General features: G+C 64.8%; 43 protein-coding genes and 5 pseudogenes (1 of these 48 cut by a window edge). 17 read left to right on the top strand and 31 right to left on the bottom strand.

Annotation, left to right across the window (positions count from 1 at the left end; translation table 11 throughout):
* The 13 genes and pseudogenes from CF161_RS18740 to CF161_RS33700 form a co-directional block, all read right to left on the bottom strand.
* Positions 1 to 205 (bottom strand): annotated as a pseudogene (locus CF161_RS18740) (acyl-CoA dehydrogenase); the annotation flags it as partial.
* Between the two features lies 1 nt (position 206).
* Positions 207 to 2,369, bottom strand: a complete 2,163-nt coding sequence (gene glgX, locus CF161_RS18735) for a glycogen debranching protein GlgX (RefSeq protein WP_020298168.1) — start codon at positions 2,367 to 2,369, stop codon at positions 207 to 209.
* A gap of 142 nt (positions 2,370 to 2,511) precedes the next feature.
* Positions 2,512 to 2,814, bottom strand: coding sequence for a DUF2934 domain-containing protein (locus tag CF161_RS18730; RefSeq protein WP_020298167.1), 303 nt, complete (start codon positions 2,812 to 2,814; stop codon positions 2,512 to 2,514).
* Between the two features lie 21 nt (positions 2,815 to 2,835).
* Positions 2,836 to 5,622 carry a malto-oligosyltrehalose synthase gene (locus CF161_RS18725; RefSeq protein WP_020298166.1) on the bottom strand — a complete coding sequence of 929 codons (2,787 nt, stop codon included), beginning with the start codon at positions 5,620 to 5,622 and terminating at the stop codon, positions 2,836 to 2,838.
* Complete coding sequence (gene malQ, locus CF161_RS18720) at positions 5,619 to 7,700, bottom strand: 4-alpha-glucanotransferase (RefSeq protein WP_020298165.1); 2,082 nt, start codon at positions 7,698 to 7,700, stop codon at positions 5,619 to 5,621. Before malQ ends, CF161_RS18725 begins: the two co-directional genes overlap by 4 nt.
* Positions 7,697 to 9,493, bottom strand: a complete 1,797-nt coding sequence (gene treZ, locus CF161_RS18715; protein WP_043229786.1) for a malto-oligosyltrehalose trehalohydrolase — start codon at positions 9,491 to 9,493, stop codon at positions 7,697 to 7,699. Before treZ ends, malQ begins: the two co-directional genes overlap by 4 nt.
* A 12-nt stretch (positions 9,494 to 9,505) precedes the next feature.
* Positions 9,506 to 11,074: a glycogen synthase GlgA gene (glgA, locus tag CF161_RS18710; protein ID WP_020298163.1), complete on the bottom strand. Its 1,569-nt coding sequence runs from the start codon at positions 11,072 to 11,074 to the stop codon at positions 9,506 to 9,508.
* Positions 11,075 to 11,567: 493 nt separating this feature from the next.
* Positions 11,568 to 12,521 carry a D-2-hydroxyacid dehydrogenase family protein gene (locus tag CF161_RS18705; RefSeq protein ID WP_020298162.1) on the bottom strand — a complete coding sequence of 318 codons (954 nt, stop codon included), beginning with the start codon at positions 12,519 to 12,521 and terminating at the stop codon, positions 11,568 to 11,570.
* A gap of 134 nt (positions 12,522 to 12,655) precedes the next feature.
* On the bottom strand, positions 12,656 to 13,090 hold the full coding sequence (locus tag CF161_RS18700; protein ID WP_020298161.1) for a YqaA family protein: 435 nt from the start codon (positions 13,088 to 13,090) through the stop codon (positions 12,656 to 12,658).
* Positions 13,087 to 13,536 (bottom strand): DUF411 domain-containing protein, encoded by a 450-nt coding sequence (locus CF161_RS18695; RefSeq protein WP_020298160.1) that lies wholly within the window; start codon positions 13,534 to 13,536, stop codon positions 13,087 to 13,089. Before CF161_RS18695 ends, CF161_RS18700 begins: the two co-directional genes overlap by 4 nt.
* 201 nt (positions 13,537 to 13,737) lie before the next feature.
* Positions 13,738 to 14,193 carry an SRPBCC family protein gene (locus CF161_RS18690; RefSeq protein ID WP_020298159.1) on the bottom strand — a complete coding sequence of 152 codons (456 nt, stop codon included), beginning with the start codon at positions 14,191 to 14,193 and terminating at the stop codon, positions 13,738 to 13,740.
* 74 nt (positions 14,194 to 14,267) lie between these two features.
* Positions 14,268 to 14,795, bottom strand: a pseudogene (locus CF161_RS33705) (methyl-accepting chemotaxis protein); the annotation flags it as partial.
* 333 nt (positions 14,796 to 15,128) lie between these two features.
* Positions 15,129 to 16,199: pseudogene (locus CF161_RS33700) on the bottom strand (cache domain-containing protein); the annotation flags it as partial.
* 466 nt (positions 16,200 to 16,665) lie between these two features.
* Between CF161_RS33700 and CF161_RS18680 the strand changes: the two are divergent.
* Positions 16,666 to 17,193, top strand: a complete 528-nt coding sequence (locus tag CF161_RS18680) for a hypothetical protein (RefSeq protein ID WP_043229809.1) — start codon at positions 16,666 to 16,668, stop codon at positions 17,191 to 17,193.
* Between the two features lie 47 nt (positions 17,194 to 17,240).
* Here the strand turns inward: CF161_RS18680 and CF161_RS18675 are convergent.
* A pseudogene (locus CF161_RS18675) lies at positions 17,241 to 17,561 on the bottom strand (aldo/keto reductase); the annotation flags it as partial.
* A gap of 170 nt (positions 17,562 to 17,731) precedes the next feature.
* The gene (locus CF161_RS33455) at positions 17,732 to 17,860 is read right to left on the bottom strand and encodes a hypothetical protein (protein WP_256206419.1); all 129 of its coding nucleotides are present in this window, start codon (positions 17,858 to 17,860) and stop codon (positions 17,732 to 17,734) included.
* A gap of 170 nt (positions 17,861 to 18,030) precedes the next feature.
* Here CF161_RS33455 and CF161_RS18670 point away from each other — a divergent pair, with 170 nt between their 5' ends.
* Positions 18,031 to 18,219, top strand: a complete 189-nt coding sequence (locus tag CF161_RS18670) for a hypothetical protein (RefSeq protein WP_020298154.1) — start codon at positions 18,031 to 18,033, stop codon at positions 18,217 to 18,219.
* Between the two features lie 16 nt (positions 18,220 to 18,235).
* Here the strand turns inward: CF161_RS18670 and CF161_RS18665 are convergent, their stop codons facing one another.
* A complete protein-coding gene (locus CF161_RS18665; protein ID WP_020298153.1) occupies positions 18,236 to 18,616 on the bottom strand; it encodes a hypothetical protein in 381 nt (126 codons plus the stop codon).
* Positions 18,617 to 18,916: 300 nt separating this feature from the next.
* Here CF161_RS18665 and CF161_RS18660 point away from each other — a divergent pair, with 300 nt between their 5' ends.
* The gene (locus CF161_RS18660) at positions 18,917 to 21,259 is read left to right on the top strand and encodes an acylase (protein ID WP_043229784.1); all 2,343 of its coding nucleotides are present in this window, start codon (positions 18,917 to 18,919) and stop codon (positions 21,257 to 21,259) included.
* A gap of 34 nt (positions 21,260 to 21,293) precedes the next feature.
* On the opposite strand, the gene CF161_RS18655 is transcribed toward CF161_RS18660, so the two are convergent.
* The gene (locus tag CF161_RS18655; RefSeq protein WP_020298151.1) at positions 21,294 to 22,313 is read right to left on the bottom strand and encodes a FecR family protein; all 1,020 of its coding nucleotides are present in this window, start codon (positions 22,311 to 22,313) and stop codon (positions 21,294 to 21,296) included.
* A 152-nt stretch (positions 22,314 to 22,465) separates the two neighbouring features.
* Here CF161_RS18655 and CF161_RS18650 point away from each other — a divergent pair, with 152 nt between their 5' ends.
* Together CF161_RS18650 and CF161_RS18645 are read left to right on the top strand one after the other, a co-directional pair.
* Positions 22,466 to 22,735: a PepSY domain-containing protein gene (locus CF161_RS18650; protein WP_020298150.1), complete on the top strand. Its 270-nt coding sequence runs from the start codon at positions 22,466 to 22,468 to the stop codon at positions 22,733 to 22,735.
* Between the two features lie 219 nt (positions 22,736 to 22,954).
* Complete coding sequence (locus tag CF161_RS18645) at positions 22,955 to 23,992, top strand: Ldh family oxidoreductase (protein WP_020298149.1); 1,038 nt, start codon at positions 22,955 to 22,957, stop codon at positions 23,990 to 23,992.
* A 69-nt stretch (positions 23,993 to 24,061) separates the two neighbouring features.
* Here CF161_RS18645 and CF161_RS18640 read toward each other — a convergent pair whose 3' ends face one another.
* Positions 24,062 to 24,382 (bottom strand): YqjD family protein, encoded by a 321-nt coding sequence (locus CF161_RS18640; protein WP_020298148.1) that lies wholly within the window; start codon positions 24,380 to 24,382, stop codon positions 24,062 to 24,064.
* Between the two features lie 155 nt (positions 24,383 to 24,537).
* Between CF161_RS18640 and CF161_RS18635 the strand changes: the two genes are divergently transcribed.
* Positions 24,538 to 24,792 (top strand): hypothetical protein, encoded by a 255-nt coding sequence (locus CF161_RS18635; protein ID WP_020298147.1) that lies wholly within the window; start codon positions 24,538 to 24,540, stop codon positions 24,790 to 24,792.
* Here CF161_RS18635 and CF161_RS18630 read toward each other — a convergent pair.
* A complete protein-coding gene (locus tag CF161_RS18630; RefSeq protein WP_043229781.1) occupies positions 24,764 to 25,699 on the bottom strand; it encodes a LysR family transcriptional regulator in 936 nt (311 codons plus the stop codon). The two genes, CF161_RS18635 and CF161_RS18630, sit on opposite strands and share 29 nt — an antisense overlap.
* Positions 25,700 to 25,783: 84 nt before the next feature.
* Here CF161_RS18630 and CF161_RS18625 point away from each other — a divergent pair, with 84 nt between their 5' ends.
* Positions 25,784 to 26,704 (top strand): carbon-nitrogen hydrolase family protein, encoded by a 921-nt coding sequence (locus CF161_RS18625; protein WP_020298145.1) that lies wholly within the window; start codon positions 25,784 to 25,786, stop codon positions 26,702 to 26,704.
* A 132-nt stretch (positions 26,705 to 26,836) separates the two neighbouring features.
* The gene (locus CF161_RS18620) at positions 26,837 to 27,733 is read left to right on the top strand and encodes a LysR family transcriptional regulator (RefSeq protein WP_043229779.1); all 897 of its coding nucleotides are present in this window, start codon (positions 26,837 to 26,839) and stop codon (positions 27,731 to 27,733) included.
* 9 nt (positions 27,734 to 27,742) lie between these two features.
* On the opposite strand, the gene CF161_RS18615 is transcribed toward CF161_RS18620, so the two are convergent.
* The 5 genes from CF161_RS18615 to CF161_RS18595 all read right to left on the bottom strand — a co-directional run bounded on the left by CF161_RS18615 (position 27,743) and on the right by CF161_RS18595 (position 33,885).
* A complete protein-coding gene (locus CF161_RS18615; protein ID WP_020298143.1) occupies positions 27,743 to 29,176 on the bottom strand; it encodes an aldehyde dehydrogenase family protein in 1,434 nt (477 codons plus the stop codon).
* Positions 29,173 to 30,369: an iron-containing alcohol dehydrogenase gene (locus CF161_RS18610; protein WP_020298142.1), complete on the bottom strand. Its 1,197-nt coding sequence runs from the start codon at positions 30,367 to 30,369 to the stop codon at positions 29,173 to 29,175. Before CF161_RS18610 ends, CF161_RS18615 begins: the two co-directional genes overlap by 4 nt.
* A 90-nt stretch (positions 30,370 to 30,459) precedes the next feature.
* Complete coding sequence (locus CF161_RS18605; RefSeq protein ID WP_020298141.1) at positions 30,460 to 31,926, bottom strand: APC family permease; 1,467 nt, start codon at positions 31,924 to 31,926, stop codon at positions 30,460 to 30,462.
* Between the two features lie 422 nt (positions 31,927 to 32,348).
* Positions 32,349 to 32,909 (bottom strand): GNAT family N-acetyltransferase, encoded by a 561-nt coding sequence (locus CF161_RS18600; protein ID WP_020298140.1) that lies wholly within the window; start codon positions 32,907 to 32,909, stop codon positions 32,349 to 32,351.
* A 79-nt stretch (positions 32,910 to 32,988) separates the two neighbouring features.
* Entirely contained in the window at positions 32,989 to 33,885 is an 897-nt protein-coding gene (locus CF161_RS18595; protein WP_020298139.1) for a LysR family transcriptional regulator, read from the bottom strand.
* Positions 33,886 to 34,013: 128 nt separating this feature from the next.
* Between CF161_RS18595 and CF161_RS18590 the strand changes: the two genes are divergently transcribed.
* The gene (locus tag CF161_RS18590) at positions 34,014 to 35,534 is read left to right on the top strand and encodes an MFS transporter (RefSeq protein WP_020298138.1); all 1,521 of its coding nucleotides are present in this window, start codon (positions 34,014 to 34,016) and stop codon (positions 35,532 to 35,534) included.
* A gap of 12 nt (positions 35,535 to 35,546) precedes the next feature.
* Here the strand turns inward: CF161_RS18590 and CF161_RS18585 are convergent, their stop codons facing one another.
* Positions 35,547 to 36,800, bottom strand: a complete 1,254-nt coding sequence (locus CF161_RS18585) for a ferric reductase-like transmembrane domain-containing protein (protein ID WP_020298137.1) — start codon at positions 36,798 to 36,800, stop codon at positions 35,547 to 35,549.
* 273 nt (positions 36,801 to 37,073) lie between these two features.
* Here CF161_RS18585 and glsB point away from each other — a divergent pair, with 273 nt between their 5' ends.
* Positions 37,074 to 37,982, top strand: coding sequence for a glutaminase B (gene glsB / locus CF161_RS18580; protein ID WP_020298136.1), 909 nt, complete (start codon positions 37,074 to 37,076; stop codon positions 37,980 to 37,982).
* A 140-nt stretch (positions 37,983 to 38,122) separates the two neighbouring features.
* On the opposite strand, the gene CF161_RS18575 is transcribed toward glsB, so the two are convergent.
* Positions 38,123 to 38,590 carry an LEA type 2 family protein gene (locus CF161_RS18575; protein ID WP_020298135.1) on the bottom strand — a complete coding sequence of 156 codons (468 nt, stop codon included), beginning with the start codon at positions 38,588 to 38,590 and terminating at the stop codon, positions 38,123 to 38,125.
* 67 nt (positions 38,591 to 38,657) lie between these two features.
* Entirely contained in the window at positions 38,658 to 40,094 is a 1,437-nt protein-coding gene (locus CF161_RS18570; RefSeq protein ID WP_020298134.1) for a nucleobase:cation symporter-2 family protein, read from the bottom strand.
* A 253-nt stretch (positions 40,095 to 40,347) separates the two neighbouring features.
* On the opposite strand from CF161_RS18570, the pseudogene CF161_RS18565 reads away from it, so the two are divergent.
* The 7 genes and pseudogenes from CF161_RS18565 to CF161_RS18535 all read left to right on the top strand — a co-directional run.
* Positions 40,348 to 40,845 (top strand): annotated as a pseudogene (locus CF161_RS18565) (RNA polymerase sigma factor); the annotation flags it as partial.
* A gap of 40 nt (positions 40,846 to 40,885) precedes the next feature.
* Positions 40,886 to 41,827 carry a FecR family protein gene (locus CF161_RS18560; protein ID WP_043229776.1) on the top strand — a complete coding sequence of 314 codons (942 nt, stop codon included), beginning with the start codon at positions 40,886 to 40,888 and terminating at the stop codon, positions 41,825 to 41,827.
* 121 nt (positions 41,828 to 41,948) lie between these two features.
* Positions 41,949 to 44,387 (top strand): TonB-dependent receptor, encoded by a 2,439-nt coding sequence (locus tag CF161_RS18555; RefSeq protein ID WP_043229774.1) that lies wholly within the window; start codon positions 41,949 to 41,951, stop codon positions 44,385 to 44,387.
* Between the two features lie 135 nt (positions 44,388 to 44,522).
* On the top strand, positions 44,523 to 45,239 hold the full coding sequence (locus CF161_RS18550; protein ID WP_043229772.1) for a YafY family protein: 717 nt from the start codon (positions 44,523 to 44,525) through the stop codon (positions 45,237 to 45,239).
* Between the two features lie 52 nt (positions 45,240 to 45,291).
* On the top strand, positions 45,292 to 45,633 hold the full coding sequence (locus tag CF161_RS18545) for a nuclear transport factor 2 family protein (RefSeq protein WP_020298129.1): 342 nt from the start codon (positions 45,292 to 45,294) through the stop codon (positions 45,631 to 45,633).
* A 70-nt stretch (positions 45,634 to 45,703) separates the two neighbouring features.
* Entirely contained in the window at positions 45,704 to 46,813 is a 1,110-nt protein-coding gene (gene zapE / locus CF161_RS18540) for a cell division protein ZapE (protein ID WP_020298128.1), read from the top strand.
* 43 nt (positions 46,814 to 46,856) lie between these two features.
* Positions 46,857 to 47,438, top strand: a complete 582-nt coding sequence (locus CF161_RS18535) for a DinB family protein (protein WP_020298127.1) — start codon at positions 46,857 to 46,859, stop codon at positions 47,436 to 47,438.
* A gap of 9 nt (positions 47,439 to 47,447) precedes the next feature.
* Here CF161_RS18535 and CF161_RS18530 read toward each other — a convergent pair whose 3' ends face one another.
* The 4 genes from CF161_RS18530 to CF161_RS18520 all read right to left on the bottom strand — a co-directional run.
* A complete protein-coding gene (locus tag CF161_RS18530; RefSeq protein ID WP_020298126.1) occupies positions 47,448 to 48,893 on the bottom strand; it encodes a heavy metal sensor histidine kinase in 1,446 nt (481 codons plus the stop codon).
* Positions 48,890 to 49,564, bottom strand: a complete 675-nt coding sequence (locus CF161_RS18525; protein WP_020298125.1) for a heavy metal response regulator transcription factor — start codon at positions 49,562 to 49,564, stop codon at positions 48,890 to 48,892. Before CF161_RS18525 ends, CF161_RS18530 begins: the two co-directional genes overlap by 4 nt.
* A gap of 376 nt (positions 49,565 to 49,940) precedes the next feature.
* Positions 49,941 to 50,162 (bottom strand): hypothetical protein, encoded by a 222-nt coding sequence (locus CF161_RS32335; RefSeq protein ID WP_084471733.1) that lies wholly within the window; start codon positions 50,160 to 50,162, stop codon positions 49,941 to 49,943.
* A 187-nt stretch (positions 50,163 to 50,349) separates the two neighbouring features.
* Positions 50,350 to 51,036: the 3' portion of a phosphoethanolamine transferase CptA gene (locus CF161_RS18520; protein ID WP_020298124.1), read on the bottom strand. It continues 1,053 nt past the right edge of the window; the window shows 687 of its 1,740 coding nt (coding positions 1,054–1,740); its start codon lies off the right edge, out of view — the gene reads right to left on this strand; it ends in the stop codon at positions 50,350 to 50,352.

Here is a 51,036-nt window from a genome sequence, read left to right as displayed (position 1 = left end):
CGGTATGGCCTTCGTACAATTTGCACAGCCCCAGGTCGTGGCCACCGACCGCCGCCAACTGGCGCCAGCGGCGCAGGGTGGCGCCCTGGCCGGGCAGGGGCAGGCGGTCCAGGCCGAGTTCAACCATCCGCCGCAACTGGCGGCCATGCTCTTCGGCGCTGGGTGCGCCGACGGGCAAGCCTTGCAGGTAACGCTCCAGGTCCATATCAGTCGTCATCCTCACGTTGCAGTTCGAAAAACAGCAGCGAGCGGCCGGTCACCGAATACTCGTGGCCGAACTGGAAGCGTTCCTGGCCGCGCACCGCCGGCTGGTTGGTGTCGATCATGCAGGTCCAGAACTCGCCCTGGGGCACTTCCGGCAGCCTGAAATTGACGATGTCGTGGTGCGAGTTGACCACCAGCAGCACCGTGGCATCGGCCCCCGGACGCAGGATCCCGGTTTCCTGGGCGCGACCGTCGAGCAGCATGCCCAGGCAGCGGCCATTGGCGTCCTGCCATTGCTCGGTGCTCATTTCATTGCCGTCCGGCGCTAGCCAGGTCACGTCCTTGACCCCGATGTCTTCGTTGTATTCGCCCACCAGGAAGCGCCCGCGGCGCAGGATCGGGTAGGCCATGCGCAGCTTGATCAGGCGCTTGACGAACTTGAGCAGCGACTTGCCGTCGTCATCCAGTTCCCAGTTGATCCAGCCGATCTCGCTGTCCTGGCAGTAGGCATTGTTGTTGCCGTGCTGGGTGCGGGCGAACTCGTCGCCGGCCACCAGCATCGGCGTGCCCTGGGCCAGCAGCAGGGTGGCGAAGAAGTTGCGCATCTGGCGCAGGCGCAGGGCATTGATTTGCGGGTCGTCGCTGGGGCCTTCGACGCCGTGGTTCCAGGACAGGTTGTTGTTGCTGCCGTCCTGGTTGTTTTCGTCGTTGGCCTCGTTGTGCTTGTCGTTGTAGGACACCAGGTCATGCAGGGTGAAACCGTCGTGGGCGGTGATGAAGTTGACCGAGGCGTACGGCCGGCGCCCGCGCTGGTTGAACATCTCGCCGGAGGCGGTCATGCGCCCGGCAAAGTCCGCCAACTGGCCGTCGTCGCCTTTCCAGAAGGCGCGCACGGTGTCGCGGAACTTGTCATTCCATTCGACCCAGCCCGGCGGGAAGCCGCCGACCTGATAGCCGCCGGGCCCGCAGTCCCAGGGTTCGGCGATCATTTTCACCTGGCGCAGCACCGGGTCCTGGCGGCAGGCCACGAGGAAGCTGTGGCGTTCGTCGAAGCCATCGTGGTAGCGGCCGAGGATGGTTGCCAGGTCGAAGCGGAAGCCATCGACGTGCATTTCCGTGGCCCAGTAGCGCAGCGAGTCGGTGACCATCTGCAACACGCAGGGGTGGCTCAGGTCCAGGGTGTTGCCGGTCCCGGAATCGTTGATGTAGAAGCGCTTGTCGTCGGGCATCAGGCGGTAGTAGGAGGCGTTGTCGATGCCGCGCATGGACAGGGTCGGGCCTTGTTCGTTGCCCTCGGCGGTGTGGTTGTAGACCACGTCCAGGATCACTTCCAGGTTGGCCTCGTGCAGGTGCGCGACCATCTCCTTGAACTCGGCGATCTTGCCGCTGGCCAGGTAGCGTGGGTCGGGGGCGAAGAAGGCGATGCTGTTGTAGCCCCAGTAGTTGGTCATGCCCTTGTGCAGCAGGTGCTGGTCATTGACGAAGGCATGGATCGGCAGCAGTTCCACCGACGACACCCCGAGCTTGCGGATGTGCTCCAGCACGTCGTCCACCATCAACCCGGCGAAGGTGCCACGCACATTCTCGGGGACGGCGGGGTGACGCATGGTGAAGCCGCGCACGTGGGTCTCGTAGATGATGGTCTTGTCCCAGGGCACGCTGACCCGCTGGTCGTGGCCCCAGGTGTGGGCCGGGTCGATAACCTTGCTCTTGGGCACGAAGGGTGCGCTGTCCCGTTCATCGAAGCTGAGGTCGGCGTCGGGGTGGCCGATGGTGTAGCCGAACAGCGCTTCAGACCACTTCAACTCGCCCACCAGTTGCTTGGCGTAGGGGTCGATCAGCAGTTTGTTGTGGTTGAAGCGGTGGCCGTTGGCCGGGTCGTAGGGGCCGTAGACCCGGTAGCCGTAGATCAGCCCCGGATGGGCGTCCGGCAGGTAGCCGTGGTAGATCTCGTCGGTGTATTCCGGCAGCTCGATGCGTTCGAGTTCGACTTCACCGGTGGCGTCGAACAGGCACAGTTCAACCTTGGTGGCATTCGCCGAAAACAGCGCAAAGTTGACACCCAGGCCGTCCCAGGTCGCACCGAGCGGAAAGGGCAGGCCTTCGCGAATGCGCGAAGCTTCGGCTTCTGGCTGGGGCGCGGCGGTTTTTTTTGGCGTGCTCATAGGTGCTCCTGCAAAGGGGTTTCAAAACGGGCTGAGGGTTTTTCCGGGCAAACGAATCCCCTGTGGCGCTCAGGCACGCCACGCATTCAATGCATTAAAAAAGGCCGGGCCCGGATTCGCATCCGGGCGCCGGGACCGGACGTCAGCTGGCCGGTGGTTTGCGGGGGGCGCGGGGTTTCTTCGGCGCCACGGCTTTTTCGCCGGGCGGGACCACCACCGTGCTGGCGGCTGCCGGCTTGGCCTTGGCCTTGGCGGCAGGTTTTGCTGCGGGCTTGGCCGCCGGCTTGGCTTTGCTGGCCTTGGGTGGCGTGCTCGGGGCCAGGGCCTCCGCTTCGGCCAGCTTGCGCGCCATCTCCCAGTGACGGGCTTCCTGGCCCTCGGGCTGGCCTTCGGATTCCCAGATTTGATAGGCAAATTCGCGAATGCGTTTATCGTCGGTGCTCATCGCAATGCTCCTGAAACTGACTCAAGTTTGGATGAAGAGGTTGACCGGGAAATCCCGCAGTGCGGAACTGATTAGCAGGTCCTTGTGGTGTGTGACTGCACCCGTTGAAAAAAGTCCCTTCAGGTTTTGTTGTGGAGCGGCGAACGGTAGATGCACCTTCGTATCGCCCCAATCCAGCGCGTGGATTCTGGGTGTTGCGCTGCTATCCAGCAGCGTGGCGGCCAGCCTTGGCACCAGGATCAGCGCCCATTGCCCGTGCAGTTCCCGGGCAAAGGCCAGCACCTGCTCGGCATGCTCGCCGCTGACCTGCAGCGGCTGGTAACGACCCCGGCGAAACAGCTCCGGGTACTGCGCACGACGTTGCAGGACCTGGGCGATCAAGGCCTGTTTGATCTGCCCGTTGCGCCATTGCTGCAGCAGGTGTTCCGGTTCGGCGGCGGCCCGCAGCGCCTGTTGCCGGGCGCTGAAATCCACGGGCCGACGGTTGTCCGGATCCACCAGGCTGAAGTCCCAGAACTCATCGCCCTGATACAGATCGGGCACTCCCGGTACGCTCATGCGCAGCAAGGATTGAGCCAGGCTGTTGAGGGCGCCGGCCGGGGCGATGGCATGGGCCGCGTGGCAGATCGCCGTGCGCAGCGCCAGGCCTTCGGGCGCCAGCAGCAGGGTCCGCAGAAACTCGCCCATGGCCTGTTCGTAACCTTCGTTGGCGGCGGCCCAGCTGCTTTGCAGCTTGGCTTCGCGCAGGGCTTTTTCCTGCCATTGCCACAGGCGCTCGGCGTAGCGTTCAAGCCCGGCCTGATCGTCCGCGCGCAACTCCAGCGGCCAACTGCCGAGCAGGGCCTGGTACAGAATCAACTCGTCGCCGGCCGAGGGGGCTGCCGGGTCGCGGCACAAGGCCTGGGCCAGGCGGCGCCACTGTTCGACCTGTTCGACGTACCACGGCGCGCGCTCGCTGAGCACCGCCAGGCGGGCGCGGCTGTCTTCACCGCGTTTGTGGTCGTGGGTGGCAGTGGCCAGGAGGTTGTCGGGGAAGTCCCGCAGGCGCTCCGCGCATTGGCGATGGAACTCGGCCGCGGGGGCACTGAACTGTTCGGTGCTGAACCCCACGTCATTGCGCGACAGCAGCACCGCCGAGCGATAGAACGCGGTGTCTTCCACGGCCTTGGCCGCTGCCGGCGAGGTCAATTGCTGAAAGCGCACGCAGGCATGCTTGAGCAGTTTGCGCGAGCGCCCGGGGGGCAGCTGGCGCCAGCCCTGGCCACCAAGCCAGCGCTCCAGGTAGTCGAGTACCGGCCAGTCGGCTTCGCCCAGGGAGCTTTTGGCGCCGTCCAGGGCCTGCTGGAAAAACCCCTGGTCCTGGGCCGAGCGCCCGCAGGCGCTGATATAGGTGCGGTACACCGGGAAGTGCACGATCAGCTCCTGCAACGCCCGGCGAATGGCGCCTAGGGTCAGGTCGCGGCTCATCACGTCCTGCCGCGCCACTTGCAGCAGGGCCTGGGCCACGCTCTCAAAATCCCCGGCCAGGGAGCCGTTGAGGATCTGCTGGCGCGCCAGCCGTGCCTCGTCGATAAAGGCCGCCGGGCGCTCGCTGTGCCGGCTCCAGAGCTCGGCCAGCGGCGCCTGGCCCCGGGGGTCGTGTTGCAGCAGCGAGACCTGGTTCATGAACTCGTAACCGGTGCTGCCGTCGACCTTCCAGTCGCGGTGCAGGGTTTCGCCTTCGCCAAGGATCTTTTCCACGTAGATCGGCAAGTGCCGCCCCGGGCTCAGGGCATCGACCCGGCGCCGCAGCTTGCGGCAGTAGCCGCGGGGGTCGGCCAGGCCGTCGATATGGTCGATGCGCAGGCCGTCCACCAGGCCCTGGCTGATCAGCTCGAAGATCTTGGCGTGGGTGGCTTCGAACACGGCGGGGCGCTCGACCCGCAAGCCCCCCAGTTCGTTGACGTCGAAGAAGCGCCGCCAGTTGATGTCGTCGGCCGCCGTGCGCCAGCTGGCCAGGCGATAGCTTTGCTGTTCCAGCAGTGCGTGCAAGCGGGCAAAACCCTCGGTCTGGCGGGCGTCGTACAGCGCCAGGGTACGCTCGACGGCCTGGTGGATGGCCGGGTCCGCCAGCCGTTCGCGCAGCGCCTGTTGCAAGGGTTGCGCCCGGGCGTGGGCGTCGGGCTGGTAGCGCAGGGTGCTGAACTGATCGGCCAGGGCCTTGAGCGCCTCGGCCTGCCGGGCACTCAAATGGGCGTCGGGCTTGAGCAGTTCGCCGTAGTCGCTGGGGCAGATCGGGAAGCGATGATCGTAGTGCTGGGCGTGGAACTCACCCTGCTCGGCGTCCAGTTGCAGCACCAGGCTGCCTTCCTGCAAGACCGTGCCGTAGTCGTTGCCCAGGAACGGCAGCAGCAGTTGCCCCTCCATCAGGGGATCGGGGGAGTGCCACTGAATATCGAAGAACTCGCCGTAGGGACTCAGGCGCCCCCATTGCAGCAGGTCCAGCCACCAGGGGTTATCGGCACCGCCGACCGCCATGTGGTTGGACACGATGTCCAGAATCAGGCCCATGCCGTGTTGCCGCAGGCTGGCCACCAGGCGCTTGAGGGCCGCCTCGCCGCCCAGTTCGGGGTTGACCCGAGTCGGATCGACCACGTCATAGCCGTGCATCGAGCCGGCCCGGGCGCACAGCAGCGGCGAGGCATAGACGTGGCTGATGCCCAGTTCGGCGAAGTACGGCACCAGCGGCACCGCGTCGTCCAGGGTGAAGCCTTTATGAAACTGCAGGCGCAGGCTGGCCCGCAGCAGGGGTTCGAACGCTGGGCTCATTGGTCACGCTCGACAGCCTGTTGCCGGGCGCAGGCCAGCAGTTCCAGGCGCCGCGCGGCATCCGGGTCGTCCAGCAGCTCACGGGCCGGGCGCGCCAGGCGCCGGCGCCAATTGGGGTGGCTGTCGGTGGTGCCGGGCAGGTTGGGTTGCTCGTCGACACCCAGGGCATCCTCCAGCGGCAACAGCACCAGGGGCGCGCGGGTGTGGCCCAGAAAACGCACGCTGGCGTCCACCACTTCATCGGCTTCGTGGGCCTGTTCGCGAAAGTTCTGCGGGTCCTGGCTTAGGGCGTGGCGCAGGCCGTTGCGCTCGTGCTGGCGGTGCTCGCGCCAGTGGGTGGCGCCGTTTTCATCCACCAGGCCCAGGCGCAGGTTCCAGTCGATATCGCGGCCCTGCCACCAGCCATTGAGGGTGGGCAGGTCATGGGTGCTGGTGGTGGCCAGGGCGTTGTCGGGCCAGTCGAGGATGGGTCTGAAATGGCAGCCGTGGTCCTGCTCGAACAGCAGCACCCGCATGCCGAGAATCGAGCGCGCCGCGAGCTTTTCCCGCAGGCCGTCGGCCACCGTGCCCAGGTCTTCGCCGAGGACGATGGCCTGGTGCCGATGGGATTCCAGGGTCAGCAGGCGCAGCAGGTCATCCACCGGGTAATACAGGTAGGCACCGTCGCTTGGCGGCGAGCCCAGTGGGATCACCCACAGCCGTTGCAGGCCCATCACATGGTCGATGCGCAAGCCGCCGGCATGGGCGAAGTTGGCCCGGAGCATTTCGATAAAGGCGTGGTAGCCGTTGCGCACCAGGCCTTCGGGGGAGAACGCCGAGATGCCCCAGCCCTGGCCCTGGCGGTTGAGGATGTCGGGGGGCGCGCCCACGGTCAGTTCTGCCAGCAATTCGTCCTGACGACTCCAGGCCTGGCTGCCGCCGCCGTCGGCACCCACCGCCAGGTCGGCTATCAGGCCGATGCCCATGCCGCTGCTGCGGGCCGCACTCTGGGCGCGGGCCAGGCCACGGTCGATGAGCCATTGGCAGAAGGCGTAGAAGCCGATTTCCCCGGCGTTTTCTTCGGCAAAGCGTGCCAGTTCCGGGCTGCGCGGGTTGCGCCAGGCGTCGGGCCAGTGGCGCCAATCGAGGCTTTCGCCGCGGGCGCTGCGTTCGGCTTGCAGGGCTTCGAAGCGGCAGTGGTTTTCCAGGGCTTCGCCGCTGGCGTGGCGGAAACTGGCGAAGTCCTCGTGCAACGGGTGCTGGCCGCTGCCAAAGCCCCGGTACAGCTCGCGCAGCAGGGTCTGTTTGGTTTGCGCTGCCAGCGGCCAGTCGATCAGGGGTTGTTGTTCCAGCTGGTGCAGGGTCGCGCCGAGGCCGCAGGCGTCGATCGCGCTCTGCCAGGCGTGCTCGCCGAGAATGCTCGCCGGCGCGCAATACAGGCTGTTGAGAAACAGGCGGCTGGAGGGTGAGTAGGGGCTGTAGCGGCTGCTGTCGCTGCTGAACATGGCGTGCAGCGGGCTGATGGCCAGGGCATCGGCGCCGCGCTCGCCGGCGACCCGGGCCAGCTCCTCAAGGGTCTGGGTATCGCCGAAGCCGCCATCTCCGGCGCGGCGCAACGAGTACAGCTGGACACTCAGGCCCCAGGCCCGGGGCGTTGGCTGGTCCACGGCATCGGCCACGCTGTGGCAATGCTCGGGCGCCACGGCCAGGGTGAAGTGCTGGTCGTCGATGCTCACGGCCTGATAACCCACCGGCACCAGCCCGGGCAACACGGCGTCGGCGTCGAGTTTGAGGTTGAGGATCGAACCGTCTTCGAGGTGAATTTCACAGGGGCTGTGGGGCGCAAAATAGTGCGCCAGGTCCAGGCCCTGGCCGGCATCTACGGTCAACAGTGGCGGCAGGTGCCGGGTCTGTTGCACCGCTTGCAGTTGCAGCAGGCTTTGTTCGATGTGTTCATCGGTGTCGGCGGGGTGGCCGAGGCCTTTGAGCACGGCGCGCAGTACGCGCGGTTCGACCCGCTGCGGCCGGCCGTTGGCGTCGATCCAGTCGACGGCCAGGCCAGCTCGGCTGGCCAGTATTTCCAGGTGCGCATCGCTCATGGACGCTCTCCATCAAGGGGTGCGGAAGGGGGTACGGCGGTCAGGCTGACCCGCGCGCTGTAGCCGCCGAGGCGACCGGGGTGCATCGAGGTCGGGTCCTGGGCCGGGTAGTGCAACAGTGGCCGGGCATCGTCGAGCGGGGGCAGGGCCACGCTGTCGGCGCCGAGGTTGAGATCGATGCGCAGCAGGCTGCCGTCGCCCAGGCGCCAGCGGGCACTGACCGCGCCGTCGGCCAGGACTTCCGCGCCCAGGGCCAGGGCCCCCGGCAGGCGCGGGATGATGTACTGGTGACGCAGGCTCAGCAGGTGCTGGTACAGGGCGCGGGTGGCCGCTCCCTGCTCCGGGCTGGGTTGGGGTCTTGAGGCGTGGAAGGTGGACGGCGCGTTGGGGTCGGGGATCCGCTCCCGTTGCTGCGGATCGGTGAACACGCTGAAGTCGGCGAATTCATTGCGCCGGCCTTCACGCACGGCGTCGGCCAATTCGCCATGGTGGCTGGTGAAAAACAGGAACGGCTCGGCCGCCGCGTATTCGTCGCCCATGAACAACAGCGGGATCATCGGCGACAGCAGCAGCAACACCGTGGCCGCCTCCAGGGCCTGGGGCGGCGCCAGGCGGTTCAGGCGTTCGCCAAAGGCGCGGTTGCCGACCTGATCGTGATTCTGCAGAAACAGCACAAAGGCACTGGGTGGCAGATGGCCGCTGGGTTCGCCACGAGCATTGCCGTGGCGGGTGCGATGGCCCTGGTAGACAAACCCCTGGCTCAGGCAGCGCGCCAGCTTGGCCGTGGGTTGCTCGGCGAAGTCGGCGTAATAGGCATCGGTTTCACCGGTCAGCAGCACGTGCAGGGCGTTGTGCCCGTCATCGTTCCACTGCGCATCGAAACCCTGTTCGAGAAGGCTGGCCTGGTTGAACTCGTTTTCCAGGGTGAGCCACACCTGCCGTCCCGGGGCGACCTGGCTGCGCACGCGGCGCGCCAGTTCCTGGAGAAAGTCCGGGTTGTCGATGGCGTGCACCGCGTCCAGGCGCAGGCCGTCGAAGCGGTATTCGAGCAGCCACATCAGGGCATTGTCGATAAAGAAGTCGCGCACCTCGCGGCGGCGGAAGTCGATGGCGGCGCCCCATGGGGTGTGTTTGTCTTCGCGAAAGAAGCGCTTGGCGTAGTGGTGCAGGTAGTTGCCGTCGGGGCCGAAGTGGTTGTAGACCACGTCGAGGATCACCGCCAGGCCCAGGCCGTGGGCGCTGTCGATCAGGAGCTTGAGGTCCTGGGGCGAACCATAGGAGGCTTGCGGCGCATAGGGCAGGACCCCGTCGTAGCCCCAGTTGCGGCTCCCCGGGAACTGCGCCAGCGGCATCAGCTCGATGGCGGTGATGCCCAACCGCGCCAACGCCGGCAGTTGTTCTGCCACCGCGCGATAGCCACCGAGCACCCCCACGTGCAGCTCGTAAATCACCGCCTGGTGCCAGGGCCGGCCCTGCCAGAGCGGGTGTTGCCACTCGTAGGCGCGGGGGGCGACCACCACGCTCGGCGAGCCGATGTCGCCGGCCTGGAAGCGGGAGGCCGGGTCAGGCACCTCCAGTTCGCCATCGATCTTGAACCGATAGTGGCTGCCGGCCGGGCAGCGGGCCTGCAGCACGTACCAGCCCTCGGCCTGGGGCTGCATGGGCAGGGAGCGCCCATCTTGCAATTCAACCTTTACTTCATGTGCATCGGGCGCCCACAAGGCGAAGCGGGTATGTTCCGCATCCAGCATGATCGCGCCGTGGGGCCAGGTTTCCAGAGTCCTTGACGGCATCCATGTGGCCTCTTACTTGTGCATCGATTTACCCAGCGCCTTGGCAACCAGTTGTTCGTAGAGTTCGGCGTAGGGTTCGACCGCCTTGCACCAGTTGAAGGGCGCGGCCATGGCCCGGCAGCGCATGGCATTGAGCAGCTCGGGGTAGGCAAACACCTTGAATGCCCGTTGCAGGGCTTCTTCGTAGCTGGGCACGGTGGACTCGTCGAACAGGAACCCGGTCACGCCGTTTTCGATGGTGTCGGCCAGGCCCCCGGTGTTGCGTGCCACCGGCAGGGAGCCGAAGCGCTGGGCGTACATCTGGCTCAGGCCGCAAGGTTCGTAGCGCGACGGCATCAGCAGGAAATCGCTGCCGGCGAACATGCGTCGGGCGTCGGTTTCGTTAAAGCCGATATGCACCCCGATCTGCCCTGGAAAACGCTGGGCCAGGGCGCGCATGGCCTGTTCTTCTTCCGGCTCGCCACGTCCGATGATGGCGATCTGGCCACCGGACTTGACGATAAACTCGGCCACGCCCTCGGTGAGGTCCAGGCCCTTTTGGTAGACCAGGCGCGAGACCACGGCGAACAGCGGGCCCGACGAAGGGTCGAGGCCGAACATCTGCCGGACATGGTCGGCGTTGACCGCCTTGCCGTCCCAGTCGCCAATCCCGAATGGGCGGAACAGGTGCGGATCGCTGGTGGAATCCCAGCTTTCATCGATGCCGTTGGGGATACCGCTGAGCAGGCCCTGCTGGGTCTTGCTGGCCAAAAAGCCGTCCAGCCCGCAGCCGAAGGCCGGGGTGGTGATTTCCTGGGCGTAGGTGGCGCTGACCGTGGTGATGTGGCTGGAGTAGGCCATGCCGGCCTTGAGGAACGACAGCTTGCCGTAGAACTCCATGCCTTCCTGTTGCAGGGCATGTTCGGGAATCCCCAGCTCCGGGCAGCAGGCCAGGCTGACCACGCCCTGATACGCCAGGTTATGGATGGTGAACAGGGTCGGGGTGCGTTGGCCGCGCCAGTGCATATAGGCCGGGGCCAGGCCGGCGGGCCAGTCGTGGGCGTGCACCAGATCGGGGCACCAGTGGATCTGTGCCAGGTTGGCAGCGATATCGGCGGCGGCCAGCCCCAGGCGGGCGAAACGAATGTGGTTGTCCGGCCAGTCGCGGCCGTTGTTGGCGCCGTAAGGCGTGCCTTCGCGCTCATAGAGCTCGGGGCAGATCAGCACGTAGATGACCAGGCCGTCGGGCATGTCCATGCGCCCGATCTTGCAGGCCGGCAAGGCCGCGTGGCCGCCCAGCTCACCGATGATATGGATCGGGTTTTCGCTGTGCAGCACCTGCGGGTAGCCGGGAATCAGGACCCGGACATCGTGCAGGTGGGACATGGCCCGGGGGAGTGCCGCCGAGACGTCGCCCAGGCCGCCGGTTTTCACCAGGTCGGCGATTTCCGAGGTCACGAACAGGACTTTCTTGCGGTTGGGATTGATCCGATGAATCGGCGAAACCGTTTTGCCACCCGGAGCGAGCATGGACTTGTTGGCCGCTTCACTGGCCTGAGGCTGAGGTTGTTCTCCCTGGGTTTCCAATACGGCACTGATCATGTGTCTCTCCCATTTTATTGATCTGGTCCTGGTCTCATACCTGCACTGGCGCCGGTTCGCTGCCTGAATTGGGCCTGGAGCCGGGCGCACAAGCGCTACGCAATGAAGAGCCAAGGCAGCCCATTGCGTCGAAGCAAAAAGGGTGAAAGGGGCATTGCAAGGATTGCACCAGTCGCTATGGCCCCACCTTTAAGCTGACCCAAGGGCTACAGCAAAAGTTTCGACTATTTTTCAGTAAGAGTGACTGTTCGGTCACTTTGTGAAAACCAGTCTAGGACAGAACCTAGAGCCTGGCAGGCGCGATCGGGGAATAAGTTCGACCAGCGGCGACAGCGGGCGCAAATAACCCGACGAAAGGTAGGGGTTGCACTGCGGGGGGGCGGACACATGCGGCCCGTGGCGCGAAAAAGCACCGCCAGGGGCGAGGTCGCGGTGCGTGCGCAAACCGCCGCGCACGAAAGCGGTGCGCGGTTCTGGCGTGGCGCCGGGCGCTCTAGTTGAGCGGGCGCAATGCCTGGCCGGCGTGCCAGGCCAGCAGGTCCTCGATCATCTGCCCATAAAACTGGCGGTAGTTGTTGCGGCTGACGTAGCCAAGATGGGGCGTGGCCAGCACCGTGGGCAGGTGGCGCAGGGGATGATCGGCAGGCAGTGGCTCCGGATCGAACACATCCAGCGCCGCGCCACCCAGGCGGCCCTGTTGCAGGGCAGCGATCAGCGCCGCCTCATCGACGATCGGCCCGCGCGCGGTGTTCACCAGCAGCGCCGCAGGTTTCATCCAGCCCAGGGCCTGGGCGTCCACCAGGCCACGGCTGCGCTCGCTGAGCACCAGGTGCACCGAGAGCACATCGGCCTGTTCGAACAGTTGCTGTTTGCTGACCAGGGTCACCCCGACCTCGGCGGCGCGCTCCGGGGTCAGGTTCTGGCTCCAGGCGATCACGCGCATGCCGAACACCTGGCCGAACTGCGCCACCCGCTGGCCGATGCTGCCCAGGCCGAGAATGCCCAGGGTCTTGCCATGCAGGTCGCCGCCCAGGCCTTGCTGCCAGCCGCCGTTGCGCAGGGAGGTGGCTTCGGCCAGCAGGTTGCGGGTGTGGGCCATGATCAGGGCCCAGGTCAGTTCGGGGGCGGCGTGCTTGTAGCTGTCGGTGCCGCACACCTGGATCCCCAGGCTGCTGGCCGCCGCGAGGTCGATGGCGGCATTGCGCATGCCGCCGGTCAGCAGCAGCTTGAGGCGCGGCAGGCTGCGCAACAGGGCCGCGTCGAAGCGGGTGCGCTCGCGCATCACGCAGATCACCTCGAAACCGGCCAGGCGCTGGCTCAAGGTCGCGGTGTCGGCCGGGTAGTCATGGACAAAGGTGACCTCGCCAATGCCTTGCACTGGCGACCAGTCCACCACGTCTCGGGCGACCTGTTGCCAGTCATCGATTACCGCAATCTTCAGGGTCATGGGGCGGCTCCTGGGGCTGGGGAAACTGCACGCTCAACCGGGTTGTTGCACGTCTGGGCAGGCAGGGCGTAGCGGATGGCAGAGGATCTTGGCGCAAATCCGCTGCGAATTCCACGCCCCCGGAGGGCAAGGATTCAGTCGGTAATGCCCAGGGTCAGCAAGGCCAGCACGGCATAACGTGCGCCCTTGGCCAGGGTCACGATCAGCAGGAAACGCTTGAGCGGCTCACCCATGACCCCGGCCACCAGGGTCAGAGGGTCACCGATGATGGGCACCCAGCTCAGCAGCAGCGACCAGTGCCCGTAGCGCTGGTAATGCACGCGGGCGCGCTCCAGGTGGCGGGGGCTGACCGGGAACCAGCGCCGGCCCTTGAAGCGTTCGAGGCGCCGCCCCAGCCACCAGTTGAGCAGCGAGCCGAGGACATTGCCCAGGGTCGCGCTGAGCAACAGCAGCCACAGCGCGTAGTGCGGGTTGAGCAGCAGGCCGACCAGCAGCGCTTCCGATTGCAGGGGCAGCAGGGTGGCGGCGCCGAACGCCGCGAGAAACAGCCCGAGGTAGCCGAGGATCAATGGGCCGGGTAGTCCGCGACCACGACGTCCTGGCCGTCTTTGGTCAGGCCGATGACCTGGTAGGCGTCGGCGGGCATGCCGTCCATCTCCATGCCGGGCGAACCCATGGGCATGCCCGGGGCGGCGATGCCCAGCAGGTCGCTGCGGTTGCGCAGGGCCAGGACCTGCTCGGCCGGGACGTGGCCTTCGACGAATTTGCCGTCGATCACCGCGGTGTGGCAGGAGGCCAGGCGTGGTGCCACGCCGAGGCGCTGCTTGACCGCGCTCATGTTGCTTTCAACGTGGTCCTCGACCTTGAAGCCGTTGGCTTCCAGGTGCTTGATCCATGCCTTGCAGCAACCGCAGTTGGCGTCGCGGTGCACTTCAATCGGGATGGGCGCGGCGGCCTGGGCCAGGGACGTGACAAACAGGGCCGAGAGGGCGGCCAGGCGCAGGGTGTTTTTCATGACAGGTCTCGTGATCAATGGAGGTCCGGGGGGCGGTGCATTTTGAGCTTTTTTCGAGGCGTCGCCGGGCACTTGTGTTGCAAGGTTATACAAACAACAGCACGCCTCTTAGCCGCCGCCTGTGCCAGCGGCTACGGGTATTGGGGGGGGAGGTTACACCGTGGTTGCTGACAGCCCACTGAGGGCGACATTACAGATTTGTCAGCAAGGGGGGATTTCCAGCTTGTGCTTGAGGTTATCCAAAGCCCGGTTCGACTGTTCCACCAGGCGCGAGTGGATGCCGCCCAGGTTGAGGTCGGAGGTGTAGTGCAGGGTGCGCTTGAACAGGGTCGCGTTGCCCCGGGTCTGCAGTTGGTAATGCAAGGTGCCGTCCACGGCGATGGAGCTGAACACCGCCTTGAATTCCCGGGGCGGGAGGGCGGTGATCACCCGGCAATTGAGGTGCACTTGCACCCCCAGCAGGTCGATGACTCCGGTAAAGCGCTGGCCCAGGGGCAGGGAGCCCGGATGGTTGGTGCTGGCGCTGAGGGCCGTGGGGTGCCATTCGTGCCAGCGCTCGGGCTGGGTCACGTAGTCATAAACCTGGTCGATGCCTGCTTTTATATAGAGCTCATTGATGATGTGCTCGTCCAGCAGATGCGATTGGCGCTGTCCCATGCTGCACCTCCTTGTGACCGGAGCTGCAAATATAGCTGCACTGGCGCGCCACGCACGCCCGTGCAGCCGACCGTTCAGCGGACTTTGAAGCGCGCCATCAGGGCGCTGACCCGGTTGTTGGCCTGCAGCAGGCTCTGAGTGTTGCTGGCGCTGGCCTGGCCGCTGTCGACCAGTTGCTCGACCATGTGCCTGATGCTGACCATGCTGCGGTTGATCTCTTCGGTCACCGCGCTTTGTTGTTCGGCAGCGGTGGCGATCTGGGTACTGAGGCTGTTGATCTGGTTGACCGAGCCGGCCATTTCATCCAGCCCGGAGTTGACCCGGGCCGTGGCGTCCGCCGCCGACTGGCAGCTGGCCTGGGTGTTTTCCATGGCGCTGACCGACGAGCTGACGCCCAGGGTCAGGCGGTTGAGCATCTCGTTGATCTCCGAGGTGCTGGCCTGGGTGCGGGCGGCGAGGGCGCGCACTTCGTCGGCCACCACCGCAAAACCACGGCCTTGCTCGCCGGCCCGGGCGGCTTCGATGGCGGCGTTCAGCGCCAGCAGGTTGGTCTGCCCGGCAATGGCGCCGATCACCCCGAGGATCTCGGTGATGCGCTGGGCATCCTGCTGCATGGCTTCGACCTTGTGGGTGGCGCTGGCCACCTCGTCGATCAGCGCCACCACGCTGCTCGACGCTTCGCCGACCACCACCCGCGAGCGTTCGGCGTGTTCGTTGGCGCGCTGGGTAAAGGCCGCGGTCTGTGCGGCATTGGCCGCGACGCTGTCGGCGGTGGCGCTCATTTCGGTGATGGCGGTGACGGTCTGGTCGGTTTCCGAGGCATGCCGCGCGAGGATCTGCGTGGTCTGGGTCGAGGTCCGTTGCAATTGCTCCAGGCTGTTGGCCATGGCCCCGGTGGCCTCGGTCACCTCACCGATCATGTTCTGCAGGTAGACGATAAAGCGATTGACCGAATGGCCGATGGCCCCCAGTTCGTCTTCGGCGCGAATGGTGATGCGCCGCGTCAGGTCGGCATCGCCGGTGGACAGCGCGTCGATATTGGCCTTGAGCGCCTTCATCCGCTGCACCAGCTGGCGGATCGCATACACCTGCAACAGCACCAGCAGCACGATCATCGGGATCTGCAACAGGCTCAGGGTGCTCAGCACGTCGTCACGCTGGGCAGTGATCAACTCGGTCGGCAGGGCGCTGGCCAGGAACCACGGGGAGCCCTCGATCGGGCGCATGAAGAAGGTGCTGGCGACCCCGGCGTTGTCGAACTCGACCCGTTGCAACGAGGTATCGCGGCGCTCCAGCCCGGCCTTGACCTGGGCGGCGAACGGCGAGCTGGCGACCAGTTCGCTGATGTTCTTGAGCACGATCTGGCCGTTGATGCGCGAGCTGTTGCTGATGATCTTGCCGTCGGCCTCGACGATCAGCATCTCGGCCTTGAGGTCCTGTTCCTTGCGCGCCACCAGGTCGTTGAAGAAGCCCAGGGTCACGTCGATGGTCGCCACGCCGTAGGGCACGCCGTCCCGGGTAATGGCCATGGCGCAGTTGGTGCGCGGCTCGGCGCTGGCGTCATCCTTGTAGGCGGCGGCCCAGGCACATTGCCCACGCGGGGTCTGCATGCCGCCCTTGTACCAGGACTGGTCGTAATAGTTGGGCGCCGGGTCGCTGTTCCAGAAGGTATTGACCGTGAGCTTGCCGGAGGCATCGCGGTGCCAGAAGGTGCTGTGCTTGTTGCGCCCCGGGGTGCGCTGGCCGGGCAGGGGCCAGATGCCGCCGCCAAACACTTTCAGCTCGCCGTACTGGTCCACCAGGCCCGGCAGGACCTTGTCGATGGTGTCGCTGTCGAGCAGGGGAATGGTCTGGGTGATGGTGCGTTGCTGGGCCTGGACCTTGTTCAGTTCGCCTTGGATCTGCTGGGCCACTTCGGCAATGCGGTTGAGGGCCACCTGTTCTTCGGTGTGGCGCAATTTGGGCGCTACCAACTGGCTGATGCCGACGACTGTCAGCACAAACATCAGCAGGATGAACAGGACCAGAAACAACGTGTAGCGAGCTTGGATCGTGCGCAGTGCGGGCATTGGACCTGTCCTTACGAAGCGTTTCTTATTATTCGAAGCGAGCGCCCCCGATCAGGGCTTCGTCAGGTTGTCGGCGTGCTTTTGCCCAGCTTTAGTACGTTCGTACAAGAAAGTTATGGCCGCGATCGCTTGATATCGCTGCGATGTATCCGAGACCGTTCAATTGCGTGGGCTGCAGGTCTGAAAACAGACTTGAAAAGGACCGTGGACACGTTGTGCTGATGAGTACAGGCCTTGTAGAACGTGGCTTGGCAGGTTTGTATCGAAAATGTACAAGATTTGTAAATTTCCGAAATAAAGCGTTGTTGGAGGGCGATGGCACGTTGATACTTGCGCCTATTCGTCGCTCGGCCGAGGCTTCGCCGCCCGAGCACTGTGTACATATGAAAAAGGAAGCATGCTCGTGACAATCGGATATGTCGGTGCCTGGACCAGTAAAGCCGGTTTGTTGGTACGTGAGGGCGCGGAGAGCGCCAAGCCGGTTTCCCAGAGCGCCAGGGTCCGACAGATGCTGGCCCTGGTCGGCAACGACCCGACGGCGCTCAGCACCAAGAAGATGGATGAGCTCAAGCTGCACAGGCAGATCAAGGGCTTTGATCCGACCAACGTCACCGCCAATCAGTTGGGCAGCATGAGCACCTTCCTCAAGACCAACGGCCTGATCACTGATATCACGGCGTTGAACCTGCTCAGTGCCGGCAATGATTTCGACCGTTTCGGTGCGCCGAAGAACCCGGACCAGGTGTTCAACGCCCTGGAATTCTTCGCCACCAAGCTTGAGACCATCCAGAACAACAACCTCAAGGGCAACAAGTACGCCAACTACTTGATCCCCGAGTACAAGAAGGCCATCTACGTCCTGCAAAACCTTCAGACCTATGGCAAGGGCAACGGTACGACGGTCGACAAGAACATCTCCACCAAGGCCTGACGCCTTGAGTGCGCCGGGGCTCTGGTCGAGCCCGCGGCGCATGCCATTCACGTGTCGAGCAGGGCCATCACTGCCTCGGGGTAGCGTTGGCCAGCCGTGGCCTCGGGGCTGAAAATCCGCTCCAGGGCTTGCAGCTCGGCGGCCTCCAGGCGCACCTCCAGCGCCGCGACGTTTTCTTCCAGGTAGTTGCGTTGCTGGGTCCCGGGAATCGGGATCAGGTAGTCGCCCTGCGCCAGCACCCAGGCCAGGGCCAACTGCCCGGCGCTCACGCCTTTGGCCGCCGCCAGACGCTGGCAGGCGGTGAGGCAGCCGTTGTCTTCCTGATCGCGGCTCCACAATGAATATTCACTTTGCAGGGCACTGTTCGGCGGGGGTTCGTCGACTGGCTGGTGGAGCTGTTCGACGGGCCGGGCGTGCATCAGTACCGGCGCTGAACCGCCCCAGCAAAACGCCCGCTGGGCAGCGGGCGTCTGGGCGGTGTGCAGCGGGTCGGCGCCTCAGGCTGGCCTGGATCGGTCAGTGCCGCAGCGCCGGGTCTTCAACGGTGGTAGTAACCTGGCCCGCCGTCGTAGTAGCGATGGCCTCCGTGCCCGCCTGGAAGGAAGATGCAGCCAGACAGGGTCAGCATCAGCAGCAGGGGAATCAGCATTGTGATTCGACGGAACATGTTTCAATCCTCATGGGCTCTGGGGGACAACTTCGGCGCCCGTGCAGCGAAAACTTTTGCGCGCCTGTAACATACGACCCCGTTTGCCCTGTCCCATCCCCGAATCTCGGTAGGTGCTTGGCATTCGTCTTGATACAAAGCCGATACATTCCAAGGCCCAGGAACCCGTAATGACCCAGTCACAACGCTTGAAATACTCGATTCTGATCTCCCTCCTGGTACTGGGGATCATGCTTGGCCTGTCTTACCTGCAGAACAACGGCGTCATCAGCGAGAAGATGTTCCAGTACATCGCCATCGGCGTGGCCGTGGCGGTAGTGGTCATCAACGGCGTGATGCGCCGCAAGGTCAAGCCCTGAGCTGAGCCCAGCGGGCTCAGGCGCTGCCGTCGAGCAAGGCTGCGGCCTGCTGGTGCAGGCTGTAGCTTTTGTCGGCGTTGAGGGTGATCACCCCTTCGCTGCACAGGCGCTTGAGCACTTCACGCACACTGAGGAACGACAGCGGGATATCCAGCTCCAGCAAATGGCTGTGAATACCGCGAACACCCAGTGAACGGTCGTTCTCGGTGGCCACCAGCAGGGCGTCTATGACTTTGAGACGGATCAGGCTGGTGCGCAGGCCGAAGCCCTTGAGCAGCTGGCGGATACGCTCGTTACTATTGCGGTCGGCGTTCTTGCCGAACACACCGGCGCCGGCATTCAGAGAAGGCGAGGACTGCGCGGTGTTGCCGTCCGTTGGCAATTGCGGGTTGTACATGCAAAAACTCCTTTTCAGAGCCTGATCAGGAAAATGATGGGTGCTCTCACTAACTAAGACGTATGAGCACGCCAAATCATGAAGCCCCAGATGTATAAATTTCGTCAGTATCTTGTCGCTGACACGTCAGACAGCTTTCTGTCGCCCCTCGCGCGCTAAATTTCCCGGTCGGTTTTCGTCTTTATGGGCAGGCACTTTTCGGCTTCGGCCGGACTGCACCGTGTTCTCCAGGCTGGCTCGACGTGGGTGCGTCGCCCCCCTTGCCCGGCCTGGTGTCTTTTTTTTCGAGCAGGAGTCGGCGTGATTATTTCCAGGCAGTTACCCAGTGTGTGCCTCGCAACTTTGTGTCTGGGGCTGAGCCTTGCGGCCCACGCCCGCACTCCCGCCCCCGCGCCAGCGCGCGAGGCCAGCGCCGAGATCCGGCGAACCGCTTTCGGCGTCCCCCATATCCGTGCCACCGACGAACGTGGCCTGGGCTATGGCATCGGTTACGCCTATGCCCAGGACAACCTGTGCCTGCTGGCCAACGAGGTGCTGACGGTCAATGGCGAGCGCTCCAAGTACCTGGGGGCCGAAGGGCAGACCCTTGAGCAGCGCGACAACCTCACCAGCGATGTGTTTTTCAAGTGGTTGAACACACCCGACGCGGTGTTCGGCTTCCTCCAGGCGCAAACCCCCGAGGTGCGCCAATTGATGGGGGGCTATGTCGACGGCTACAACCGGCAGCTGGCCGAACGCCGGGCCCAGGGGCTGCCAGCGCAGTGCGACGGTGAGTGGGTACGGCCGCTGACCACCCTGGACCTGGTGAAATTGACCCGGCGCCTGCTGGTGGAAGGCGGCGTCGGGCAATTCGCCGAGCCCCTGGTCGGTGCCACGCCGCCCGGTGCTACGGCCCAGGCCAGTATCAGCCGCGCCAGCCTGCAACTGGCCGAGGCGCGCCAGCAGCGCTTTGCCCTGGATCGCGGCAGCAACGCGGTGGCCGTCGGGCGCGAGCGCTCGTTCAACGGTCGCGGCCTGCTGCTGGCCAACCCGCATTTCCCGTGGGTGGGCGGCATGCGTTTCTATCAGATGCACCTGACCATCCCCGGCAAACTCGACGTCATGGGCGCCGCGTTGCCGGGGCTGCCGATGATCAATATCGGCTTCAATCGGCACCTGGCCTGGACCCACACGGTCGACACGTCCAAGCACTTCACCCTGTATCGCCTGCAACTGGATCGCAAGGACCCGACGCGCTACCTGCTGGACGGCAAGTCGCTTCCGCTGACCCCGCAGACCCTGAATGTCCAGGTGCGGGGGGCGGACGGCGAGTTGCAGCTTGTCACCCGCACGGTCTACAGCTCGCAGTTCGGCCCGGTGGTGCAATGGCCGGGCAAGCTCGACTGGGATCGCCAGTACGCCTACAGCCTGCGTGACGCCAACCTGGAAAACGACCGGGTGCTGCAACAGTGGTACGCCATGAACCAGGCGACGGACCTCAAGCAACTGCAGGACTCGGTGCACAAGATCCAGGGTATCCCCTGGGTCAACACCCTGGCGGTGGATGACCAGGGCCAGGCGCTGTACATGAACCAGTCGGTGGTGCCCAACGTCAGCGCGGCCAAGCTGGCGCTGTGCAGCGACCCACGGGCGGGTACGCAGATGATCGTGCTCGACGGCTCACGCAGTGCCTGCGCCTGGGACAACACCCCGGGGGCTGCGCAGCCGGGCATCTTCGCCGCGCGACAATTGCCACAACTGCTGCGCGGCGACTTTGTGCAGAACTCCAACGATTCGGCCTGGATGGTCAACCCGGCCGCACCGCAGGAGGGCTTCTCGCCGCTGATCAGCCAGCAGGATTTGCCGCTCAAGCAGCGCTCGCGGTTTGCCCTGGAACGCCTGGGCCGGATGAGCGGCCCGGGCCAGATCGGTGTCGCCGATTTGCAGCAGATGGTGATGGATAACCAGGTGTACCTGGCAGGGCAGGTGCTGCCGGACATATTGCAATTTTGCGCCGGGGACCTGGGGGCCGATGCCGGGCGGCTTGAGCCTGTGTGTGCCAGCCTGAAGGCCTGGGATCGCAGCGCCAACCTGCAGGCCGGCCTGGGCTTCGTGCACTTTCAGAATGTGATGCAGGCCTTGCTCGAGCGTGACGATATCTGGCGTGTGGCTTTCGATCGCCAGGACCCGCGGCACACGCCACGGGGCTTAAGCATCGACCGTCCCGCCGTGGCCCAGGCACTGCGCGAGGCGATGCTGACCTCAGTGGCCGAGGTGGCTGAAGCCGGGCTGGGCGCCGATACGCGCTGGGGGGATATCCAGGTGGCCAGCAGCGGTGAGCGGCAGACGCCGATTCATGGCGGCCCGGAAAGCCTGGGGGTGTACAACGCAATGCAGAGCGTGCCGGGGGCCAAGGGCAAGCGCGAGGTGGTCAGCGGCACCAGCTACCTGCAAGTGGTCAGCTTTGACGACCAGGGGCCCCACGCCCAGGGGTTGCTGGCGTTTTCCCTGTCCAGCGACCCAACGTCGAAATATTCGCGGGACCAGACCGAGGCGTTCTCCAATAAGCAGTGGCACGCACTGCCGTTCACCGAGGCGCAGATCAAGGCCGATCCAAGTTATCAGGTGCAAGTAGTGGGTGAGGGCGCCCCGGCCAAGCGCTAGGGGCAATCGGGCTGCGCCTGCCAGGGCGCAGCCTTCAGATTTTCGGCGGGCTTTGCGGCAGCGAGTTGATCACCGGATTGCCGTCTTTGTTACGCGTCAGGTACACCGGCAGCACCTTGGGCAGCGAAGCCGGCAGGCCCTTGACCTCCTTGATGTTGTAGATGCCGCCGACCCGGATCGCCCCGGTGGCCTGGTCGGCCAGCATCAGCGGCGCGCTCAGGTAGCGGTTGATCAAGGGCAGGGCATCGCTCAGGGCCAGGTTGTCGAGTACCAGCTTGCCACTGCGCCAGGCCAGGGAGCTGTCGTTGGCGTAGGTCTGGCTGATCTGCGGTGCGTAATCGCCATTTTTGTAGCGGGCCTGGGTCCCGGGTTCGAGGCGAAAGCCATCGCCGGGCAGGGCATTGTTGCTGGTGACCAGCACCGAACCTTCGACCAAGGTTACGCGCACCTGATCCTCATACATCCACACATTGAACTGGGTGCCGGTGACTTTCACCTGGCCTTGGGCGGCCTTGACCACGAACGGGTGGCTGCTGTCATGGCGCACTTCAAAGAAGGCTTCGCCCTTGCGCAGGGTGACCTGGCGCTGATCCTTGTAGTTGCTGTAAGTCAGTTCGCTGCCCAGGTTCAATTCAACCTGGCTGCCATCCCCCAGGGTCACCTTGCGCACCGTGTTGTCGGTGGTGAAGTGCTCGTAGGAGGAGGGGATCCAGCCCAGGTTCCAGCCGGCATAACCGGCCAGGGGCAAGGCCAGGGCGCTGATGGCCGCTGCCACCCCGTAACTGCGCCAGTGCCTGCGGGCGCGGGGCAGGGGCTGGGCGGTCGTGGGAGGCGTGAACTGTTCGGGCAAAGGGCGGGGCAGATGGTCGGCGACGTCCCAGATTTCGCGCATCGCTTCATATTCAAAGGCGTGCAGGGGATCGGCGTCATGCCATTGCTGGAAGGCCTGGCGTTCTTGCGCCGTGCAATCGGATGCATGCAGACGCATGCACCAGTGGGCTGCCGCATCCGTGATGGCGTCGTATTCGGCTTCTGAGAGGGTGTGTTCGCTCATTGACTCTTCCTGATTTCCGACATTCTACCCTCCACGCCAACCCTTGGAGAACAGCCGTCATGGCGAATGCGCATCAAAGTGGAACTTATTTTTTACGGTAATGCCCTAAAAACAGGACTTACGTAATCAGTATCCACAAATGGAGTGAAAAAATGATCAAGAAAACCCTCGCCGCTTTCGTCGCCACTGCCTCCCTGCTCAGCGCCGGTGCCGCGCTGGCCGATCGTCCGGGCGCAGGCTGGATCAGCATTGAAAAAGCCGTCGAAACCGCGAAGACCAAGGCCGGCTACGTGGAGATCTACGAGATCGAAGCCGATAACGACGGCTACTGGGAAGGCAAAGGCCGCAAGGCCGACGGGATTGTCTATGAGTTCCGTATCGACGGCGCTTCGGGCAACGTTCTGCGCGACCAGAAAGACTGATAGCCCCTCGCGCCAGGGCACGTTCTATAGCCCTGGCGCACCTGCCCCCTGTCTCGACTCCCCGCTGCAAACGTCCCCTGCGACCTGCGATTTTCCCTGAACAACCGGTGTTGGCATTGGCTGTGCACGCCTGCGCGGTGGTTGACAGCAGGCGCGTCGAAGGTTGTTTAATCCGCTTCTACGCTGTTGCCCCCTCCAATAATTAAACTGGAGCTTCAGATGTGCGCATTGCCCCTGGTTGATGAAACGCCTGGCGAAACCCTGTCGCTGGACCAACTGACACAGCTTCTGGAAACCATCTTCCTGCGTCACGGCACCTCCCTCGACGTGGCCCGCAGCCTTGCTGCCAACTGTGCCGGTGCCGAGCGCGACGGTGCCCACAGCCATGGCGTGTTCCGTATCCCCGGTTATGTCTCGACCCTGAACAGCGGCTGGGTCGATGGCCAGGCGGTGCCGGTGGTCGAGGACGTGGCCTCGGGTTTTGTCCGGGTCGACGCCGCCAATGGCTTTGCCCAACCGGCGCTGGCCGCTGCCCGGGCGTTGTTGGTGGAAAAGGCCCGCAGCGCCGGGATCGCGGTGCTGGCGATCCGCAATTCCCATCACTTCGCCGCGCTGTGGCCGGATGTCGAACCCTTCGCCTATGAAGGCCTGGTGGCCTTGAGCGTGGTCAACAGCATGACCTGCGTGGTGCCCCATGGCGCCGACCGGCCATTGTTCGGCACCAACCCGATTGCCTTTGCCGCGCCCCGTGCCGGGGGCGAGCCGATCGTTTTCGACCTCGCCACCAGCGCCATTGCCCACGGCGATGTGCAGATTGCCGCACGCAAGGGCGAGCGCCTGCCGCCGGGCATGGGCGTGGACAGCTTGGGGCAGGCGACCCAGGACCCGAAAGCGATTCTGGAAGGCGGCGCCTTGCTGCCCTTTGGCGGGCACAAGGGCTCGGCGTTGTCGATGATGGTCGAGCTGCTGGCAGCGGCCTTGACCGGCGGCCATTTTTCATTCGAGTTCGACTGGTCCAACCACCCAGGGGCCAAGACGCCCTGGACCGGGCAGTTGCTGATTGTCATCGACCCGAGCAAGGCGGCCGGACAGAACTTCGCCGAACGCAGTCAGGAACTGGTCAGGCAGATGCACGGGGTCGGGCTCAAGCGCCTGCCGGGCGATCGGCGGCATGGGCAGCGGGAGAAGTCACAGCAGCAGGGGATAACCCTGGCCCGCAGCGAGCTGGCGCAGTTGCGGGAGTTGGCTGGGGTGTAGCGGTTGACGCGATAAACAAGGTTCAGGCGAGCGCAAGGCTCGCCTGAAACCCTTGCTCAGGAACCGATATCAGGAGCGGCGCCCAAGCAACAGGCCGACCACCAGGCCGAAGCCTGCGGAAATGGCCACGGTCTGCCATGGGTGGCCACCGATGTAGTTCTCGGTGGCGTCCACCACCGGTTTGCTGCGTTCACGCACATTGGCCACCGAATCCAGTGCCTGCTTGAGCTTGAGCGCAACCTGCTGACGCAAGGTTTCACCTTCTTCGCCGACCAGCGCGGCGCTGCCCTTGAGCAGTTTTTCCGATTCTTCGATCAGCGCCTGCAACTCGCTGAACGCCTGGTCCTTGATTTGTTCTTCGGCTGCTTGCGCGACAGTTTTGCGAGCCATTGAGTTACTCCTTGAGTTAAGTGATGCGGTGAACAATGGAGTCGGGCGGGAGCGGAAAAGTTGCAGCTATTTTCCGCTTCCGTGAAAACCCGAGGGTAAACCCGTCGGCGCCTAAGGTGTAAGATGTCGCCTATTTTACGCAGCAGGAATTTCCCATGAGCTTCAACCTGGCCGACAAAACCCTGGCCGAACGTGCCGCCCTCGAAGATGAAAAGTCCCGCCTGTTCGACCTCTGGCAGAGCAACCTGGGCAAGGCCAAGGGCGATGCCGCGCGGCTCTTTGGCGAGCGCAGCAAGCGCAAGGGGCGCTGGTCCGAGTGGGTTCGCGCGGAGCTCGACGGCATGTCGCCGCCCGAATACGCGAACATGGTCCGCAGTGAAGTCAACCGGCTGATGGCGGCGAGCAAGTAACCGCGAAGCTTTCGATAATCGCCTCACGCACCTTGAGCAACACCGGGTCGACCTGGGCGCTGGTCCGCCACCCCAACTCGATCGGGTAACGCGGCAGGTCCAGCGGGCAGGGCAGCAGTGCCAGCCCGCTCAAGGCAGCAATCCCCCGGGCGGCGTGGGCCGGGATGGTTGCCACCGCCTGGCTGCCCTTGAGCAGATAGGGCAAGGCCGCAAAATGGCTGGTGGAGGCGCACACATGGCGGCTCAGGCCCAGGGCGGCCAGCCCCTCGTCGGTGATCCCGATAAACCCCTGTGACGACACCAGCACATGCTCGCGCGCGACGAACTGCGCCAGGCTCAGTGCCTGCTGCCCGGGTTCCAGGCTGGCCGGGTCTGCCAGGCACAGGTAGCTGCCTTCGCCCAGCACCTGGCGGCTGAGCAGGCGTTCGGCAAAACCGCCGGCGCTGATCGCCAGGTCGATGCTGCGTTGCAGCAGGGCTTCACCGACGATCTGGCTGTGGCTCTGGCGGAAGATCAGGCGCAACTTCGGCGCCCGCCGAGCCACGGCCTCGATCAAACGCCGGCCATAGGCGATCTCGAAATCATCCGACAGCCCCAGTGTCACCGAGCGGCCCTGATAGTCATTGGCGTTGGGGTCGACCATGGCCAGGCTCTGCCGGCATTTGTTCAGGGCCTCGCTGATCACCGGCTTCAGCTGGTTGGCCCGCAGGGTCGGCGCCAGGCCGCGCCCGGTGCGCACGAACAACGGGTCGCCATACAACTCGCGCAAGCGACGCAAGGCCGCGCTCATGGCCGATTGGGTGACGCCCAGGCGCAACGCCGCACGGCTGGCGCTGGACTCGTCGTGCAGGGCTTCGAAGGCCTTGAGCAGGTTGAGATCGACGCTGGCGATATTCATCTGGTTCATATCATTAAGCACTGAGATGGGGTTTATGCATGATCGGCGCGCGGCGGAGAATGGGCAACACTTCACCGCTCACGGAGCTTCCCGATGCCTGTATCCATTGTCGCCGCGCTACAAATCGGCTCCCTGCCCGAAGGCAAGGCCGCCACCCTGGAACAGATCCTGTCCTATGAAAGCGCGATCATCGAAGCCGGCGCGCAGCTGGTGGTGATGCCCGAAGCGCTGCTTGGCGGCTACCCCAAGGGCGAAGGGTTCGGCACCCAGCTGGGTTACCGCCTGCCGGAAGGCCGCGAAGCGTTCGCCCGCTACTTCGCCAATGCCATCGACGTGCCAGGGGTGGAAACCCAGGCCCTGGCCGAACTCTCGGCGCGCACCGGGGCCAATCTGGTGCTGGGCGTGATCGAGCGCAGCGGCAGCACCCTGTATTGCACGGCGCTGTATTTCGACCCCCAGCAGGGCCTGTTGGGCAAGCACCGCAAGTTGATGCCCACCGGCACCGAGCGCCTGATCTGGGGCAAGGGCGACGGCTCGACCCTGCCGGTGTTCGACACCCAGGTAGGGCGCGTGGGCGCGGTAATCTGCTGGGAAAACATGATGCCGCTGCTGCGCACCGCGATGTACGCCAAGGGCCTGGACCTGTGGTGCGCGCCGACCGTGGATGAGCGCGAAATGTGGCAGGTCAGCATGCGGCACATCGCCCATGAGGGGCGCTGCTTTGTGGTCAGCGCCTGCCAGGTCCAGGCCTCGCCCCAGGCGCTGGGCCTGGAGATCGCCCATTGGCCCGCCGAGCGCCCGCTGATTGCCGGCGGCAGCGTGATTGTCGGGCCGATGGGCGATGTGCTGGCCGGGCCCCTGGTCGGCCGCGCCGGACTGATCAGCGCGCAGATCGACACCGCCGACCTGGTGCGCGCCCGCTACGACTACGACGTGGTCGGGCACTATGCGCGCCCGGATATTTTCGAGTTGACGGTGGATGAACGCGCCCGGCCCGGGGTGCGGTTTACCTGAGGCGCAGCCACGCTTCGCAGGTGTTCGCCCGGGCTGGCCGAGGCACCTGCACGCAAGGCCGCCAGCAGTTGACGCTGGCCCCGGGCTGCCGTTGAATAGCCAGCCCCAAGCCCCTTTGCCCGCGGAACTACTGTGCTTAGAAACGTCACCGATATGGACTTGCGTCTGCTGCGGATTTTCTCCGTGGTGGTCAAATGCGGTGGCTTCACGGCGGCCCAGGCCGAGCTGAACATGAGCCAGTCGAACATCAGCACCCATATCTCCAGCCTGGAAAAACGCCTCGGCTACCGCCTGTGCGAGCGCGGCAAGGGGGGCTTTCGCCTGACCGAGAAGGGCCAGCGCATCCTGGCGGCGGCCAGTGCGCTGTTTGGTGCAGTGGATGTGTTTCGCAACGAGGCCCAGGAATTGTCCGGGCGCCTGGTGGGTGACCTGTACCTGGGGCTGGCCGACAACATCGCGACCTTGCCGGCGGCGCATATCGACGCAGCGATCGCGCGCTTTTACCGGCGCGACCAGGATGTGCACCTGCACGTGTTCGTCAACTCGCCCACCGAGCTGGAGCTGGCGGTGATCGACGGTCAACTGGACCTGGCCATTTCCTATTTCAGCCGTGGCCTGCCGACCCTGGATTACCAGCCGTTGTACAGCGAAGAGATCGGCGTGTTCTGTGGGGCGCGGCATCCGCTGTTCGCCGAGGCCGCGCCGACTCTGGAGCAGATCAAGGCCTGTGACTGGATTCGCCACGGGTTCCTCCCGGCCAACCAGGTGCTGCCGGTGGCGCCGTCGCGGGCCACGGCCACCGCCTACCACATGGAGGCGGTGGTGCATGGGGTGCTGGCAGGGACGCACCTGGGCTATTTGCCCAATCACTACGCCCGGCCCTGGGTGCATGACGGGCAGATGCGGGCGTTGCATGCGCAGACCCTGCGCTACGAGGTGCAGCACAGCATGATCACCCACGCCGGCCACCCCCATAGCGAGGCCCTCAAGGCCTTTATCGATGACCTGCTGAGCGAACACCGCAACTGAGCACCGCGTTTACCCGAGGCAACGGGTCACGTGCTTCAGCGACTGATAGGCGGCCAACCCCCAGGGCCCCAGTTCACGGCCGATACCGCTGCCCTTGGTGCCGCCCCATGAGGTTTCGACAAACACTGCCTGGATCGAGTTGATCCACACATGACCGACCTCCAGGGCTGCCGCCAGCCGTTCAGCCCGTGCCAGATCGGCACTGATCACTGTCGCCACCAGGCCGAAGGTGCTGTCGTTGGCCAGGGCCAAGGCCTCGGCTTCGGTGCTGAAACGCCTGGTGCAGAGTACCGGTCCGAAGATCTCCTCGCGCCACAGGCGGCTGTCGCCCGGCACCTGGTCGTACACCGTCGGGCTGACGAACCAGCCGGGTGCGGCCAGGGCTTCGCCGCCGGTCAGGCACACCAGGCCTTCGTCGCGGGCAATCGCGAAATAGTCGAGCACCTTGCGGTACTGTGCCTCGCAGGTCAGGGGGCCCATGTCCACTTCCTGATGCTGCGGGTTGCCCACCCGCAATCGCTCCAGGGCCTGGGTCAGGCGTTGCAGCAGGGAATCGGCAATGGCTTCATGGACCAGCAGGCGTGAAGTCGCCGAACACATTTGCCCGGCGTTCCAGCAGAAGCCGGCAATGATCCACTCCACCGCCTGATCCAGATCGCAGTCCTCGAACACCAGGATCGGCGATTTGCCCCCCAGCTCCAGAGTCACCGGCCGGCAATGCTCGGCCGAGCTGTGCATGACTTTTTGCCCGACCGGGTTGCTGCCGGTGAACGACAGCTTGTCCAGCCCCGGGTGCGCGCTGAGGGCGGCGCCGGCAGCACTGGCACCGACCACGATATTCAACACCCCGGGCGGCAGGCCCAGCGTCTCTGCGATCTGGGCGTAGACCTGTTCGATCAGGGGCGTGACCTCCGATGGCTTGAGCACCACCGTGCAGCCGGCGGCCAGGGCCGGGGCGATCTTCCAGGCGCTGGTTACCAGAGGGAAGTTCCAGGGCACGATCAAACCCACCACGCCCAGGGCCTCGACCCGGTAATGGGCCTGAAAGCCGGGGGCCGACAACGGCACTTCGCGGTTCGGGGTGGCGTCCAGTTCTTGGGCCAGCCCGGCGTAGTAGGTGAAGGTGGCGATGGCATCGTCCAGGTCGACACTGGCTTCGTGCCGTGGCTTGCCGTTGTTGCGCATTTGCAGCTCGACCAGCGTGCTGCGACGGCGTTCGAGTTCGTCGGCGAAGCCTTGCAGGTAATACGCGCGCTGGCTGCCGCTGAGGCTGCGCCAGGGGCCGAGGGCCTGGCGCGCGGCAGTGACGGCGAGGTCGATCTGCTGCGCGCTGGCACCCTGAAGACGGGCAATGACTTGGCCCAGTGACGGGTCGCAGGGGCTCAGTTGCGCGTCGCCTTCGCCATCCTGCCACTGGCCGTTGATATAGAGCGCCGGATTCATGGACGCACCCCCGGCAGCACGCCGTGTACCGCGTTGCAGAAAATCGTCCGGTACTGCTCGGCGTTCAGAGGCTGGGCGTTGGTCTCGGAAGAGGAAATATCGGCCACCGCCTGAGCCCCGACCCAGTCGGCGTCGGCCGTGTCCAGGCCGATCTCGCCCAGGCTGTGGGGAATACCCAGCTCTGCGCGCAGCGCCAGGACCCAGTCCAGGAAACCTTGGAAGTCAGGCTGGGGCAATTCCAGGTAACGGGCCAGGCGCGCAATGTCGGCGTCGATCACCGGCTGGTTGGCCAGCAGCACGTAAGGCAGCAGGATCGCGTTCAACAGCCCATGGTGCTTGTGGTAGCGCGCTCCCAGCGGGTGGGCCAGGGCATGCACGCCGCCCAGGCCTTTCTGGAAGGCCACGGCGGCCATGGCCGAGGCCACCAGCATGCCTTCGCGGGCCACCAGGTCCTGGCCGTTGGCGTAGGCCTGTCGCAGGTGCTGGCTGACCAGGCGAATGCCCTCGACGGCGATGCCGCTGGACATCGGGTGATACAGCGGCGAGCAGAAGGCTTCGAGGTGATGGGTCAAGGCATCCATGCCGGTGGCGGCGGTCAGTGCCGGCGGCAGGCTGCGGGTCAGTTGCGGGTCGAGAATCACGCAGGCCGGCAGCAACTGTGGATGGCTGATCACCCGTTTCACCTGCAGCCGGGTATCGGTCAGCACCGCCTCACGGCCCAGTTCCGAGCCGGTGCCGGCGGTGGTGGGCAGCGCGATCAGGGGCGGCAGGCCAAGTGCGGGGAAATCGCTCAGGCTCGGATAGCGCTCGATGATCTGCGACCACTCAAAGCGCTCCAGACCCTCAGGGTCGCAGGCTGCCAGAGCGATGCCCTTGGCCGCGTCCATGGCGCTGCCGCCACCCAGAGCGATCAACGAGTCGTGCTCGCCGGACTGGAAGGCGGCAACGCCGCGCTGCACATCTTCCAGGCTGGGGTTGGCGCCCAGGTCGGAAAACACCGCAACCGGCAGCCCGGCGCTGTGCAACTGCGCAACCAGCAGGTTGAAGGGTTCGAGGGTGAGCATGCCGGGGTCGGTGACCAGCAGCGGACGGCCTATGTTCAACAACCGGCAACGTTGCCCGAGCAGGCCCAGGGCGTCGGCGCCGCAGAAGATTTCAGTGGGGTAGTTCCAGTAGTGCACCGCAGGGGACATGGTTTTCTCCAGCACGAGTGAGTTCACAGGTGGCCAGTCATGGCCACCCGGGCAGGGAGCAGGGCGCTGTCGGCGACAGCGCGGGGGACGTCAGTTGGCGTGCAGCGGGGCGCTGGGTGTGCGCAGGTAGGGCTTGGCCAGCCACATGTACAGCAGGCCAAGCAGCGCCAGGCTGGAGAACACCAGGATTACCGCCCAGACCTGGAACCACGGAGCACCCGGTGGCGCCAGGGATTCCCGGGGCCAGGCGACGTTGATGGTTTCGAATACCAGCCAGACAAACGCCAGCAGGTTCACCGGCAGGCCCCAGCGTCCAAGACTGAACACCCCGGCCTCGGGCTTCCAGCGCCCACGCAGGCGGGCGATCAGGGCGCAACTGATCACGATCAGGAACACCATGAAAAAGCCGCCGCTGCCAAAGGCGATCAGGGTGCCGACGGCCGTGGCATTCAAGCCCAGGGCCAGGCCGAAGCTGGCGAACAGGGTGCTGAAGACCATGGCGGCGAACGGCACCTTGCGCTTGTCCACCCGGCGCAGGGTGGCCGAGGCCGGCAGGATCGAGTCCCGGGCCATGCCGAACACGGCGCGGCCAATGTAGGTCTGCACCGACACCACGCACGCAATAAAGGCCACCAGCACCACGCCGACGAAGGGCCGCTCGGACCAGGCACCAAAGGCGTCGACCACCGCCGGGGTGACCGGGTCGACCACGCTACCGGCGACCATGCCGGCGGTATCGGTAAACGACAGGGTGACGGCGAACGCGGTGAGCATCACTGTCAGCCCCACCAGGATCATCGAGCGCAGGATGGCCCGTGGGGTCGAGGTGCGGGCGTCGGCGGTCTCTTCGGAAACCTGGGAGCAGGCATCGAAGCCGAGAAAGGCCCAGCCGCCCACGGCCATCGCCGTGATAAAGCCACTGAAGTACGAACCATCGGCCGGGGCCGTGGCGCTCAGACCTTCTAGCAGCAGCGACCAGGAGTGGTTGCGGAAAAATAACAGCAACAACAGGCCGATACCGATGGAGGCAATGGCTTCGGCGATGATCCCCGCGTTGACGAAGTACTTCAGCGGGTTGATGCCCAGCAGATTGACCCCCAGCCCGAGCAGCAGCAGGACTGCGCCGCTGGCCACCTGGGCGTTGGCTTCCGGCGCGTGGCCAGTGACGAACAGCCACAACCAGAACCCGCCGAGGTAGGCCACGGTGGTCAGGGACGCCAGGGCCGACGCGAGGTACATGAAACCGGTGAACCAGGCCCAGCGATCGCCCGCCAGGCGCTTGACCCACTGGTAACAGCCACCAGCCAGCGGGTACTGCGAGGCCAGTTCGGCGTATACCAGGGCCACCAGCAGTTGCAGGGCCAGGCACAGCGGCACGATCCAGACCCAGGACGGGCCTGCGCTCATGGCACCCAGGGCCATCACCGAATAGATGCCGACCACCGGCGAGACCGTGGCAAAGCCTACGGAAAAGGACGACCAGAGCGACAGGCCACGGTGCAGCTCCTGGCGGTAGCCCTGGCGCTGAAGCAGGGTTTCATCATGGGATGTGTTCATTGCGCACCTCGTGCGCACGGCGCAGCACGGGTACGGCGGCCACGGGTAGGGCGTCGAACTTGATGGGACATGGGGAGTTCCTGGAATCGGCAGATCAAATTGTTATTGGGGTGGCCTGTAGCTTTTGTTGTAGGCGGACCGACCTTGCCTGCCCTTGGATAAGGACAGGGCGAGCTTAAGCGCGGCAAACATCAAGATGAATACACATATTAGTAAGCTGACATCTGGGTTTGTTGATGTTTGCCGGGCAGGGGGGCGAGCAGAGGCAATTGCACCCAAGGCGCCAGTGTCCGCAGAGAGCGTCGACAAGCCCCCGCAGCTTGGGCAGCAGCTGGCGGCTGTGGGGCCAGGGCGTCAGGCCCGACGAACGCCGGGACAAAGAGCGCCGGGCGCCTGAGCCGAGGCCCGGCCCCGGATGCGAGTTACCTGAGGCGCAGCCACTCTTCGCGGGTGATTTCCCAGAGTTCCCGGGGCAGGCGCCCGGCGACGAAATCCCCCTCGTCGCAGCTGATCAGGCGCATCCCGCTGCGTTCGGAAATCCGCCGTGAGCCCCGATTGGGGGCCGCCTTGGGCGTCCGCAGCAGGGGGCGTTGCAGCACCTCGAACCAATAGGCGGTGACCGCCGCGCTGGCCTCACCCATATAGCCCTGGCCCTGCCAGGCGGGAGCGAGCCAGAAGCCCCGGTTGTTGTCGGTTTCGTCCATCAGGCTGACGTTGCCGATCAACTGTCCCGGCGCTGATTTCAGGCAGATTGCCCAATGCCATTCTTCACCCCGGGCCATGGCCGGCAGGGCCAGGTCTCGCAGGTAGCTCAGGGCGCCATCGGCCGGGTAGGGCCAGGGCACCAGGGCGTTGAGATACCGCACCACCTGCCAGTGGGCAAACTGCGCTTGCACCGCCTCGGCGTCGGCCAGTTGCAGCGGCCGCAGGATCAGGCGATCGGTGTACAGGGTGGGGATCTCGACAGTGAGTGGGGTGTCCATCGGGGGCGCTGCTCCTGAGTCGGTCATGGCGCCGCCATAGTCGGGCCTGAGCCGGCGCGGGGCAAGGCTGACCCGAGGCTCAATCGCGCCCCAGGCGCAGGTGCTCGCCGAGAAAGTCGACAAACACCCGCAACTTGGGCAGCAGGTGGCGGCTGCTGGGCCAGAGCACCGAGAATTTGCCGCTGTCGATCTGATAGTCATCCAGCACCGCCACCAGGCTGCCTTCGGCCAGGGCGCCGCGGACCACGAAGTCCGGGACAAAGGCGATGCCCAGGCCCTGGCTGGCGGCAAAGATCAGCGACTCCAGGTTGTTGCTGGTCAAGGCGCTGCGCAGGCTCAAGGGCGGCTCGCCCGCGGGCAGGCGCAGGGTCCACTGCTGCAACTGGGTGGTTCCGGGGAATTTGTAGCGCAGGCAGGCGTGCTGCTCCAGGTCCCGGGGGCATTGCGGCGTGCCGTGTTCGGCAAAGTACTGCGGGGCACTGACCAGGACAAAACCGAAAGGCCCGAGGGTGCGGGACTTGAGTTGCGAATCCGCCAGCTCGCCGCTGCGGATCACGGCGTCGACGCCCTCGGCGATCACATCGATCAAGCGGTCGTTGAAGTCCAGGTCGAGTTCGATCTGCGGGTAGCGCCGGGTGAACTCCGGAAGGATCGGCAACAGCATGCGATAGCCGATGGCGGGCAGGCTGACCCGCAACTTGCCGCGCGGGGTGTCGCTGATCCGCGCCAGTTCGGCTTCGGCTTCTTCCACCTCGCCGACGATGCGTTGGCAACGCTCGAAAAACAGCGTGCCTTCGTCGGTCAGGCTGATGCGCCGGGTGCTGCGATTGAGCAAACGCACACCGAGCTTGTGCTCCAGCCGCGCCAGGCTTTTGCCGACCGCCGAGGCGGAAATGCCCAGGCGTTCGGCGGCGCCCACCAGGCTGCCGCTTTCCACCGTGCGGACGAATGCCAACAGGCCGTTCAGATTGTCCATGGGGACCTCTATTGGAGCGTTTATGTCCGCAAACAAAGGACTTTAGCCCTGTTTTTTGCTGATTGCGGCGAATCTATCATCCAAAACCATCCCCTGTCCGCTGTGGCTTTTGCCTGTTCGAGGTCCTGATGAACCCTGAAATCGATCTGCCCGCCGCCTTCCAGGCCGCCACCCCAGCCAGCCGTGCCTATGGCGTGCTGGCGGCGGTGTGCCTGGCGGCACTGATACTGCCCCTGACCTTTGTCGGCGTGGCCGTGGCCACCCCGGCCATTGCCCGCGAGCTGGGTGGCAGCCCCATGGCCCTGAGTTGGGTGACCAACGCCTTTATGCTGACCTTCGGCAGTGCACTGATGGCCGCCGGGACCCTGGCTGACGAGTACGGCCGCAAGCGCGTGTTCAGCCTGGGGGTCGGGCTGTTTGCCCTGACCTCCCTGGCGCTGGCCTTTGCCCCGTCGGTGCTGTGGCTCGATGGCGTGCGGGCGTTGCAAGGGCTGGCGGGCGCTGCAGCCCTGGCCGGCGGTTCGGCGGCCCTGGCCCAGGAGTTCGAGGGCCGCGCCCGCACCCGTGCCTTCAGCCTGCTGGGCACCACCTTTGGCGTCGGTCTGGCGTTCGGGCCGCTCCTGGCCGGGGTGTTGATCGAGCACTACGGCTGGCGCGCGATCTTTATCAGCGGCACCTTGATTGGCGCGCTGTCGTTGCTGTTTGGCGTGCCGCGCATGCACGAGTCCCGCGACCCGGACGCCGCCGGTGTCGACTGGCCCGGCACCCTGAGTTTTACCGCGGCGCTGGTGCTGTTTACCTGGGGCGTGTTGCAGGCGCCGCAAAGTGGCTGGGGCAGTGTGCTGGTGCAAAGCCTGCTGTGGGGCTCGTTGCTGGCGCTGCTGGGGTTTGTCGTGATCGAGTCGCGGGTCAAGCGGCCGATGCTGGATCTGTCGCTGTTTCGCTACCCGCGTTTTGTCGGGGTGCAGGTGCTGCCGATCGCCACCTGCTACTGCTTTGTGGTGCTGCTGATTCTGCTGCCGATCCGCTTCATCGGGGTTGAAGGTTACAGCGAGATCGAGGCCGGGCTGATGATGATGGCCCTGTCGGCGCCGATGCTGGTGGTGCCGTTGCTGGCGGCGTGGCTGACGCGCTGGGTCAGTAGCCGCGTGCTGTGCAGCAGCGGCCTGTTGATTGCCGCCCTGGGCCTGTATCTGCTGAGCCGGGTAGGCGTCGGGCAGCCCACGGCCAACGTGCTGCCGATGTTGTTGATCGGCCTTGGAGCGGGCTTGCCCTGGGGCCTGATGGATGGCTTGTCGGTCAGTGTGGTGCCCAAGGAGCGTGCGGGGATGGCCACCGGTATCTTCAGCACCACCCGGGTGGCGGGCGAGGGCATTGCCCTGGCCCTGGTGGTGGCCTTGCTGGCCGGGCTGCTGCAGCACTCCCTTGGCGCGGCGCTGGTGGACGCCGCGCAGATTCCCCTGGCCGCGCAGCAACTGGCCAACGGCAACCTGCAGGCCAGCAGTGCGCTGCTGCCGGAGGTCGGGCGCGGTGCCCTGTTGCAGCTGTATGTGGAGGCCTTCGGCCAACTGCTGCGGGTGCTGATCGGCATCACCCTGGTCTCGGCCCTGGCGGTGTGGCTGGCCCTGCGCGAGCCGGCTCGTCCCTGAGCGCGGGTGGTTTCAGCGGAACTCGAACAGCTCGTAATGCAGATTGGCCTCGGGGATCGCCTGTTCGCGCATCAGCTCGCGGACGCGCTCCAGCAAGCTCTTGGGCCCGCAAAAGCTGATCTGGATCTGCTGCGGGTCGGTTTGCGCTACGGCGTGCTTGAAGGTCTCGCTCAGTTGATCGGCCCCGCCATCCTGGCCAACAAAGCGCACGCCGCGTTGCTCGGCCATGCTTTGCAGCTGTTCGGCAGTGGGGAACGCGCGTGAGGGATTGAAGCAATACACCAGGGTCGTGTTATCCAGGCGTTCGCTGGCATCGTCTTGCAGCCAGGAGATAAACGGCGAGATGCCCACACCGCCCGCGACCCAGATTTCCCGTGGTGCATCGACCTGGCGCTTGAACTGTCCATAAGGCGCATAGACGTCCGCGAGCATGCCGACCTTGACCTGGTCCCGCAGCTTTTGCGTGTAGTCGCCCAGGGCGCGGATCACGAACTCGATACGCCCGTCGCTGGCATGGGCGCTGGCGATGGTGAACGGATGGGGCTCGCGCAGGCCCTTTTCCTTGAGCGCAAGAAAGGCGAACTGCCCGGCCTTGAACGCAAAGCCCTGCTGCACAGGCGTCAGCTCCAGGTGCAGGGAGTGTTTGTGCGCCGACACGGCGCTCACGGTGTATTCGCCGGCCTTGGCCAGCACCGGGTAGAGCAACAGCTTGTACAGCGCACCGAGCAGCCCCAGGCCGCAGAGCAACGTCAGCCACAGGCCCGATGGGGTGTTCAGGGCAATCGGCGATTTGAAACTCAGCCAATGCAGGATGACGATCACGAACAGCGGGCCGGAGAGCTTGTGCCACCAGCGCCACAAGCGGTAAGGGATATTGCGGTTCAACGCCAGAAGCACAATCAGGCCCAGGGCCACATAACTGAGTTGGCGCACCAGGCGCGTCCAGTACTTGGGCAACTCGATGATGGGCACGCTGTTCCACAGGTCCAGGTTGGCCTTGAACACAAAGTGGTAGCTGGCAAACACCAGGGCCCAGATCCCCAGCCATTTATGCGCTTCATACACCCGGTCGAGGCCACCGAACAGCCGCTCGACCCAGCGCCAGCGGCTGGCCAGCAGGCACGAGGTGGCCATGTACACCAGCGCCGAGGCCCCGAGAATCAGGCTCAGGCTGGCGGAGGTGAGCCAGGTGCTGCTGGGGATTTCGATCAGGACGGTGATGCTGGTGATCAGCAAAATACCAAGGATGCAATGCCAGGGTTTCAAAGCGCTTCGCCTCTGCAGACACCGGTTTTCCGGCGATGGTGCCGTTGCATCGGGTGCCCTCATCGACTGGCCAGCGTCGGCGAGCAGCCGCTGTGAGCGGTCGAGGGCACGGTTGTGGCAACGGTTTTTACGATCACGCAGCCTACTCGCATGGCGCCAGAGGGGAGGTGACCTGTATCAGGTGTGGGCCGTAACTGTGCTGCGCGGCGGTTGTCGGGCGTCTAGCAAGCACAGCCCCGCAGCGGTTCGGGGCCAGAGATTGCGAGCCTGACGATGCAAGCGCTGTTGAACGAGATCCTCGACCAAGTTCGGCCACTGATTGGCCAGGGGAAAGTCGCCAATTACATCCCGGCCCTGGCCGACGTGCCGGCCAACCAGCTGGGAATTGCCGTGTATGGCAACGACGGCCAGGTGTTCAGCGCCGGCGATGCCGACACGCCGTTTTCGGTGCAGAGCATTTCCAAGGTGTTCAGCCTGGTGCAGGCCATCGGTCATTCCGGCGAAGCGATCTGGGAGCGGCTGGGGCACGAACCTTCGGGGCAGCCGTTCAATTCCCTGGTGCAGCTGGAGTTTGAGCGCGGGCGCCCACGCAACCCGTTTATCAACGCCGGGGCATTGGTGATCTGCGACATCAACCAGTCGCGGTTTGCCGCGCCGGCCCTGTCGATGCGGGATTTCGTGCGGCGTCTGTCGGGCAATCTGCAGGTGATGGTGGACGGCAAGGTGGCCGACTCCGAGTACCAGCACCGCGCCCGCAATGCGGCCATGGCTTACCTGATGCAGTCCTTTGGCAACTTCCACAACGATGTCGAGGCGGTGCTGCGCAGCTACTTCAGCCATTGCGCGCTGCGCATGAGTTGCGTCGACCTGGCCCGGGCGTTCTGTTTCCTGGCCAACGACGGCTTTTGCAAGCACAGCGGCGAGGCCATCCTCACCGCGCGCCAGACCCAGCAGGTGAACTCGATCATGGCCACCAGCGGCCTGTATGACGAAGCCGGCAACTTTGCCTATCGCGTCGGCCTGCCGGGCAAGAGCGGGGTGGGCGGCGGCATAGTCGCGGTGGTGCCGGGGCAATTCACCGTGTGCGTGTGGTCCCCGGAACTCAACGCCGCCGGCAATTCCCTGGTCGGCATGGCGGCCCTGGAGTTGCTGAGCCAGCGCATCGGCTGGTCAGTGTTCTGATCCCATCGTCGGCCGGAGTGAGCACTGTGGAGCACACGGCCCACGTCTAAGGCAGCGACTACAGCTTGTAGCCGCTGCCGAGGCACGAGGCTGTGCTGGCCGGAATGAACGCCCAAGAGCGCCAGTTGGAACAGATTGCCTCACCAGGTGCCATTGGCCGCATTGGGCAGGCTGAGGGTGCCGTGGTCGACAAAACGCCGGGTGCCGAACAGGCCACCGGCCAGTTTGCCGCGCAGGGTGTAGGGCAGGTTGTCGAGATTCTGGTTCTGGCTCAGGCCCAAGGTCTGGCGCAACACGGAAAACGCCGAGACGCTGACCGGCACCACCAGCACCTCTTCCGAGAAGCGGCCAATGCTGCCGTGCTGGTCACTGACCCCCGAGGCCAGCGGCCGGCCGTTGACGTCCAGGTCCAGGGCCACGCCGTTGTAGTCGATCGCGGTTTCGTTGGGGTTCTGCAGGCGCAGCTTGACCGCGAAACGCATCTCCAGGTCCTGGCTGGGCAGGGGCTCGATACCCACCACATTGATGTTCAGCGGGTCGCGATTGGGGAACAGGGCACAGGCGCTCAGGCTGAGCAGCACCAGGGACAAAGCGATCAATCGGCGCATGGGTTACCCGTCAGGTTGGAGGACATACCGGGGGGCGGTCGCCCCCCGCTGTAGACGCCCGCTGACCTCAGGAGTTCGCTTTGGCGCTGATGTCCGGGTCCTGCATGACCTTGAGGGTTGCCGCTTCGGGGTCGAATTCGTCTTCTTCCAGCTCCATGAATTCTTCCGGGAGGAAGATATTCAGGAAAATCGCGCAGAAGGCCCCCACGGTAATCGGCGATTCAAAGATGTTGTGCAGCGCCTTGGGCAGCTCGCGCAACACTTCCGGCACCGCCGCCACGCCCAGGCCCATGCCCAGGGAAATCGCCACGATCAGCACGTTGCGTCGATGCAGGCCGGCTTCGGCGAGGATCTTGATCCCGGCCACCGCCACCGTGCCGAACATGATCAGGGTGGCGCCGCCGAGCACCGGCTTGGGCATCAGTTGCAGCACCGCGCCGATCATCGGGAACAGCCCGAGCAGCACCAGCAGCCCGGCAATAAAGTAGGCCACGTAGCGGCTGGCCACGCCGGTCAGTTGGATCACCCCGTTGTTCTGGGCAAAGGTCACCATCGGCAGGCTGTTGAACACCGCCGCCACCATCGAGTTGAAACCGTCGGCCAGCAGCCCGGACTTGATGCGCTTGATGTACAGCGGGCCCTTGACCGGCTGCTGGGAAATCATCGAATTGGCGGTCAGGTCGCCGGCTGCCTCCAGCGGCGAAATCAGGAAGATCACCGCCAGCGGGATAAAGGCGATCAGGTCGAACGAGAAGCCGTATTTGAATGGCACCGGCACGCTGACCAGGGGCACGTCGGGCAGGCTGGCCATGTCGACCCGGCCCAGCATCCAGGCGACGACGAAGCCCAGGGTCAGGCCGATCACGATCGAGCCCAGGCGCAGCATCGGGTGGTTGAAGCGGTTGAGGATGACGATGGTCAGCAGCACCAGTGCTGCCAGCCCCAGGTTGCTGGCCGCGCCCAGGTCCGGCGCGCCGAAGCCGCCGGCCATGTCGGTGACCGCGACCTTGATCAGCGACAGGCCCATCAGGGTGATGATGGTGCCGGTGACCACCGGGGTGATCAGCTTGCGCAGCTTGCCGATGAACTGGCTGAGGAACATCTCGATAAAGGCCGCGCAAAAGCAGATGCCGAAGATGGTCGAGAGAATCTCTTCATTGCTGCCGCCACGACCCTTGACCATGAAACCGGCGCTGAGCAGCACGCTGATAAAGGAAAAACTGGTGCCCTGCACGCACAGCAGCCCGGAGCCGATCGGGCCCAGGCGCCGGGCCTGGACAAAGGTGCCCAGGCCGGAGACGAACAGCGCCATGCTGATCAGGTATGGGGTTTCTTCGTGCAGGCCGAGCACCCCGCCGAAAATCAGGGTCGGGCTGATGATGCCGACAAAACTGGCCAGCACGTGCTGCAACGCGGCGAAGATGGCCGCGCTGAAATGCGGGCGGTCGTCCAGGCCATAGATCAGGTCGGACTTGTAGCGAGGGATGCGATCAGGTGCGGTCATGAAAAGGCCTGCCAATGGCGTGTCGAAACAGGGGGGCACACGCCGGAAAGTGGACGGGACTTGGTTCGCGAAAGGATTGCGCCAGGCAAAACCTGCGAACCGGTCAGAAAAAGGAGGCGCAGGATGCCAGAAAGGCGCCGCAGTCAGAAGCGTAAATAGCGGCAAAGGCGCAACTTCGAAAGGATACGAAAGATACTGTTTCTCATTTCCCGTTATGGAATAATCCGGCCCCCGAACCCCGGACCGCCCCTCGATGCTGCCCACGCCCAGCCTGCTGCTGAGTTTTCAGGAGCACTACGACGACCTGCTGAAGTTTCTCACCCGGCGCATGAGTGATCGCCAGCGTGCGGCCGATGTCGCCCAGGAAACCTACCTCAAGCTGCTCAAGGTCGATCAGACGCTGGCGGTGCACAACGACCGCAGCTTTATCTTTCGCGTGGCCGGCAACCTGGCCATCGACACCTTGCGCCGCGAGCAGCGCCTGGCGGCCAACCACAGTGACGGCAAGGAGCATGCCGAGTCCGTCGACCCGGCGCCGGTGCCCGAGGCGGTGCTGCTGGCCAAGGAGCGCCTGGCGCTGCTCGACGACGCCCTGCAATTGCTCTCGACCAATGCCCGGCAGGCCTTGCTGCTCAACCGTATCGAGGGCTTGACCCAGGCCCAGATCGCGGTTCGGCTGGGCGTTTCCGAGAGCATGGTGGCAAAATACATCGGCCAGGCCCTGCGCCATTGCCGCGACTGGCTCAAGCAAAATCATGCATGATCCTTCTCCCTCAGCCGCCGACCTGCCCATGACCCAGCCCCCGATACCCGAGCCTGACGACAGCCTCGAAGACGCCGCCGTCGACTGGCTGGTGCTGCTCAACTCGGGCCAGGCCAGTGCCGCCCAGCGCATGGCCTACCAGCAATGGCGCCTGACCAGCCCGGCCCACGCCGCGGCCGCCGACGAGGCGCAGCAACTGTGGGCCGACCTTGGCATGACCGCGGCGGCGAGCGAGCTGCGGGCCCAGGCTCAGGTACCACGCCGACCACCACGCTGGTGGCCGGCCCTGGCGGCTTCGGTGCTGGTCGCCGTTGCCGGGGTCACCGGCTGGCAACAGTGGCCGGCCTTGAGCGCCGACTACCACACCGGCGTCGGCCAGCAGCAGACCCTGACCCTGGACGATGGCTCCACAGTCACCCTCAACAGCGCCAGTGCCTTGTCGGTGGCCTACACGGCCAGCGAGCGCAAGGTCATCCTGCGGGCCGGCGAGGCACTGTTCGAGCCGGCCCCCGACCGGCAGCGGCCGTTTGTGGTGAGTGCCGGCGACGAGCGCCTGCAAGGCACCGACAGCAGTTTCAGTGTGCGCCGCGACGGTGGCGAGCTGACGGTGGTGGTCAGGAGCGGCCAGGTGCAGTTCAGCGGCGACCATCAGCCGGTGCTGTTGCAGGCCGACCAGCGCCTGCAGCACCGCGCCGGCCAGCCCCTGCTGGCACAGCAGAAGGTGGATGCCGCCAGCCTCACGGCCTGGCAGCGCGGCAAGCTGATTTTCAATGGTCGGCCGCTGGGGGAGGTGATTGGCGAGCTGGAGCGCTATCAGCACGGGCGGATCGTGATTTCCGATGCGCAACTGGCGGCCCTGCCGGTCAGCGGGGTATTTGATCTGAACGACCCGCAAGGGCTGCTGCGCGCCCTCGAACAGCGCTACCCGCTGAAGGTCACGTACCTGCCATGGCTGGCGGTCCTGCACTGATTTGAATTTTTTTCGCCGGGCCGCTGCAAGTTCCGGTTGGCGAAATCGTCGTAGTGAGAACGAGAAGAAAATCATTCTCATTGACGTATTCAAACGGGGCGGGAAAACAGTCGTGAAAGGTATGTTCAAGCAGTCGACACAGGTCCGGGCCAAGGCCCTGGTGCGCCGTACACTCCTGGCTCAGGCCATCATTGCCGGGGTGTGCAGCCCGCTGCTGGTCCAGGCCCAGGACGCCGTCGCGCCCAGCCACAGCGCCGAAGAGCGCCGGGTCAACCTGGCATTGCCCGCCCAAGCCCTGGACCAGGCCCTGACCGGCTTCGCCGACCAGGCCGGGTTGCGCCTCTTGTACACCACCGCCGATGTCGAGGGCCTGCAAGCCGAGGCGTTGAATGGCGAACTGAGTGTGGCCCAGGCCCTGCAACGCCTGCTGGCCGGCAGCGGCATGAGTTGGGCGTTCAGCGACCCGCGCACGGTGATCCTGCGCCGCGCCACGGCGCCGGCAGCGAGCCTCAACCTCAAGCCGATCCAGGTCAGCGTGGCCTCGCGCACCCGCACCGCCATCAGTGAAATCCCCGGCACCGTGTGGGTGGTCGACCAGACCCAGCTGCGCGAACAACTGCAGACCGGGGTCAGCCTCAAGGAAGCCATCGGCAAGCTGGTGCCGGGCCTCGACCTGGCGCCCGAGGGGCGCACCAACTACGGCCAGAACATGCGCGGGCGCAACGTGCTGGTGATGATCGACGGGGTCAGCCAGAACAGCTCCCGTGGGTTGTCCCGGCAGTTCGACAGCATTTCCCCCTTCAACGTCGAGCGTGTGGAAGTGCTCTCCGGCGCCAGCGCCATCTACGGCGGTGGCGCCACCGGCGGCATCATCAATATCGTGACCAAGAAGGGCGAGGCCGGGGCGGCGCAATTTGAAACCCAGGTCGGGGCCAGCAGCGGCTTCAACAACAGCGACGACCTGTCGACCCGTATCGCGCAGTCGGTCAGCGGTGGCAACGAGCGCATCAACGGCCGGCTGGCGGTCGCTGCCGAACAGAACGAGGCGTTCTACGACGGTGCCGGCAACCAGATCTTCATCGACAACACCCAGACCGACCTGCAATACAACCGCACCGTCGACCTCATGGGCAGCCTGGCGCTGCAATTCAACGAGGCCCAGGGCCTTGACCTGCTGGCCCAGTACTACGATTCCGGCAATCATGGCGGCACCGGTATCTACTTCCCCAACCTCAGCTACCAGAAGCCTTCGGACCTGGAAGACGCGCAATTGCGCGGCGGTTACTCCACCGACTTGCAGCCGCGCACCAAGCGCCTGCTGCTCAATGCCAGCTACCACTACGACGATGTGCTGGGCGGTCAGGACTTTTACCTGCAAGGCTCCTACCGCAAGGAGGACGACAACTTCTACCCGTTCCCCTATTACAACGCGGCCAACCCCACGGGCTCCAAGGGTGTGTATTTTGCCGCCTCGCAGCAGAACTTCGAGGTCAGCAGCCTCAAGGCCCTGCTGGTCAAGGAGTGGAGCGCGTTCAAACTGACTTATGGCGTGGACCTGGATCGCGAGCGTTTCAACGCCGAGCAGAGCGTGTTCAACTCCCAGACCTCGTCTGCTACCGGTGGCCTCGACCTCGATACCTTGAGCAAGGCCCCGCGCTATCCCAGCTACCGGGTTGACGGGCTTTCCGGCTATGCCCAGCTGGACTGGCACGCCACCGACAACCTGACGGTGTCCGGCGGTGCGCGGCGCCAGAAAATGGATGTGGAGGTCGGCCAGTTCAAGAACGTGCCGGGGGGCAGCAACGACTATGAAGTGAGCCTGTACAACATCGGGGCGATCTACGACTTCAAGAATGGGCATCAGACCTGGATCAACTACGGCGAGGGTTTCGATCTGCCGGACCCGGCCAAGTTCTACGGCAAGCCGGGCTTGAGCGTCGACGACAACCCCCTGGCCGGGATCAAGAGCCGTCAGGTGGAAACCGGCTGGCGGTATTCGGACAGCGACTGGGATGCCCAGGCGGCGCTGTACTACATCTGGTCGGATAAGGTCATCACCACCGACAGCGCGACCCTGACCATTGACGTGATCGACCAGAAGAGCCGCGACTACGGGTTTGAAGGCGCCTTGACCCGCCACTTCGCCAGCGGCTGGGAGGCTGGCAGCACCCTGCACCTGGTGCGTTCGGAAGAAGAGGACAAGAGCGGCGACTGGATCAAGCGAGATGCGCGCTATGCCTCGTTGTCCAAGTCCACTGCGTTCGTGGGCTGGAAGGGCGACCGCAGCAGCGCCCGCCTGCAAGGCAACCACGCGTTCACCCTCAAGGACGACGCCGACCACACCATCAACGGCTACACCACCTTCGACCTGCTGGGCAGCCATGACACCGGCTTCGGCACCTTCAGCGCCGGGATCCAGAACCTTCTGGACAAGCAATACAGCACGGTCTGGGGCCAGCGCGCGACGCTGTTCTACTCGCCGGCCTACGGCCCGGCGTACCTCTATGACTACCAGGGCCGCGGCCGCACCTACACCCTCGGGTGGTCAATGGCGTATTAAGCCCCGTAGCCGCTGCCGCAGGCTGCGCTGGCCCTCATCGACACCGCACAGCTCCCTGTAAACCCCAGCGGCTCCTGACAGTTTCTGACAGGGGCCTCTGCTAAGCTGCGCGGCTCTTTTGTGTGGAGGCTTGCGGTGTCGCGAACCAGTCGTTTACTTACCCTGCTGCAAGTCTTGCGTGGCAAGAGCCGTCCGGTGACGGCTGCGGTCCTGGCGCGGGAGCTGGAAGTGTCCGAGCGCACCTTGTACCGCGATATCGCCGAGCTGACCGCCCTGGGCGCTCCGGTGTATGGCGAGGCCGGCATCGGTTATGTGTTGCGCAGCGGCTTGTTCCTGCCGCCGTTGATGCTCAATGCCGACGAGACCGAAGCCATTGTGCTGGGCCTGCGGTATGTCGATCAGCGTGGCGATGATGTGCTGGGCAAGGCCGCCGCCGACGCCCTGGCCAAGATTGCCGCGGTCCTGACCCCGGCGGCCCAGGAGGCCTTGCGCAATCCCACGGTCATGCCCGGGCCATCGGCCTGCGCCTACCCGGAAAACGTGGTGCCGCTGGATGTGTTTCGCCAGGCCATTCGCGAACAGGCCAAACTGCATCTGGACTACGCCGACGCCAAGCAGGTCTCCAGCCAGCGACTGATCTGGCCCCTGGCCCTGGGGTTTATGAACGAGGCGCGGGTGATAGTCGCCTGGTGCGAGTTGCGCGGGGCTTATCGGACCTTTCGCACCGACCGCATCCTCGCGGTCAGCGCTCAGGGAGAGGTCTACCCAGGTCGGCGCAGTGACCTGCTGCGCACCTGGCGCACGCTGATGCAGCTGGATGAACACGGGCGCTTCACTCCTGACAAGAACTGACGCAGGCGCCCATTAGCATGGCGCCTGACTTCACTCACAAGGAGCTTCACGCATGTCCAGCACCGCCCCCGTACTCGCTCCGGCGATCGCCGCCTACATCGCCGCCGCCAACGCCCGCGACAGTTCGGCAGTGAGCAGTTTCTTTGCCGAGGACGCGACGGTATTCGATGAAGGCCGGCAGCGGGTCGGCACCCAGGACATCGCGCACTGGATGGCGGACTGCGCCCAGCGTTATCAACCGCGCCTGCAAGTGCAGGCGGTGCAGCAGCGCACCGGCAAGGTGCTGCTCGACAACCTGGTCTGGGGCGCGTTTCCCGGCAGCCCGCTGGCGTTGCGCTACGTGTTCCGGCTCGATCCCCAGGGCAAGATCTGCCGCCTGGACATCTCCCTGTAGGCGCCGTCCGGCAGTGGCAGGCGCCAGTGGCGTGGCATACTGCGCGCTCTTTGCCCGGATCGTTCGCCCCATGCCTTTTGATTCCCCCCTCAGCGCCTATCAGCATGCCCTGGAGCAAGGATTTGTCGCCGACCCGGCGCAACTGCGCGCGGTGCAGGCGCTGGAGCAATGCCACCAGGCCCTGCACCAGGACCTGGCGCCGATTACCGGGGTGTACCTGTGGGGGCCGGTGGGGCGCGGCAAGACCTGGCTGATGGACCGGTTCTACCAGAGCCTCAGGGTGCCGGCGCGGCGTCAGCATTTTCACCACTTCATGGGCTGGGTCCACCAGCGCTCATTCCAGCTGACCGGCACCGCCGACCCTTTGCAGGCCCTGGCCCGGGAGCTCAGCGCCAAGGTGCGGGTGCTGTGTTTCGACGAGTTGTTCGTCAACGACATCGGTGATGCGATCATCCTTGGGCGCCTGTTCCAGGTGATGTTCGATGAAGGCGTGGTGGTGGTCTGCACCTCTAACCAGCCGCCGGCCCAGCTGTATGCCGACGGCTTCAACCGCGAGCGTTTCCTGCCGGCGATCCAGGCGATCGAGCAGCATATGCAGGTGGTTTCGGTGGATGGTGATGAAGACCATCGCCTGCACCCGGGCGCCGGCCTGCAACGCTACTGGGTCACGGCGGCGGGCGAGCCCAGTGCCCTGGGGCCGGTGTTTGAACAGTTGAGCGCGGGGCAGGCGGTCTCCAGTGCGGTGCTGGCGGTAGGGCACCGTAATGTCACGGTGCTCAAGGCCAGTGAAAGCGTGCTCTGGTGCCGCTTTGCCGACCTTTGCGAGGCGCCGTTCGCGGCCATGGACTTCATGGCGCTGTGCGACCGCTTCAGTGCCATTCTGCTCAGCGAAGTGCCCAACCTCAGCGCCAGCCAGCGTCCGGGACGCATCGCCCGAGGCACCGAGGATGGTGCGCAGCGGGTGGATGCCGGGGACCGCGAGTTGCCCCAGCTGTCGGTGCACGATGACAGCGTGCGGCGCTTTATCGCCCTGGTGGACGAGTGCTATGACCGCAAGGTGCCGCTGTACCTCGAGGCCCAGGTCCCTTTGGAGCAGCTGTATACCGAGGGTTACCTGGAGTTTGCCTTCCGTCGTACCTTGAGCCGCTTGCAGGAAATGCAGTTGCAGCGTTTTTGCTGAAGATCCCGCGTCGGGATCAGCCATTGCTCCGCGAGGTGTTGCCGTGAACCAGCCCTTGTCCCACCACTTGTCGACCATGGCCTACCAGAACGCCTGGGCCAACCACCGCCTGGCCAAGGCCTGGGGTCAGTTGAGCGCGGCTGAACTGGTCGCGCCGCGCCGCAGCTTTTTCCCCAGCGTGAGGGCCACCCTCAATCACATCCTGACCTGCGACTGGTTCTACGTGGATGCCCTTGAGCGGGAGCTTCGCGGCGAGCCGCCACGGGTCGATTGCTATGTATTTTTTGACGTCGACGAGCCCTGTGTCGAGGCCGGTGAACTGCGCCAGGCACAATCCACCGTCGACCAGCGGCTGCTGGCGTACTGCGCGCAACTGCGGGACGCCGACCTGGGGCGCCGGGTGACCATCGCCCGGGAGACGCCGCAGCACGACAGCCGCTTGCGCATGCTCAGCCATCTGTTCGAGCACCAGATCCACCATCGCGGCCAGGTGCACGCCATGCTCAGCGACACCCGGATCGCGCCCCCGCAACTGGACGAGTTTTTCTGCACCGGCGAGGCCGGGTTGCGTGCTGCGGACTTTGCCGAGCTGGGCTGGACTGAGGCGCAGATCTGGGGCGACTGAGCGCTCGGCTCAGCTCCCGGTCAGCGGGCGGCGCCGGAACACCAGGCGGAACTCGGTCAGCCCGTCGGTCTGGCTGCTGACATCGGTCTGGCCCTGATGCAGGTTCATGATCGAACGCACAATCGCCAGGCCCAGCCCGGTGCCGCCTTCGGCCCGGGAGCGGCTGCTGTCGACCCGGTAGAAGCGCTCGAACAGGTGCGGCAGGTGCGCTTGCGCAATCCCGGCCCCGGAGTTGCTCACCGTCAACGCTACGCCTGCGGCCAGTTCCTCCACCTGCAGCGAGATGCTGGCCTGCTGCGGTCCATGGCGGATGGCGTTGGACAGCAGGTTGGAAATGGCGCGCTGGATCATCAACCGGTCGCCGTGTACCCAGCCGCTGCCGGACAGGTTCAGAGTCTGGTGTTTTTCCTCGGCGCTGAGGGCGAACAGCTCCATGACCCGGCGCGCTTCTTCCTCCAGGGCAACCGGCTGGAAACTGACCTGGGAAGCCGGGTGGCTGACCTGGGCCAGGAACAGCATGTCGCTGACGATCCGGGTGACCCGTTCCAGCTCCTCGATGCTCGACTCCAGCACCTGCTTGTACTGCTCCGGCGGGCGCTCGCGGGACAAGGTGACCTGGGCCTTGCCCATCAGGTTGGAGATGGGCGAGCGCAGTTCGTGGGCCAGATCATCGGAGAATTGCGCGAGCTGCTGCACGCCGCCGTCCAGGCGGTGCAGCATGAAATTGATGCTATGGGCCAGTTCCGCCAGCTCCCGAGGCAGGTTGTCCTGGGACAGGCGGTGGGTCAGGTCCTGGGTGGTGATCTGCGCCGCCACCCGGCTGAATTGCTGCAGCGGCAGCAGCCCGCGTTGCACCAGCCACCAGGCGCCGATACCGATCAGCAACAGCAGCAACGGCAGGATGATCACGGTCGAGCGCAGGTAGGCGCTGAGCAACGCCTGGTCATTTTGCCGATCCAGCGACAGCACCACCCGCACCTGTTCGCCACTGCCCAGGGGCAGCAGGCGTGAGGCACTGAGCAGGGGCCGGCCGCGGCTGTCCGTCCAATCCAGAAATGCCGGGCTGTCGGCGCCGTTCAAGGCGGCGGGCAACGACTCCAGGGGCTGGCTGCCGATGTCGAGCAGGGGCGGCGCCTGGGGATCGGCGGCGAGAATGCGCAAGTGCAGGTTGTCGTGGCCCATGACCAGGTCGAGCAGGGAATGGGGGCGGGCGGTGATGTCCGCGGTCTTGAGGTCGCTGGTCAGGCTGTGCTGGATCTGGGTCAGCTTGTTGTCCAGGCTTTCCCGGGCGAGCTTGCCCAGTTCGTGGGTCAGCGCGAGGTAGGCCAGGGTCGCCAGCAATAGCACCAGGCCGGCGCCCATCAGGCTCACGGTCAGCCCCAGGCGCATCGACAGGCTGCTGGGTTGCCTCGCCGGCATCGGCAACGGTCCGGCCTTGCCGGCCCCTGGCCTCATTGGCGGACCTCCAGCACATAGCCGACGCCGCGAATGGTGTGGATCAGCTTGATGTCGCTGGCATCGTCGATCTTGGCCCGCAGACGGCTGATGGAGACCTCGACCACATTGGTGTCGCAATCGAAGTTCATGTCCCAGACCTGGGAGATGATCTGGGTTCGGGTCAGCACTTCGCCGGCCTGACGCATCAGGACATGCAACAGCGTGAATTCCTTGGTGGTCAGGTCGATTCTGCGGTTGCCGCGGTAGGCTCTATGGCGCCGCGGATCAAGTTCCAGGTCGGCTACTTGGAATACGTCCACCGCCGCCATGTGTTCATTGCGCCGCAACAATGTACGAACTCGTGCCAGCAACTCGGGGAACTCGAAAGGTTTGACCAGGTAATCATCGGCGCCCAAGTCCAGGCCCCGGACTTTATCGGCCAGGCGTCCGCGGGCGGTTAACATGATGACCCGGGTACTGTGTTCACGGCGCATAAGTTCCAGCACTTGCCAACCATCTTTGTGTGGCAGGTTGACGTCCAGAATCACCAATTGATAATCCTGCTGATCAATCAAGTGCAAGCCATCCTGGCCATTCGCCGCACAATCGACGACATAGCCACTTTCCGTCAGGCCCTGTTGTAGATAATCAGCGGTTTTTGGTTCGTCTTCGACAACCAGGATGCGCATCAATAGTTCCTCGTGTGACTCAAGTTGAATATGAGCGGTGTAGAAAAAAGCCGTGGCCAGCCCTCGATCGCTCCGCGAAAGAGCTTCGGTCGGCAGGTTGGCCTGGGTTTGGGTGGGCGGATGATGAAGCCTGTAGCTGCTTTAGGGTCAAGAGGGAAATAGCTCTGAATCAAAGGTTTGCGTGAGGATTGGCGAGGCGGGGGGCGCCTGCTGTTGTATCAGGGCGTGTCTTTTTGCAGGCACACCGACAATCGGTTGTTGAGAGCCAATGGCTAATCCCGGGTGCGCGATGTGGATATACGAACAATGAAGAGCGTGAGTGACATCCAGAAACAAAGGCGCCTGGTCAGGCGCCTATTGCTTTAACGGTGTGAACTTAGGCGCCCGGGGTGTTTGCGGAAGTTTTATCGGCTGAAGGTTCGATATTGCTCTTTGCGGTTTCGCTGGATGCGGTGGTTTCAACCGCGCCGTGAGTCTGTTGCTGGCTCACGCGGAAGTTGTCCCAGAACTGTTGCGAGCGTTCTGAGCCATCTTCGGCAAAGGCACTGGTCGAGCCCAGTGTTATTAAAGTGGCGAGAATAAAAGTTGAACGTTTCATGCGTTGTTTCCCATTAACAATGTTCGCTGCCCGCCTTATCTCTGGATAAGTGCTGATAGGGGCGGAGTGTGTGCGAAGTTTATTAAATGGGAGTTAACGCCGGCATGAGCCGTTGATTACATATTCGTAATCTTTGCCCGAGGGCGACACAAGACGACTCGTGGGAGTCGTCTTGTGGGGGGGAGGGTTACTGCTGGACCACTTCCGTGGTACTCGGCTTGGGTTTCATCAGGCTGAAGTCGATCAAGGCCTTGGATTGGCGCTCGAACGGGTTGCCGATCAGCAGCGGCCGCGGCTTGAAGCTGTCGCTGACCAGGCTCTTGCTGCGGTCCAGTTCGTCGGCGCTGAGGCCGGCCAGGTCGGCCCAGGTGTGAATCAGCTGCGAGCTGCTGTAGGGGCGACCCAGGTCGCCGGCAAAGCTCCAGTCGTGGGTTTCCCGCCATTTCGGCGAGGCCCAGGCCATGAACGGGATGGTGTACATCGGCGCGGTCGGCTTGCTTTCGTTGCGCCCCAGGGTGTTGTGGCCGGCGGAGTCGAAGACGTCTTCGCCATGGTCGGACAGGTACAGCAGGAAGCCGTTGGGATCGGTCTTGGCGTAGTCCTTGATCAGGCTGGACACCACGAAGTCGTTGTACAGCACGGCGTTGTCGTAGCTGTTGTAGGTCGGCACCTGGTCGTCGCGCACGCCGGCGGGCACGCCCTGGCGGTCGGTGAACTTGTCGAAGGTTGGCGGGTAGCGGTACTGGTAGCTCATGTGGGTGCCGAGCAGGTGCACCACGATGAATTTGCGCGGTGCGTTGTCGGCCAGGGCCTTGTTGAAGGGTTCGAGCACATCGCCGTCATACTGGCGGGCGTTCTGATTGCGGTTGTTGTT

The organism is Pseudomonas sp. CF161 (assembly GCF_000416215.1).
Classification (GTDB): domain Bacteria; phylum Pseudomonadota; class Gammaproteobacteria; order Pseudomonadales; family Pseudomonadaceae; genus Aquipseudomonas.
This window is presented reverse-complemented; position numbering and strand designations above follow the sequence as displayed.

What these genes read in the sequence shown, in the direction of transcription:
- CF161_RS18595 (WP_020298139.1), bottom strand. Translation starts at nt 33,885, where the DNA reads ATGGACAATCTGAACGGCCTGTTGGCATTCGTCCGCACGGTGGAAAGC.
- CF161_RS18525 (WP_020298125.1), bottom strand. Translation starts at nt 49,564, where the DNA reads ATGCGCATCCTGGTTGTCGAAGACGAACCAAAAACCGCTGATTATCTA.
- CF161_RS18645 (WP_020298149.1), top strand. Translation starts at nt 22,955, where the DNA reads ATGTGCGCATTGCCCCTGGTTGATGAAACGCCTGGCGAAACCCTGTCG.
- malQ (WP_020298165.1), bottom strand. Translation starts at nt 7,700, where the DNA reads ATGAGCGATGCGCACCTGGAAATACTGGCCAGCCGAGCTGGCCTGGCC.
- treZ (WP_043229786.1), bottom strand. Translation starts at nt 9,493, where the DNA reads ATGCCGTCAAGGACTCTGGAAACCTGGCCCCACGGCGCGATCATGCTG.
- CF161_RS18640 (WP_020298148.1), bottom strand. Translation starts at nt 24,382, where the DNA reads ATGGCTCGCAAAACTGTCGCGCAAGCAGCCGAAGAACAAATCAAGGAC.
- CF161_RS18560 (WP_043229776.1), top strand. Translation starts at nt 40,886, where the DNA reads ATGACCCAGCCCCCGATACCCGAGCCTGACGACAGCCTCGAAGACGCC.
- CF161_RS18730 (WP_020298167.1), bottom strand. Translation starts at nt 2,814, where the DNA reads ATGAGCACCGACGATAAACGCATTCGCGAATTTGCCTATCAAATCTGG.
- CF161_RS18575 (WP_020298135.1), bottom strand. Translation starts at nt 38,590, where the DNA reads ATGCGCCGATTGATCGCTTTGTCCCTGGTGCTGCTCAGCCTGAGCGCC.
- CF161_RS18625 (WP_020298145.1), top strand. Translation starts at nt 25,784, where the DNA reads ATGCCTGTATCCATTGTCGCCGCGCTACAAATCGGCTCCCTGCCCGAA.
- CF161_RS18635 (WP_020298147.1), top strand. Translation starts at nt 24,538, where the DNA reads ATGAGCTTCAACCTGGCCGACAAAACCCTGGCCGAACGTGCCGCCCTC.
- CF161_RS18705 (WP_020298162.1), bottom strand. Translation starts at nt 12,521, where the DNA reads ATGACCCTGAAGATTGCGGTAATCGATGACTGGCAACAGGTCGCCCGA.
- CF161_RS18670 (WP_020298154.1), top strand. Translation starts at nt 18,031, where the DNA reads ATGACCCAGTCACAACGCTTGAAATACTCGATTCTGATCTCCCTCCTG.
- CF161_RS18590 (WP_020298138.1), top strand. Translation starts at nt 34,014, where the DNA reads ATGAACCCTGAAATCGATCTGCCCGCCGCCTTCCAGGCCGCCACCCCA.
- CF161_RS18725 (WP_020298166.1), bottom strand. Translation starts at nt 5,622, where the DNA reads ATGAGCCCAGCGTTCGAACCCCTGCTGCGGGCCAGCCTGCGCCTGCAG.
- CF161_RS18570 (WP_020298134.1), bottom strand. Translation starts at nt 40,094, where the DNA reads ATGACCGCACCTGATCGCATCCCTCGCTACAAGTCCGACCTGATCTAT.
- CF161_RS18545 (WP_020298129.1), top strand. Translation starts at nt 45,292, where the DNA reads ATGTCCAGCACCGCCCCCGTACTCGCTCCGGCGATCGCCGCCTACATC.
- CF161_RS18615 (WP_020298143.1), bottom strand. Translation starts at nt 29,176, where the DNA reads ATGAATCCGGCGCTCTATATCAACGGCCAGTGGCAGGATGGCGAAGGC.
- CF161_RS18555 (WP_043229774.1), top strand. Translation starts at nt 41,949, where the DNA reads ATGTTCAAGCAGTCGACACAGGTCCGGGCCAAGGCCCTGGTGCGCCGT.
- CF161_RS18530 (WP_020298126.1), bottom strand. Translation starts at nt 48,893, where the DNA reads ATGAGGCCAGGGGCCGGCAAGGCCGGACCGTTGCCGATGCCGGCGAGG.
- glgA (WP_020298163.1), bottom strand. Translation starts at nt 11,074, where the DNA reads ATGATCAGTGCCGTATTGGAAACCCAGGGAGAACAACCTCAGCCTCAG.
- CF161_RS18600 (WP_020298140.1), bottom strand. Translation starts at nt 32,909, where the DNA reads ATGGACACCCCACTCACTGTCGAGATCCCCACCCTGTACACCGATCGC.
- CF161_RS18650 (WP_020298150.1), top strand. Translation starts at nt 22,466, where the DNA reads ATGATCAAGAAAACCCTCGCCGCTTTCGTCGCCACTGCCTCCCTGCTC.
- CF161_RS18630 (WP_043229781.1), bottom strand. Translation starts at nt 25,699, where the DNA reads ATGAACCAGATGAATATCGCCAGCGTCGATCTCAACCTGCTCAAGGCC.
- CF161_RS32335 (WP_084471733.1), bottom strand. Translation starts at nt 50,162, where the DNA reads ATGAAACGTTCAACTTTTATTCTCGCCACTTTAATAACACTGGGCTCG.
- glgX (WP_020298168.1), bottom strand. Translation starts at nt 2,369, where the DNA reads ATGAGCACGCCAAAAAAAACCGCCGCGCCCCAGCCAGAAGCCGAAGCT.
- CF161_RS18655 (WP_020298151.1), bottom strand. Translation starts at nt 22,313, where the DNA reads ATGAGCGAACACACCCTCTCAGAAGCCGAATACGACGCCATCACGGAT.
- glsB (WP_020298136.1), top strand. Translation starts at nt 37,074, where the DNA reads ATGCAAGCGCTGTTGAACGAGATCCTCGACCAAGTTCGGCCACTGATT.
- zapE (WP_020298128.1), top strand. Translation starts at nt 45,704, where the DNA reads ATGCCTTTTGATTCCCCCCTCAGCGCCTATCAGCATGCCCTGGAGCAA.
- CF161_RS18695 (WP_020298160.1), bottom strand. Translation starts at nt 13,536, where the DNA reads ATGAAAAACACCCTGCGCCTGGCCGCCCTCTCGGCCCTGTTTGTCACG.
- CF161_RS18605 (WP_020298141.1), bottom strand. Translation starts at nt 31,926, where the DNA reads ATGAACACATCCCATGATGAAACCCTGCTTCAGCGCCAGGGCTACCGC.
- CF161_RS18690 (WP_020298159.1), bottom strand. Translation starts at nt 14,193, where the DNA reads ATGGGACAGCGCCAATCGCATCTGCTGGACGAGCACATCATCAATGAG.
- CF161_RS33455 (WP_256206419.1), bottom strand. Translation starts at nt 17,860, where the DNA reads ATGTTCCGTCGAATCACAATGCTGATTCCCCTGCTGCTGATGCTGACC.
- CF161_RS18610 (WP_020298142.1), bottom strand. Translation starts at nt 30,369, where the DNA reads ATGTCCCCTGCGGTGCACTACTGGAACTACCCCACTGAAATCTTCTGC.
- CF161_RS18665 (WP_020298153.1), bottom strand. Translation starts at nt 18,616, where the DNA reads ATGTACAACCCGCAATTGCCAACGGACGGCAACACCGCGCAGTCCTCG.